The organism is Cedecea sp. B1(4) (assembly GCF_059414925.1).
This window is the reverse complement of sequence record NZ_JCAHMZ010000008.1, coordinates 57,672-114,814: the sequence shown is the minus strand read 5'-3', so window position 1 is coordinate 114,814 and position 57,143 is coordinate 57,672. Positions and strand designations below refer to the sequence as shown.

The 57,143-nt window shown below is 52.9% G+C and carries 53 protein-coding genes, 1 tRNA gene and 1 pseudogene (2 of these 55 cut by a window edge); 19 read left to right on the top strand and 36 right to left on the bottom strand.

The genetic code is table 11. The annotated features are described in order from the left end of the window. Positions 1-789 (top strand): IS3 family transposase gene (locus tag ACR6JA_RS17645; protein ID WP_494494068.1); it begins 359 nt to the left of the window's first position. Within the gene, positions 1-789 belong to an annotated coding region that runs on past the window's edge; the region does not span the whole gene. 421 nt (positions 790-1,210) lie between these two features. On the opposite strand, the gene ACR6JA_RS17640 is transcribed toward ACR6JA_RS17645, so the two are convergent. The 7 genes from ACR6JA_RS17640 to ACR6JA_RS17610 all read right to left on the bottom strand — a co-directional run bounded on the left by ACR6JA_RS17640 (position 1,211) and on the right by ACR6JA_RS17610 (position 9,479). Next, positions 1,211-1,810: a DUF1120 domain-containing protein gene (locus ACR6JA_RS17640; protein ID WP_494494069.1), complete on the bottom strand. Its 600-nt coding sequence runs from the start codon at positions 1,808-1,810 to the stop codon at positions 1,211-1,213. Positions 1,811-1,819: 9 nt separating this feature from the next. Further along, positions 1,820-4,249 (bottom strand): fimbria/pilus outer membrane usher protein, encoded by a 2,430-nt coding sequence (locus ACR6JA_RS17635; protein WP_494494070.1) that lies wholly within the window; start codon positions 4,247-4,249, stop codon positions 1,820-1,822. Positions 4,250-4,266: 17 nt separating this feature from the next. After that, positions 4,267-4,974, bottom strand: a complete 708-nt coding sequence (locus tag ACR6JA_RS17630) for a fimbria/pilus chaperone family protein (RefSeq protein ID WP_494494071.1) — start codon at positions 4,972-4,974, stop codon at positions 4,267-4,269. A gap of 73 nt (positions 4,975-5,047) precedes the next feature. Beyond that, a complete protein-coding gene (locus ACR6JA_RS17625; RefSeq protein WP_494494072.1) occupies positions 5,048-5,764 on the bottom strand; it encodes a DUF1120 domain-containing protein in 717 nt (238 codons plus the stop codon). A gap of 88 nt (positions 5,765-5,852) precedes the next feature. Further along, positions 5,853-6,494: a helix-turn-helix transcriptional regulator gene (locus ACR6JA_RS17620; RefSeq protein ID WP_494494073.1), complete on the bottom strand. Its 642-nt coding sequence runs from the start codon at positions 6,492-6,494 to the stop codon at positions 5,853-5,855. 1,538 nt (positions 6,495-8,032) lie between these two features. Beyond that, complete coding sequence (locus tag ACR6JA_RS17615; RefSeq protein ID WP_494494074.1) at positions 8,033-9,229, bottom strand: tyrosine-type recombinase/integrase; 1,197 nt, start codon at positions 9,227-9,229, stop codon at positions 8,033-8,035. 173 nt (positions 9,230-9,402) lie between these two features. After that, positions 9,403-9,479, bottom strand: a tRNA-Arg gene (locus tag ACR6JA_RS17610). Between the two features lie 196 nt (positions 9,480-9,675). On the opposite strand from ACR6JA_RS17610, the gene folD reads away from it, so the two are divergent. The 5 genes from folD (at position 9,676) to ACR6JA_RS17585 (ending at position 14,817) form a co-directional block, all read left to right on the top strand. Further along, positions 9,676-10,542 carry a bifunctional methylenetetrahydrofolate dehydrogenase/methenyltetrahydrofolate cyclohydrolase FolD gene (folD, locus tag ACR6JA_RS17605; protein WP_008455989.1) on the top strand — a complete coding sequence of 289 codons (867 nt, stop codon included), beginning with the start codon at positions 9,676-9,678 and terminating at the stop codon, positions 10,540-10,542. Between the two features lie 2 nt (positions 10,543-10,544). Further along, positions 10,545-10,757 (top strand): ribosome-associated protein YbcJ, encoded by a 213-nt coding sequence (gene ybcJ / locus ACR6JA_RS17600; protein ID WP_008455991.1) that lies wholly within the window; start codon positions 10,545-10,547, stop codon positions 10,755-10,757. Between the two features lie 298 nt (positions 10,758-11,055). After that, positions 11,056-12,555, top strand: coding sequence for a PTS transporter subunit EIIC (locus tag ACR6JA_RS17595; RefSeq protein WP_494494075.1), 1,500 nt, complete (start codon positions 11,056-11,058; stop codon positions 12,553-12,555). A gap of 70 nt (positions 12,556-12,625) precedes the next feature. Continuing rightward, positions 12,626-13,642 (top strand): Mal regulon transcriptional regulator MalI, encoded by a 1,017-nt coding sequence (gene malI / locus ACR6JA_RS17590; protein WP_213713308.1) that lies wholly within the window; start codon positions 12,626-12,628, stop codon positions 13,640-13,642. A gap of 182 nt (positions 13,643-13,824) precedes the next feature. After that, positions 13,825-14,817, top strand: a complete 993-nt coding sequence (locus ACR6JA_RS17585; protein WP_494494076.1) for a lysozyme inhibitor LprI family protein — start codon at positions 13,825-13,827, stop codon at positions 14,815-14,817. A gap of 170 nt (positions 14,818-14,987) precedes the next feature. Here ACR6JA_RS17585 and ACR6JA_RS17580 read toward each other — a convergent pair. Continuing rightward, positions 14,988-16,697: pseudogene (locus tag ACR6JA_RS17580) on the bottom strand (flagellar biosynthesis protein FlhA); the annotation flags it as partial. Between ACR6JA_RS17580 and ACR6JA_RS17575 the strand changes: the two are divergent. Together ACR6JA_RS17575 and ACR6JA_RS17570 are read left to right on the top strand one after the other, a co-directional pair. Continuing rightward, the gene (locus ACR6JA_RS17575) at positions 16,696-17,499 is read left to right on the top strand and encodes an OmpA family protein (protein ID WP_494494077.1); all 804 of its coding nucleotides are present in this window, start codon (positions 16,696-16,698) and stop codon (positions 17,497-17,499) included. The pseudogene ACR6JA_RS17580 and the gene ACR6JA_RS17575 sit on opposite strands and share 2 nt — an antisense overlap. A 17-nt stretch (positions 17,500-17,516) precedes the next feature. Further along, complete coding sequence (locus tag ACR6JA_RS17570) at positions 17,517-18,353, top strand: C40 family peptidase (protein WP_494494078.1); 837 nt, start codon at positions 17,517-17,519, stop codon at positions 18,351-18,353. Positions 18,354-18,459: 106 nt separating this feature from the next. On the opposite strand, the gene rnk is transcribed toward ACR6JA_RS17570, so the two are convergent. From rnk to dcuC, 5 genes are all read right to left on the bottom strand, one after another. After that, on the bottom strand, positions 18,460-18,870 hold the full coding sequence (rnk, locus tag ACR6JA_RS17565) for a nucleoside diphosphate kinase regulator (protein ID WP_008456004.1): 411 nt from the start codon (positions 18,868-18,870) through the stop codon (positions 18,460-18,462). Between the two features lie 161 nt (positions 18,871-19,031). After that, on the bottom strand, positions 19,032-20,408 hold the full coding sequence (locus tag ACR6JA_RS17560; RefSeq protein WP_213713316.1) for a GntP family permease: 1,377 nt from the start codon (positions 20,406-20,408) through the stop codon (positions 19,032-19,034). 280 nt (positions 20,409-20,688) lie between these two features. Continuing rightward, positions 20,689-20,847 carry a hypothetical protein gene (locus ACR6JA_RS17555; protein WP_213713318.1) on the bottom strand — a complete coding sequence of 53 codons (159 nt, stop codon included), beginning with the start codon at positions 20,845-20,847 and terminating at the stop codon, positions 20,689-20,691. A 91-nt stretch (positions 20,848-20,938) separates the two neighbouring features. Further along, positions 20,939-21,745 (bottom strand): ribonuclease I, encoded by an 807-nt coding sequence (rna, locus tag ACR6JA_RS17550; protein WP_205247156.1) that lies wholly within the window; start codon positions 21,743-21,745, stop codon positions 20,939-20,941. Positions 21,746-21,832: 87 nt separating this feature from the next. Beyond that, complete coding sequence (dcuC, locus tag ACR6JA_RS17545) at positions 21,833-23,209, bottom strand: anaerobic C4-dicarboxylate transporter DcuC (protein ID WP_213713320.1); 1,377 nt, start codon at positions 23,207-23,209, stop codon at positions 21,833-21,835. 406 nt (positions 23,210-23,615) lie between these two features. On the opposite strand from dcuC, the gene ACR6JA_RS17540 reads away from it, so the two are divergent. From ACR6JA_RS17540 to cspE, 7 genes are all read left to right on the top strand, one after another. Beyond that, the gene (locus tag ACR6JA_RS17540) at positions 23,616-24,029 is read left to right on the top strand and encodes a DUF2946 domain-containing protein (RefSeq protein WP_250153502.1); all 414 of its coding nucleotides are present in this window, start codon (positions 23,616-23,618) and stop codon (positions 24,027-24,029) included. 66 nt (positions 24,030-24,095) lie between these two features. Continuing rightward, positions 24,096-24,473, top strand: coding sequence for a copper-binding protein (locus ACR6JA_RS17535; protein WP_494494079.1), 378 nt, complete (start codon positions 24,096-24,098; stop codon positions 24,471-24,473). A gap of 11 nt (positions 24,474-24,484) precedes the next feature. Next, complete coding sequence (locus ACR6JA_RS17530) at positions 24,485-25,738, top strand: TolC family protein (protein ID WP_213713324.1); 1,254 nt, start codon at positions 24,485-24,487, stop codon at positions 25,736-25,738. Continuing rightward, positions 25,738-27,204 (top strand): efflux RND transporter periplasmic adaptor subunit, encoded by a 1,467-nt coding sequence (locus ACR6JA_RS17525; protein ID WP_213713326.1) that lies wholly within the window; start codon positions 25,738-25,740, stop codon positions 27,202-27,204. The genes ACR6JA_RS17530 and ACR6JA_RS17525 overlap by 1 nt, the downstream gene beginning before the upstream one ends. Then, a complete protein-coding gene (locus ACR6JA_RS17520) occupies positions 27,201-30,320 on the top strand; it encodes an efflux RND transporter permease subunit (protein WP_213713328.1) in 3,120 nt (1,039 codons plus the stop codon). The genes ACR6JA_RS17525 and ACR6JA_RS17520 overlap by 4 nt, the downstream gene beginning before the upstream one ends. A gap of 197 nt (positions 30,321-30,517) precedes the next feature. Then, positions 30,518-31,087: a lipid IV(A) palmitoyltransferase PagP gene (gene pagP / locus ACR6JA_RS17515; protein WP_166875873.1), complete on the top strand. Its 570-nt coding sequence runs from the start codon at positions 30,518-30,520 to the stop codon at positions 31,085-31,087. A 195-nt stretch (positions 31,088-31,282) separates the two neighbouring features. Then, entirely contained in the window at positions 31,283-31,492 is a 210-nt protein-coding gene (cspE, locus tag ACR6JA_RS17510) for a transcription antiterminator/RNA stability regulator CspE (RefSeq protein WP_004100146.1), read from the top strand. 213 nt (positions 31,493-31,705) lie between these two features. On the opposite strand, the gene crcB is transcribed toward cspE, so the two are convergent. After that, a complete protein-coding gene (crcB, locus tag ACR6JA_RS17505) occupies positions 31,706-32,089 on the bottom strand; it encodes a fluoride efflux transporter CrcB (RefSeq protein WP_166875870.1) in 384 nt (127 codons plus the stop codon). Positions 32,090-32,191: 102 nt separating this feature from the next. Here crcB and ACR6JA_RS17500 point away from each other — a divergent pair, with 102 nt between their 5' ends. Continuing rightward, on the top strand, positions 32,192-32,980 hold the full coding sequence (locus ACR6JA_RS17500; protein WP_494494080.1) for a deaminated glutathione amidase: 789 nt from the start codon (positions 32,192-32,194) through the stop codon (positions 32,978-32,980). A 129-nt stretch (positions 32,981-33,109) separates the two neighbouring features. Further along, positions 33,110-33,316 (top strand): twin-arginine translocase subunit TatE, encoded by a 207-nt coding sequence (tatE, locus tag ACR6JA_RS17495; RefSeq protein WP_008456034.1) that lies wholly within the window; start codon positions 33,110-33,112, stop codon positions 33,314-33,316. An 85-nt stretch (positions 33,317-33,401) separates the two neighbouring features. On the opposite strand, the gene lipA is transcribed toward tatE, so the two are convergent. From lipA to leuS, 14 genes are all read right to left on the bottom strand, one after another. After that, the gene (gene lipA, locus ACR6JA_RS17490) at positions 33,402-34,367 is read right to left on the bottom strand and encodes a lipoyl synthase (RefSeq protein ID WP_008456035.1); all 966 of its coding nucleotides are present in this window, start codon (positions 34,365-34,367) and stop codon (positions 33,402-33,404) included. A 239-nt stretch (positions 34,368-34,606) separates the two neighbouring features. Beyond that, positions 34,607-35,563: a YbeF family transcriptional regulator gene (locus ACR6JA_RS17485; RefSeq protein WP_008456036.1), complete on the bottom strand. Its 957-nt coding sequence runs from the start codon at positions 35,561-35,563 to the stop codon at positions 34,607-34,609. Between the two features lie 244 nt (positions 35,564-35,807). Then, positions 35,808-36,452 (bottom strand): lipoyl(octanoyl) transferase LipB, encoded by a 645-nt coding sequence (lipB, locus tag ACR6JA_RS17480; protein ID WP_494494081.1) that lies wholly within the window; start codon positions 36,450-36,452, stop codon positions 35,808-35,810. Positions 36,453-36,526: 74 nt separating this feature from the next. Then, positions 36,527-36,790 (bottom strand): DUF493 family protein YbeD, encoded by a 264-nt coding sequence (gene ybeD / locus ACR6JA_RS17475; RefSeq protein WP_008456041.1) that lies wholly within the window; start codon positions 36,788-36,790, stop codon positions 36,527-36,529. 109 nt (positions 36,791-36,899) lie between these two features. After that, entirely contained in the window at positions 36,900-38,111 is a 1,212-nt protein-coding gene (gene dacA / locus ACR6JA_RS17470) for a D-alanyl-D-alanine carboxypeptidase DacA (RefSeq protein ID WP_213713334.1), read from the bottom strand. Positions 38,112-38,254: 143 nt separating this feature from the next. Beyond that, positions 38,255-39,484, bottom strand: coding sequence for an endolytic peptidoglycan transglycosylase RlpA (rlpA, locus tag ACR6JA_RS17465; RefSeq protein WP_494494082.1), 1,230 nt, complete (start codon positions 39,482-39,484; stop codon positions 38,255-38,257). Positions 39,485-39,500: 16 nt separating this feature from the next. Next, a complete protein-coding gene (gene mrdB, locus ACR6JA_RS17460; RefSeq protein ID WP_008456051.1) occupies positions 39,501-40,613 on the bottom strand; it encodes a peptidoglycan glycosyltransferase MrdB in 1,113 nt (370 codons plus the stop codon). Between the two features lie 2 nt (positions 40,614-40,615). Continuing rightward, on the bottom strand, positions 40,616-42,517 hold the full coding sequence (gene mrdA / locus ACR6JA_RS17455) for a peptidoglycan DD-transpeptidase MrdA (protein WP_213713338.1): 1,902 nt from the start codon (positions 42,515-42,517) through the stop codon (positions 40,616-40,618). 27 nt (positions 42,518-42,544) lie between these two features. Next, the gene (rlmH, locus tag ACR6JA_RS17450) at positions 42,545-43,015 is read right to left on the bottom strand and encodes a 23S rRNA (pseudouridine(1915)-N(3))-methyltransferase RlmH (protein ID WP_008456055.1); all 471 of its coding nucleotides are present in this window, start codon (positions 43,013-43,015) and stop codon (positions 42,545-42,547) included. A gap of 3 nt (positions 43,016-43,018) precedes the next feature. After that, the gene (gene rsfS, locus ACR6JA_RS17445; protein ID WP_008456058.1) at positions 43,019-43,336 is read right to left on the bottom strand and encodes a ribosome silencing factor; all 318 of its coding nucleotides are present in this window, start codon (positions 43,334-43,336) and stop codon (positions 43,019-43,021) included. Between the two features lie 311 nt (positions 43,337-43,647). Then, entirely contained in the window at positions 43,648-44,295 is a 648-nt protein-coding gene (gene nadD, locus ACR6JA_RS17440; RefSeq protein WP_213713340.1) for a nicotinate-nucleotide adenylyltransferase, read from the bottom strand. Next, positions 44,288-45,319: a DNA polymerase III subunit delta gene (gene holA / locus ACR6JA_RS17435; protein WP_213713342.1), complete on the bottom strand. Its 1,032-nt coding sequence runs from the start codon at positions 45,317-45,319 to the stop codon at positions 44,288-44,290. Before holA ends, nadD begins: the two co-directional genes overlap by 8 nt. Continuing rightward, positions 45,316-45,927 (bottom strand): LPS assembly lipoprotein LptE, encoded by a 612-nt coding sequence (lptE, locus tag ACR6JA_RS17430; protein WP_213713344.1) that lies wholly within the window; start codon positions 45,925-45,927, stop codon positions 45,316-45,318. The genes holA and lptE overlap by 4 nt, the downstream gene beginning before the upstream one ends. A 14-nt stretch (positions 45,928-45,941) precedes the next feature. Continuing rightward, complete coding sequence (gene leuS, locus ACR6JA_RS17425) at positions 45,942-48,524, bottom strand: leucine--tRNA ligase (protein WP_213713346.1); 2,583 nt, start codon at positions 48,522-48,524, stop codon at positions 45,942-45,944. Between the two features lie 264 nt (positions 48,525-48,788). Here leuS and ACR6JA_RS17420 point away from each other — a divergent pair, with 264 nt between their 5' ends. After that, positions 48,789-49,271, top strand: a complete 483-nt coding sequence (locus ACR6JA_RS17420) for a zinc ribbon-containing protein (RefSeq protein ID WP_008456066.1) — start codon at positions 48,789-48,791, stop codon at positions 49,269-49,271. A gap of 206 nt (positions 49,272-49,477) precedes the next feature. Here the strand turns inward: ACR6JA_RS17420 and ACR6JA_RS17415 are convergent, their stop codons facing one another. From ACR6JA_RS17415 to ACR6JA_RS17400, 4 genes are all read right to left on the bottom strand, one after another. After that, complete coding sequence (locus ACR6JA_RS17415) at positions 49,478-50,203, bottom strand: amino acid ABC transporter ATP-binding protein (RefSeq protein ID WP_213713350.1); 726 nt, start codon at positions 50,201-50,203, stop codon at positions 49,478-49,480. Continuing rightward, on the bottom strand, positions 50,203-50,877 hold the full coding sequence (gene gltK, locus ACR6JA_RS17410; protein ID WP_039301099.1) for a glutamate/aspartate ABC transporter permease GltK: 675 nt from the start codon (positions 50,875-50,877) through the stop codon (positions 50,203-50,205). Before gltK ends, ACR6JA_RS17415 begins: the two co-directional genes overlap by 1 nt. Continuing rightward, complete coding sequence (locus ACR6JA_RS17405) at positions 50,877-51,617, bottom strand: amino acid ABC transporter permease (protein ID WP_008456073.1); 741 nt, start codon at positions 51,615-51,617, stop codon at positions 50,877-50,879. The genes gltK and ACR6JA_RS17405 overlap by 1 nt, the downstream gene beginning before the upstream one ends. A 200-nt stretch (positions 51,618-51,817) precedes the next feature. Next, positions 51,818-52,723, bottom strand: a complete 906-nt coding sequence (locus tag ACR6JA_RS17400; protein ID WP_008456075.1) for an amino acid ABC transporter substrate-binding protein — start codon at positions 52,721-52,723, stop codon at positions 51,818-51,820. A 46-nt stretch (positions 52,724-52,769) separates the two neighbouring features. Between ACR6JA_RS17400 and ACR6JA_RS17395 the strand changes: the two genes are divergently transcribed. Then, entirely contained in the window at positions 52,770-53,021 is a 252-nt protein-coding gene (locus ACR6JA_RS17395) for a hypothetical protein (RefSeq protein ID WP_494494083.1), read from the top strand. A gap of 86 nt (positions 53,022-53,107) precedes the next feature. On the opposite strand, the gene lnt is transcribed toward ACR6JA_RS17395, so the two are convergent. The 4 genes from lnt to ACR6JA_RS17375 all read right to left on the bottom strand — a co-directional run. Beyond that, entirely contained in the window at positions 53,108-54,649 is a 1,542-nt protein-coding gene (gene lnt, locus ACR6JA_RS17390; RefSeq protein WP_213713352.1) for an apolipoprotein N-acyltransferase, read from the bottom strand. A gap of 7 nt (positions 54,650-54,656) precedes the next feature. Continuing rightward, positions 54,657-55,535, bottom strand: a complete 879-nt coding sequence (gene corC, locus ACR6JA_RS17385; RefSeq protein ID WP_008456079.1) for a CNNM family magnesium/cobalt transport protein CorC — start codon at positions 55,533-55,535, stop codon at positions 54,657-54,659. Between the two features lie 99 nt (positions 55,536-55,634). After that, the gene (gene ybeY, locus ACR6JA_RS17380; protein ID WP_008456081.1) at positions 55,635-56,102 is read right to left on the bottom strand and encodes an rRNA maturation RNase YbeY; all 468 of its coding nucleotides are present in this window, start codon (positions 56,100-56,102) and stop codon (positions 55,635-55,637) included. Next, on the bottom strand, positions 56,099-57,143 hold the 3' portion of the coding sequence (locus tag ACR6JA_RS17375; protein ID WP_213713354.1) for a PhoH family protein. It continues 17 nt past the right edge of the window; only the last 1,045 of its 1,062 coding nucleotides appear in the window; the start codon falls outside the window, past its right edge — the gene reads right to left on this strand; its stop codon occupies positions 56,099-56,101. The genes ybeY and ACR6JA_RS17375 overlap by 4 nt, the downstream gene beginning before the upstream one ends.

Sequence of the window (57,143 nt, the reverse complement as noted above, 5' to 3'; positions counted from 1 at the left end):
TTTTATTTCTGGCTTCAGCAGCCACATTCACAGCGTCACCAGACAGACCAGATGCTGTCCGGGCAGATCAAACAGTTCTGGCTTGAGTCTGGCTGCGTTTATGGTTATCGCAAGATCCATCTCGATCTGCGTGATACCGGACAGCAGTGCGGAGTGAACCGGGTCTGGCGGCTGATGAAGCGTGCCGGAATAAAAGCTCAGGTTGGTTACCGTAGCCCACGGGCACGTAAAGGCGAAGCCAGCATCGTGACACCCAACAGGCTCCAGCGGCAGTTCAATCCGGACTCACCGGATGAGCGTTGGGTGACGGACATAACCTACATCCGAACCCACGAAGGCTGGCTGTATCTGGCCGTGGTGGTTGACCTGTTCTCCCGAAAAGTTATCGGCTGGTCAATGCAACCCCGCATGACAAAAGAGATTGTCCTGAACGCATTACTTATGGCGGTGTGGAGGCGTAGTCCTCAAAAACAGGTACTGGTTCACTCTGATCAGGGCAGTCAGTACACGAGCCATGAGTGGCAGTCGTTCCTGAAATCACACGGTCTGAAAGGCAGCATGAGTCGTCGCGGTAACTGCCATGACAACGCGGTTGCTGAAAGCTTTTTCCAGTTACTGAAACGCGAACGGATTAAGAAAAGGATCTACGGAACGAGAGGCGAAGCCAGAAGCGATATTTTTGATTACATCGAAATGTTTTACAACAGTAAGCGTCGGCATGGTTCCAGCGATCAGATGTCGCCGGCAGAATATGAAAACCACTATTATCAACGGCTCGGAAGTGTCTAGATTATCAGTGGCGATTCAAATTCATAGTACATGAAAAGTTATCTAGTAAATTCTAATTCTCTATCAATTATATCTATAACCGTTACATCTAAGCTTAACCTTCTAACATAACTGGTTTTTTTATGCGCTTAACCTGAAAGATGGAGAGTGTTGCTATAATTAATAAAACCTAAGCATAACATAATACTTGTTAAACACGATTAATCAGACAGACATCACACGCAGAAATTGGCAATAATGTATCATCAAGGATAAATTCAATTCTTTAATATTTAAATTAACTTCAACATATCAGATGTGATCTTCCAGGTTGTGTATATAAAAAGGCAGGTATCGTAAGATACCTGCCTTTTTACAACATTATGGCGCCGCGTCTATATGTTCTCGATATTGCGCCGATGTATCTTTGTTTTATGTCAATTCAGTCGTCCAGTAACAGTGTTAACACCGTTTGATTTTGTTGCCGACGGCTAACTCGCGCATCGCTTTCTGTCAGCATCGGTTGTACATCCAGCCGAGCTGTAAATGTCTTTCCTTCAGCCAATTTTCCATTCATGACTGGTGAGAACCATTCTCCTGGATACAATGCCAATGTATGCTTTCCGTTATCCTTGATAACTTCAGCAGGCGTGATCTCACTCAACGCCACTGCATTGCCATCCACCTGAGCATCAAGCAGATAAAGACGAGTAAAGCCATGTTCTCCGTAACGTAATCCCCTTTCATTCCTCTCACCTTCAACCCTTAAACGCATCTTCCTGGTGTAGGGGCAGACAACACTCACTGTCAACGAGCGTCCTCCAGGAGAGACCATTCCTCCCCCCATATCTTTCAATTGCCAGCGAGACATCACTCCATAATCGACCATTGGATTGCTGACCGTAAGACTGCAACGTGTATCCAGCGGTAATTCCTGTATTGGAATTACTTCTTGGCTTGGGGGAATAAAGGATGGAGCAGCTCTGGCACCCGTCATCCCTATCAAAAGAACAAGTAAGAACCGTCCATAAAACATATTCATCGCTTCTCCTCACCGGCAAATCGCCGTCGCGTTTTCATAAAGGCCAGCTTTGTCTGCTACCTCCGGAAGCGCTAGTTTCATCGAGCACACCGTCTCACCGGCATTTTGTACCTCCAGATTCATTCCCGGGGCAGCATCAGGCACGAATACGGTTCCATCGTCCCCAACTACTGTGACCAACCTTCCTTTAGCATTAAAAACGCTTGCGCCATATGGCAGTTCGCTTCCATCAACCATCTTTGTTTTGACCAGCACTCGTCGTGTGCGAAGCACATCGAAGTCCACCCGCCCAATGGCACCGCGGACCACCTCACTCTCTTGCCACGCATTACCGATATCGACATTTTTGGCCAGACTTCGGGTATCTACCTGAATGACTGAACGCCGATATCCAGTCAGGGTCGGTATCACTGCATATCCCCTCTGGTTGGTCCATACTGGACCTGCCGGCGTATTCAGCCGGACACCAGACTCGTGTCCCACACGTGCAATACCAAAAGTATCTGATACGGGGTAAGGTGACAGGGTGATACCATTTTCATCCATCACAACCGCACCATTGGCACCCGTTGACCAGGTTGTGTAATTGTCACTGTCACGGCTGATGCTGGTGTTCAACTGACTGACCGCCGTCACGAAATCTATGTTGCCGTTGACAGACGTAAGCTTATTCCTTACGTCACGATCGGTGGCAATACTCCAGCCCCGATCCTGGCTAGTACGGTCACTGTATCTAATACCTGTCCGGGCACTTCGTTTGGATGTATTTAGGTAGCTGTTGATATCACGCGCTTCGCCCAGCGGCATACTAAATGATACATACAGTAGGTCATCAGCCTGACCACAGAGATTACCAGTGTTGTGTTCCAGACTAACCCCGAGATAGACACGTCCAAACTGTCGACTCCAGCTACCGCGCAAATAATCGGTTTTGTTGCCGTCAAAGGTGGAGCTGCGAGCCCACGAAAGTGACAATGTCCCCAACTTCTCTGATGCCCAACTGACGCCATTACCCCATTGATATCGGTTACGGCTCTTACTGTAGGTGGTATCCTGATCAGTCCGTTGTAGAACATCAGTCAATTCGCGATAACCAGCTGTTTGCTGACGTCCGTTGATGTTGATACTCAAGTGCTCATTCAGTCTATGGCTGAGCTGGGCGGCGAGTAAGCTACCTTTATTACCGTGGTCCACATCTTCCGCCAGGGTGCTCTGCAGGCTAAGGCGAGTTGACTTAAACAACTGCGTATCCAGTCCAAGCGCTCCAACACGATAAGGAGCTGACCCCAGTAAACCTGCGTTCAGGTTAGTGAACGCCGTGAGCGGCCAGCCGGAGGATATCGTGCCAAGCATCGGCGACTTGTCAGTCTCCTGATCGACTCGCCCAATACCAAACGAAAGTCCCGGTGAGACCAGTGGCACACGCGACAGCAAAGTGGCCGCGGGTACAATGAATTTCCGTATATCACCTTTAATGCCGGTGAGTGTGACGTCCAGATCGTTATAGGTATTTATCAGGGAAAACCCTTTTAGACGAAATGGCCCAGCAGGAACTATGGTGCTGTATACAAGTACGCCAGACTGACGGACCTCAACCACAGACTGCGTCTGTGCAAGCCCCTCGACCAGCCCTATACCACTTTGACCAGATGTCAGCGCAGTCTCAGGAAATAGTTGCATACCCAATACCTGTCCAGTGCCGAACAGCGAGTTGGAGAAGTTTATCTGACCAGCCTGCAGAACCTTTTTAATACCGATGAAACTACGCTGCGCATAGCTAGACTGGTGATTAATGCGGTCTTCACCATTAAAACGGGTAAACGTCTGACGACTACGGACAATCCAGTCATCAACATTGAACCCGGCTTCAGTATTGATCTGCCCAAAGTTAAATCCCCCGGCAGATCCGGAGGAACGCGTATATTGAGCATTGTAGTTAAGCATGCCGGCAACTCCGCCGTGCTGCCAGTGACCATCCTCTTTACCCGGTACACTGAGCGCTTCTTGTGGAACAACAATAAGAACTTGACCTTCCCCAGGTTCGGAGTGTACTTCGGCTTGCGGCCAGGCTTGGCGCAGGTCAAAACAGCCAACAAAATCAGTATATCCGGAGGGAGACACCAGCCCCGCTACACGCAGAAAGTCACGGTCGGCACAAAGCGAACCAACCTCATTAAATTTCACTCGCACTCGTCCGCGGCTATTACCGTTGACGAAAAGAGCAACGGAATTTTCACCAGATAGAAAACGCGGAGCCTGACCAAAAAGATCTGCAATATCAGGGTCAATGTCTCGCGCCCTCAGTATGCTTGTATCAAAGGTAACGTTTTTAAAGAGGTGAGGATCATTTTCTGCTGCCTTAGCAGAGATAAGGCAGAGCGCTATGATTAACAGCAAAAGCCCCCGGAGGCACACACAGCACGGTTTCATCTGCAACATATTAATCTTATGAATCTTTAAGGCGTGATAGGTGCGTCATAACTGTCTACTGTGAAACCCCAAGTGGTAGCAGGTGAGATGTGTACTTTACTGGCAGTTGTCGTAGCGCCTCGAATCAGCTTCGTCTTGGGGGACAACGTCAGTTTTTCTCCTGGTAGAACATAAGGATGTGGAAGTATCCAGGCCACTTTACCTGGTAAGGTTGATACCTCTTGTCCTAGTCGTACGACGTACGCAGACGGGTTACTGACGCTCAACTCGCCTCCCTTTAGTGACCATATCAGACGCTTCCAGGGGGATTCATCACGAGCAAGGCCGGCAGGACGAATAATGACTGGCAGGTTCTGGCGCACAGTCATGCGCACCATACTCTTGTCTTTTTCCTGCGGAGGCACGCCTTCAAATACGACACGTTCGAGACGTTCTGTTTTTAACGGTTTTTTGGCAACCAACATGAAGCGGACTCTCTGAGTTTTACCGGGTTCAACGCGGGCAACAGGTGGCGTTACAATCAGCAGTTTTTCACTGTCCTGTTTGATATTCTGCAGAGTGGTCAACAGCAACATGGGGAAATTATCGGTGTTTTGCAGGTTGATCGCACCTTCGCCATCCCCTTCCTCGACAATAACCACCGACGATTCAGGCAACATGCCGGTAGCATGGGCGCTAATAGTGAAAAGCCAAAGACCGGCTGTAGTGGCCGCTAAAAAAGCTGAGAACTTCATGTGTAATATAATCCGAGTCAGAGAAACTATGGCGGACAGCAAGACTGGGTAAGAAACCCAGTCTGTATAAAACTTACAGGTAGACCAGCTCCAGAGTGCTCAGGCCGTTTAGTTTGATGGGTTTGGTGAGATCAAGAGCAGAGGTCTCTGTGATATATGCCTGCACATCGAGTTTTCCAGCTACGGTTTTTGCGGCAATAGGTTCCATGTCGGTACCATTACCCCAAGACAGAGAGTAATTTGCGGCGTTATACATCGAATAGAAGGAACCTTTATCAGTCGCCAATTCCCAGGCATCACCAGGCTTACCACGGCGAATTAATGTTGCATTCTTACCATCAACAGAGATGGAATCAGGGTCTAATCGGATGCCGTATCCTCCAATATTACGGCCATCATCTGTTTTTCCCAGACCATCGACATTTACCGATTTTACGCCCCATAACTCTCCCTTGAAAGGATTCATACCAGAAGACGTGGTTTCAGTAAAATCTGTTGAGGTATCTGGTTTTGATCCTACTGCGTGCACAGCAACCTTAGCAGGCGCATCACAGGTGATGCTGAAATCAATAGCCTTCAGCGGCAGGACAGTGTAGGTATCTTTCGAGAGTGATTGTGGTGGAATAGTGCCGTAATCAGCAGTCCCTCCTCCAGCAAGCACAGGTTTACAGGCTGTTGGTGTGATGGTGCCTACGACTTTTACATCAACGTTTTCGGCTCTGACAGCAGTAGAAATGCTCGCTATTACAGCGAGTGCACAGATTGTTTTCTTAGCTACATTCATTTTCATACATCCTTTTTATTTGGATTGATACGTAATACCGACAAATGCGGTGGTAAATGTCCTCACTGAGCATCAGTTTCAGACAATTTATTCTCTACGGAATAAAAAATTCATTGATCCCACTAAGGTTCATTTTTCTCAGTGCATTGATCTTGTGCGAACTGACTGTTTTAACTGAGATACATAGCTTTCTTGCCACTAACCAAGGTGGTATGCCATTAAGCAAATAGAGAATAATATTCGTTTCCGACAGTGTTAAATATTTTATGCCATTGAAAAAATCACGATTCATCGCCCTGGCGGTGGACGATTGAACAGGATGTATAGTGGCAAACAAATCCGGACTTATATAATTATCATTCGTAGAGCACTGTAATATTTTTTCAAAGTCACTGAGTGAGTCACTCAGTGAAAAAATAAAAAGCACCCCCATGGCACGAAGCAATTTTAAAGTTGGTTTATGTGAATCATTTACAATAACGATGACGCGTGGCTTCGAAGGAAGCAACATAAAAAAATGAATTAAAGATAATTTCTCAACTCCCCCTCTACAAAATTGAATATATACGTCATCTTCATTGTCATAACGGCGCATCATTGAATGCGGTGTTAAAGAGCTACTTTCTTCAATCGCATTCTCTATGTGTTCACCATTCCCAAGAATGGAAAATATTCCATTACTTAAAAAATTGCATTGACAAATGAGAGATATTTTTCTTTTTACTAATTTACACATCCTTCTGGCTTTTATTGATTCCAAATGTAAAAGGTAAATAAATAAGTTTTATTTAAGAAAGCCCCCCCCTCCGTAATGGCTTCATATTTTCCACAGGTAACATCAGTCCGTCAATTATCAGAAAGAAAAGAAAAAAACTCAGTATTTGTACTATTTTCAATGAGTTAATTAAAAGCAATGAGCATAAAAAAAAATGGATTTTATTCAATGCAGAATTTAATCTGCCATGTGTGATAAAAAAAATCACCATATCCGAAATATAACACCAAAAAAAACACTAAAAAACCTAATTAATTCTGAATGGTCGCTTTTATGCAGACAAAAAACCTAACAATGAGCACATTATAAAGATTGTTAATCTGATTTGAGTCGCGTTACTGACTGAAAAACATGAATAAATTTTAAGTAAAAAAATTTGACGCATTTATTATTAAATTGTCAAAAATGCAGAATAATTGCATCATCATGCACGAGTGTTAGTTTTGTGTGCCAGTAACGACGTCTGTATATCAATAAGGCATATAGGAAACCACTGCTGCTTACAAGAAGGGGGATTTTTATGGGCTTTGCCACATAACGGTGTATTTTCATTGATCCGGAACTATCCCCTAAAAATGGTGGTTCTCACCAGTATGTTATGCCCTCTAGGGCATAAAGGCGCCGGCCGGAGCTGAAGAGAACGACGTGGGTAACGGGCGCCGTGACCCGGCTACGCCGGTCACCTTGTTGACAGGTATTGCCTATCTAACCCCCCTTCCTGCTAAGCCATACCCGCTAACCGCGATGAAGAAGCCGCTGTACGCCGTCGGAGTGGTCCCGACAAGGCGTAGCCGCCGGCGGGGCGTATCTCCGCGTTAGCGCCGTCAGGCGCTTACGGGTGTGTTCACCAGACTCACCGCAACATCGCCTGCAGTCTCTCGATGTTTAGTTACAACACCCTTCTAAAAGCGATGCTGTTCCGGCCCGGAGGGCCGGGGCTGCGATGATTGAGTAGGGGCTAAAGACAGTCAGGACAGTATCTGGATGGATTAACAAGAGATCATCGACTGAAGGAGTCGAGTACGGTATTAAAAAAGCTACCGCACTCTTGATGTCTGGCTAACGGAACGGTTCACGATAGTTGCTAGAAAGAGTGAGAGATACACGGTTGTCAGCCTTTATTACAATTTCGGGATACGAAGTATCCTTTACCGATACTGGTGAAAACGATGCGGTAAAGCTAATCCAGCGCGATTTAGGTTGTGCAGTGAAATACGATTAGGAAAGAGCTAAGATCCAACAGATACGCGTACTCAGGCTGAAATACTGACCAAAAATGGTGTCTTGATGAGTGATTGCCAGCAGAGGAAATATCAATAAAAATGGCTGTCAGAAGTCGATTATTCCTGATGACGGTTGGGGCATATTCGGTATCAGAGGCCAAAATTGGAATGCAATCCAAAATAAAAATACATCCGTAAAGCACCTCCATTCAGGAGGTGCTCTACTTAAACCTTTAATCCTATCCACCGAATCCGCACTCAGGCTAACAAGAATCATTATGAGGCAATATTAAGTCTGGATATTCCAATTTGACTAATATAATCCCCATACCACTGCAACATCTCCCTACGCTGTTCAAGATACTGCGCATGGTTGTACGTGCCACGAATAGTGTTTTTATCTACATGAGCCAGCTGTAACTCGATCCATGCCGTGTTATAGCCCTGTTCATGCAGAATAGTACTCATCGTGTGCCGGAAACCGTGCCCCGTAGCCTTTCCGTGATACCCAATCCTTTTTAGTACTTGATTGATACTCGCTTCGCTCATTGGTTTGGTTATATCGTTCCGTCCAGGAAATACTAGGTTATAACGACCTGTCACAGCCTGGACTTCACGTAGTGCTGCCACAACCTGATCGGACAATGGCACCAGATGTGGACGACGCATTTTCATCCTTTCTATCGGCACTTCCCAAACCCGCTTATCAAAATCAAATTCTTTCCATTCAGCCAGGCGAAGTTCGATAGTGCGAACTCCAGTCAACATCAGAATTCGAGTCGCCAGTCGGGTTATCGGACTACCAGAATACGCGGCAAGAGCCTGCAAAAAAGCAGGGAGTTCATCAGCTAGCAGATGGGGATAATGGGTAGATTTAGGCGCAGTCAAGGCACTTGCCAGTTCAGAGGCAGGGTTAGTTTCAGCTCTGCCGGTGACTATGGCATAGCGAAATACCTGATTGCAGGCCTGGCGGATTTTACGCAGTTTATCGAGGACACCACGTTTTTCGAGCTTACGAAGCGAGTTGAGGATCTCCAGAGGCTTGATCTCTGCAATTGGGCGTTTACCGATATCCGGGAATATATCGTTTTCAAACGCTTCCATAATGTCTTCAGCGTAGCCCTTCGACCAGTTAGGGCGTTTATATTCATGCCATTCCAATGTGATCGCTTTAAAGGTGTTTTCTACATTGGCCTTTTGAGCTAGCTTTTCAGCTTTCTTCTCTTTACTCGGATCGCCACCTAAAGCGACAATTTTTCGTGCTTCTTCGCGCTTAAGCCTGGCATCTGCCAGAGAGATATCAGGATAAACTCCGATAGACAGTTTTTTCTCTTTCCCCAAAACACGATACTTAAAGCGCCAATACTTCGCACCGCTGGGCTTTACTAACAGATACAGGCCACCGCCATCGGTGAGCTTATATTCTTTTTCTTTGGGTTTTGCAGTTTCTATCTGTCGCGCATTTAGTGGCATAGGGGCCTCTAATTTCCATTGAACGAGATGAGCCCCCTCAAAGGCCCCCAGCTACCACTTGATTTGGGTGTAACTGAGTTGACCACAGTAGAGCTCAGGACAGAAAAATTCAGTAATATCAGGGAGTATAAAGGAGAAAAAGCGAATTCAGTAGAGGTGTGTTGACTTCAAAATGGTACGCCCTACAGGGTTCGAACCTGTGACCTACGGCTTAGAAGGCCGTTGCTCTATCCAGCTGAGCTAAGGGCGCACGGAGTAATGCAGAGAAACATTACGGCTTGATGCGGGGTGGATTATACGGTCAGCACCTCTTGAGTCAATGGCTTTTCAACCACCTGCGCGACAAATGAGCATAAACCCACATCAGTGCCTGACAGCGGGCCGCGCATCTGACAAAATAGCAGCAACCCCCTTCCTTTAAGTTTACAGATGGAATTCTCTCTCTGATGGCAGCAAAGATTATTGACGGTAAAACGATTGCGCAGCAGGTCCGGCTTGAAGTTGCTGAAAAAGTAAAAGCCCGAGTTGCCGCAGGAAAACGTGCCCCTGGTCTGGCCGTTGTATTGGTGGGAGCGAACCCTGCGTCCCAGATTTATGTCGCGAACAAACGCAAAGCCTGCGAAGAGGTTGGGTTTGTCTCCCGCTCTTATGATTTGCCGGAAACCACCAGCGAAGCGGAGCTTTTAGGGCTGATCGATGCGCTAAACGCGGACGCCGAGATTGACGGCATTCTGGTACAGCTGCCGCTGCCTGCCGGGATCGATAACGTCAAAGTGCTTGAGCGTATCGACCCGGACAAAGACGTGGATGGCTTCCATCCATACAACATTGGCCGCCTGTGCCAGCGTGCGCCGCGCCTGCGTCCGTGTACCCCGCGCGGTATCGTGACGCTGCTTGAGCGCTACAACATCGACACCTACGGCCTGAACGCGGTCATCATTGGTGCATCCAACATCGTGGGTCGCCCGATGAGCATGGAACTGCTGCTGGCCGGTTGCACCACGACCGTAACGCACCGTTTCACCAAAAACCTTCGCCAGCATGTTGAGAACGCCGACCTGGTGATTGTCGCCGTGGGCAAACCTGGCTTTATTCCGGGTGAATGGATTAAAGAAGGCGCTATTGTGGTGGACGTCGGCATCAACCGTCTGGAAAGCGGGAAAGTGGTCGGGGACGTAATTTATGATGAAGCAGCCGCCAAAGCCTCGTATATTACGCCGGTTCCGGGTGGCGTAGGCCCAATGACGGTTGCCACCCTAATTCAGAATACCTTGCAGGCCTGCGAGGAATATCATGATGTTGATGGAGAGTAATAATGGCGACCTTCTCATTAGGTAAACACCCTCACGTTGAACTGTGCGACTTGCTCAAGCTGGAAGGCTGGTGTGAAAGCGGCGCACAGGCAAAAGCGGTGATTGCCGAAGGCCTCGTGAAGGTGGACGGTGAAGTTGAAACCCGCAAGCGCTGCAAAATTGTGGCGGGGCAGACCGTCGTCTTTGAGAGTCTGAGCATTACCGTTCAGCCTTAATCGCGCGCGCCCTTTTCAGAACGAAAAGGGCTGGTATCAACTCTCCTTGCCGTTTGGGTGAAGGAGAGTTGCAGAGCCTTTCCCGCCTCAGAACCAAATTACCTTATCAATACCAGGCTTAAAAACCTGCGTCACTTCAAATATTCGATAACAATATGGCAACAGCGCAGAATTCAGTTGCGGGGCAAAAACCGTTTCGGCACTCTAGGTAGAACGTTCTACTAGAACGTTATACCTACCATAAAAACGCGTGAACAGACAAAACGCGGTTACTGCGTCTGCACCGGGGGAAACGTCCATGAGTCTGTTGTCCAGTGTTGTTAAATCGTTATCAAAGCTTTCCATGATTGGCCGTGCGTTAATGCTGCCTATCTCTCTGCTGCCTGCCGCAGGTTTACTGCTGGCGTTCGGCGATAAGTTTCACTTACCGCTGATGATGAACGCGGGCGGGGTTATCTTCGATAACCTGCCAATGCTGTTTGCCATCGGTTCTGCCGTGGGTCTTGCTGCAGAATCGGGTATTGCCGCGCTGTCGGCGGCGGTGTCGGTGTTTATCATCAACATTACCATTGGCACCGTCATGCACATCACGCCGGAAATGGCCTCTGCGGGCGGGAAATATGCCATGGTGGTCGGCATCCCGACGCTGCAAATGGGCGTTTTTGGCGGGCTAATCTCCGGTATCCTGGCGGCGTGGTGCTACAACAAATTCCACACCATGCAATTGCCGGAATTCCTCGGCTTCTTCTCCGGCAAACGTTTTGTCGCCATCGCGACGGCGTTTCTCTCCTTCCTGTTGGGGATGGTGCTGCCGTGGGTGTGGTCGTACATTCAGTCCGGCATTGATGCGCTGTCGGTGGTGGTGAACGGGGATAATCAGGCCGCATCAACCTTTATCTTCGGGCTGGTTGAGCGCGCATTAATCCCGCTGGGCCTGCACCATATCTGGTATCCGTCCTTCTGGTACTCCTTCGGGGAATACACCACCCATACAGGGCAGGTGATTCATGGCGACCAGACGATTTGGTTCAAAATGCTGGAAGAGGGCGTGAAGTTCTTCAGCAGCGACAGCTACCAGAATGCTGGTAAATTCATGCAGGGCGAGTTCCCGCTGATGCTGTTCGCGCTGCCTGCGGCCTGTCTGGCGATGTACCATGAAGCCAACACCAAGAATAAGAAAATTGCCTCCGGTATTCTCTTCTCCGCGGCGCTGACCTGCTTCCTCACCGGGATCACCGAGCCAGTTGAGTTCACCTTCATCTTCGTGGCTCCGATTCTGTATGTGTTCAACGCGGTGATGGCCGGTCTGTCTTATATGTGCATGTACCTGCTGCATGCCCATATCGCCAAATCGTTCTCCGCCGGGATGATCGACTACATCTCCTTCGGGATCCTGCCGTCGTTCAACGGCTACCAGACTAACTTCCTGATGGCGGTGGTTGTGGGCGTGCCGATGGCGCTGATTTACTACTTCACTTTCCGCTTCGTGATTCGCCGTTTCGACGTGAAAACGCCGGGCCGTACCGAAGTCACCGCTAACGCGGGAGACAAAACCGACACCGAACTGGCGGGCGATATCATCGGCCTGCTGGGCGGGGCACCAAACATCAACTCCGTGGGGTCCTGCATCACCCGCCTGCGTCTGGAAGTGGACGACAGTTCGATGGTCGACAAAGACGGCCTGAACAGCCTGGGCGCTCGTGGCGTGGTATTCGTCGGCGATTCGGGTATCCAGGTCATATTTGGTGCCAGAGCGCAATTTATTGCACAGACAATGTCGACGATGATCGGTAAATAATGTAATACCTTTCAGCCTCCTGTATGTTTCAGGGGGCTGAAATTTATGGATGTGTGGTTACAGGGGTGGAATGAAAAAGGTCAACATCATTGATGTCGCTGAGCTGGCGGGCGTATCGGTTTCGACGGTTTCGCTGGTGCTTCGCCAGAAGGGCAAGATCTCAGAGGCGACCATTGATAAGGTCAATGCCGCTATCAAGGAACTGGGCTACGTGCATAACGTTGCCGCCGCCAACCTTCGTTCCAGCACCTCTAACCTGATCGGCCTGATTATTCGTGACTTTAACAACTCTTTCTCCGTCAACGTCACCGCGAGCGTTGTTCAGCAGCTCGAAAAACAAGGCTACATGGTGTTTCTTGGCCAGCCACGCGACGGAGAGCAACAGCTGCGCAACTGCCTGACCTCGTTTAGCCAGCAGGGCGTTGCCGGGGTCATTTATCTGGCCGCCGACTGCCACTCCGCGGCGGTTCCCCAGGCCATTACCGACTGCCCGCTGCCCACGGTGGTTATCTCTGAATCAACCATTACCAGCACCCGCGATGTGATTGGGCGGGATAATCGTCAGGCCGGTAACCAGGCCACGCGTTTTCTCATTGAGCGCGGCCACCGCAATATTGCCTGGCTGGGAGGCACAAAAAGCTGTCTGATCCGCGCCGAGCGGCTGTCTGGCTACCGCAGCGCCCTGCAGCAGTACGGCTTGCCGTTCAGAGAAGAGTGGGCGCCGGAATGTGCAGACGACACATCGGCTTCGGCTTTTGCCACGCGCCTGATGCTGGAAAAGAGCAACCAAATTACCGCCATGCTGTGTCATTCTCCGGCGGCGATCATCGGCGCCATCACCGGTATTCAGCAAGTGGGTCGTACCGTTGGGAAAGACGTTTTCTTAACGCAGCAGGTCTCGCTGATTGGTTTTGAGGATATGATGTACATTAATCTGACCTCGCCGAGCTTTACCTATGTTTCTGCCTCCAGTGAAGAGACCGGGCGACAAGCCGCCGCATTAATTGTCAGCAAAATCAAACAGCCGGAACTTCCTGCCCAGAGAATTATCATTTCTGGTGAACTGGTGCCGCGCGAATCTGCATAACGGGAAGTATATTCCCCGTCCGTTATTATTATGCTATTAATCCCTTCCACCCACATTAATGGCATATTATTAACGCATTATTTTCATTTTTATTTCAATTAGCCATGAAATCAGCCTGAGATTGCAAACCGCATATGTTCTGGTCAGAATAGCCACTTCTCATTCAGAGTTTTCTCTTAAATATGCTCAAGCGAATTTTTCTCTCTCTATTATTAATGCTGGGTTTTTATACCGGAAACGCGCTGGCGGTTGATTGCCAGCGAGCGGCCAGGCCGCTGGAAAACACCATCTGCAATAACGACACTCTGCACTGGCTGGACAGCACGATGAGCGCCATTTATCGCTCTATGCTGGTGAAGGGTAATGGCGCGCAGGTGCATAAAGACTATCTGGAGTGGGAAAAATCGCTTGAAAGCTGTACCTCCGACGGCTGTATTGAACGAGCCTACTATGAAGGCATCAGCCGAATTTCCGGGGTGAAAGAGGACTTTGACTGGCAGGGGAAATGGTGGAACATCACGGCAGCTAATCGAAGCGGGGGCAATTTAACCTTTAGCCGTAATGCAGAATGGTCATTAACCCTTGATATCAGAGCCTGGGCTGGCATAAACCATGACGACTTCACAGCAGAGGCCCAGAAAATATACGGCATGGTGATTGTGGAGAAAGTACAAAGCACCAGTAACTGTAAACTGCTGCTTATTCCGAGGCCGAATGGCTCAATCCAGGTGCACAGTAATGGCGAATGGGGCTGTAAATTGTCGATGCCGGTGGGGGTATTTGTTGACGGACGCTATGTGAAAAGCGTCAAGGACCCACGTCCGAAAGCCACGTTGCTGTCCATTGGTATATTCCCGGATGTTGAAACCGACAATCGCTTCAGAGAGATGGTGGGCAATGACTATCAGAGTTTTGTGGATTCCGCAAATGTCTATATCTATCAGGATGATATAGATAATATTGGCGCGAAGGTGATTGCCATGTGGGTCCGTGGTGAAGCAAATCGCCATACGGCAATTATCATGTACACCCCGGAAGGTAAAATGTGGGCGGCGCGAACGTCGCCGGGTAAAAAAGGCAGGCAGGAAGCCAGGTTTTACCGCTCGAAGATCATTGAGGCAGACCCGCTGCCGCGCACAATCCAGGGCTGGAAGCTGCGATTTTTAGATAAGTAGCTTTGCTCAAGCCGCCACTTCTTTCAAACTTAACGTCGCTTCAGATCGTTACCTTCACCCTCTCCCTCTCCCTCTCCCTCTCCCTGGAAGGGAAAGGGGATAAGAAATGTATCCCTTAGCTTTTGTTTCGCCCTTCTCCCCATGGTGAGAGGGCAGGGGTGAGGGGGAAATCACGCCAATGTCCCGACAATCTTCAAATCACTGTCGTCCGGCACCTCGTTATAAGACAACACATGCAGCCCGGTGCTAAACAGGCGGCCATACCGCGCCAGAATCGGGCGAAGCTGTGGGGTAACCAGCAGCAAAGGCGGCAGGCTTTTCGCCTTCATCTGCTCGTAAATCATCGGCATGGTATTTTGCAGCTGCGACAGAATATTGGGGTCAACCGGGAAGCTGTCCAGTGCCACTTTCCCGGCCTGTTGGGCCTGATTCAGGGCGTTCAGCAGCAGGTTTTCCAGCTCGTTATCAATGGTGTAGGCGGCAAGCTGACTGCGGTCACCGTTAATGTTATGCAAAATAGCGCGCCGCAGGGCGTAACGCACATCGGCACACAGCAACTGCGGATCTTTGGTCACCGCGGCGCTTTCCAGCAGCGTGGCGGCAATGGTGACAATGTCTTTCAGCGACACCTGTTCCAGCAGAAGCTGCCGGTACACTTTCAGCAACTGGCTGAAATTCAGCGCAGCATTTAAGTCTTCCGCAAGCTTGGGCGCCTGCAGCGCCAGGCGCGCATGGAGATGCGTGATATCGTCATAATTAAACAGATCGGGCAAATGCTGGCGCGCCACTTTGTTGACGTGCGTGGCCACCACGCTGGCGCAATCCACCACCTGATAGCCAAGATTTAACGCCCGCGTTTTTTGGTCGGGATCAATCCAGACGATAGCCATGCCGTAAGCCGGATCGGTATCCAGCACGCCGTCAATCTCGCCGTACAGTTCGCTGCCGGGGATCGCCATCAGCTTTTCCGAGTTCACTTCCCCCAGCGCCACCCGAATACCATTGATGTGGATGGCGTACTGGGCGGGTTTGAGGCGGAAGTTCTCACGGATGCGGATCTCTGGCAACAGCACGCCGCAGGTCTCAGAGATAACCTGTCGCGCCCCGCGAATACGCTGCGAAAGCGGGCTGCCTTTGGCGGTATCCACCAGCGAAACCAGCTTGTAGCCAAGGTTCAGACCAATCGGCTCGACCAGCGGAATGCTGTCCCAACTGACGGTAGGTTCCGTGTCGGGGCTGAGCACCTCCTGAATCGCCAGAATGTCATCATCCTGCTGCTGCGCAGGCTGTACCACTTTGCTCTGCCGCCAGGCGGCAAACAGCAGCAGGGCGGTAAAGCTCAGGAAGGCGATATGCGGCATACCCGGCACGATGGCCAGAATAAACATCACGAACGCGGCGGTATAAAGTACGTTCGGGCGGGCGAGCAATTGCGTTTTAATTTCGTGGCTAACGTCGCCGCCGTCGCTTACTCGGGTCACGATAATAGCTGCCGCAGTCGCCAGCAGCAGGGATGGGATCTGCGCGACCAGGCCATCCCCAATCGTCAGCAACACGTACTGCTGGAAGGCGTGGCTGGCATCAAGATCGTATTTAAAAATACCAATACAAATCCCGCCGATCACGTTGATGATAAGCACCATGATCCCGGCAATGGCGTCGCCGCGCACGAACTTTGAGGCCCCGTCCATCGCGCCGTAGAAATCGGCTTCGTTGGCAACGTCTTTACGCCGTGTTTTGGCCTGTTGTTGATTGATTAATCCGGCATTCAGGTCGGCATCGATCGCCATCTGTTTGCCGGGCAGGGCGTCAAGCGTAAAGCGGGCGGACACTTCAGAAATACGCTCTGCGCCTTTGGTGACCACCACGAAATTAATTATGGGGGCGGTCACCGAAGAAGAGCGGAAAGAGATTGTCTCTTTGCTTAACAGCGACTCGCTGTTTGACGGCATGTCCGGGGTGCCGATTACCCAGCCAAACGGCTCCGGAGGCAGCGTTACTGTTCTGGCCGGGAAGCCAAAGCCGGATGATGCCAGCCAGGATATTCAGCAGGATGTTGCTGCGCTACAGGCATTGACCAATGCGGCAAGCCAGGGGGAAAGCCTGGAAGACGTGAACCGCCGCTCAGAGCAGGAAATTGAAGATTTGGCCCGGGTGATCATGAAGATCACTTCAGCCTATGAGGCGCAGTCTAATCTGCAAATCGAGATCGTGCCGCAGGGGCTGCGTATTCTGGTGCAGGATGATCAAAAACGAGAAATGTTCCAGCGCAGCAGCGCCATTCTGACTCCCTTTTTTAACCGCCTACTGACGGAGTTTGCTACGGCGCTGAACGCCATTGATAACAAAATTATTATTACCGGACACACCGATGCGACGCGTTTTCGTGACCAGGAGCTTTACAACAACTGGAACCTTTCCGGCGAGCGTGCCATGCAGGCGCGCAAAGCGCTGGCGAAGGGCGGGCTGGATACCGGAAAAGTGCTGCAGGTTAGCGGGATGGCTGACCAGATGCTGCTCGATCCTGAACATCCGCTCAGTTCGGCCAATCGCCGTATTGAGATCATGGTGTTGACCCATTCTGCTAGCGCTTCGCTGTATCAATTCTTTGGTCAGCATGGCGAAAAAGTGCTTAAGCCGCTGGCCGATCGCGTGGCGCAGCAGCCCTCGGCGGCACGCTAATTTTTCAGGTATTTGTGTTGCTTATGTCTATTTCCACCTCAATTGTCTCCACTTTTCCGCCTGCGTCCGAACTCTCCCGGCGTAGAGCGGGATTTTTTTTTCTGCTGCTATTCGTCCTGTTTTCGTCCCAGGCCTGGGCTTCACCCGCGAAAAAGTCTAAAGCCAGCGTGAAGCACACACAGATCGCTCAGCCGCAGAGTAAAGAAGCCCGTGAACGGATGAAAAATCGTGCAAGGCTGCTTACCAGTGCCAAAAAACGCCTTGCAGTTGTCCCGCCTACGCCCGAACAGAAAAAGCGTCAGGCTGCTGAAAAACTGGTCGCTCGTGCCCTGAACCGTGAACAGCTTGCCATGCACACTCGCTGGCGTCCTGGGCTGATGGGGGGCTCAGAAGGTCTGTGGCCGTTGGCGACCGAAGCGCTTATGGCTGAGATGGTTAGCCCGCGTGTGGAAGCCACTCTCCACAAAGTGATAGCGCGGCTCAAGCAACAGTTGGGCAAACCCTATGTCTGGGGTGGACAGACGCCCGAGCAGGGTTTCGACTGCAGCGGGCTAATCTATTACGCCTATAACAAGCTGCTTAGCCAAAAGCTGCCGCGTACCGCCAACGGGATGTTCCAGGATCAAAGATTAAAGCGCGTCAGCAAGCCCCAGCTTCAGCGTGGCGATCTGGTTTTTTTCAGTATCAAAAGCCAGGATCGCGCCGATCACGTCGGGGTTTATTTAGGAGAAGGGCAGTTTATCGAGGCGCCCAGAACCGGGCTGAATATCCGCATCAGCCAACTGGCAGACAATTACTGGCAGGATCATTACCTGGGGGCGAAACGTATTTTGACCGAGGAGGCGATTCTGTGAGGGGAAAACAATAGGGCGGAACAGGACGCAATCTTTACCCTCTCCCTTTTAGGGTGAGGGTAAGAAGCAATCCCTCTCGAAAGAGAGACCGCCGCCCCGAATTGAATTAGCGGTGAAATTCACCGGCAGATTCCGGCTGGTAGTGCAAAGCGAGCACTTCAAGGTGGGTCTGACTGCCGTTTGGCAACGTCCAGTTGATACTATCGCCAACCCGCAGGCCAAGCAGTGCGGCACCGACCGGAGCCATGACAGAAAGCTGGTTATCGCTGTCGGTCAGGTTCGCCGGGTAAACCAGCGTGCGTACGTGGACTTCCTGAGTGCTTAAATCGCGAAATTCTACGCGGCTGTTCATGGAAACCACATCCGACGGCATCTTCTCCGGGCTGCACATCTCCGCGCGATCCAGTTCGGCGTTGAGCGCCTCTGCCACCGGGGCTTTGGCGTACTGCGGCTGTTCCAGCAGGCGGTCAAGGCGTTCGGCGTCTAGTTCGTTAATGATGATGGCAGGTCTGGACATAGTTCTCTCCGTGTAAAAAAGCAGGGCACTCATGTGCTGAAATCGTACAAAGAAAAACCCCCACCGAAACCGGCGAGGGTTGTTCACGTAGGAACGATGATACTGAGCTTAGCCCGGAGTTGAAAGCGAGATCAGTCACATTTTGACTTCCCCCGAGTCCCTTACAGAATCACGCTCCCCAGCGCCGCCAGCAGGAAGGCGATGGTGCCGATCAGCGTTTCCATCACGGTCCAGGTTTTCAGCGTCGTTTTCTCATCCATTTCCAGGAAACGCCCCACCAGCCAGAAGCCGGAGTCGTTCACGTGAGACAGGACGGTAGCGCCACCGGCAATCGCGATAACGATAAAGCACAGGTCAAACTGGCTCAGGCCCGTGGTGGCTTCGACCATCGGTGAGACCAGCGCGGCGGTAGTGGTCAGGGCAACGGTGGCTGACCCTTGAGCAACGCGAAGCGCGGTCGAGATAACAAAGGCAGCAACGATAACCGGCATGCCGGTGTCTGAGAGTACGCCAGCCAGCGCGTCACCAATGCCGCTTGCGCGTAGCACGCCGCCGAACATACCGCCTGCGCCGGTCACCAGGATAATGCCGCAAATCGGGCCGAGTGCGCCGTCACATACCTTTTCAAGATGCTGGCGGCTATGTTTGCCGCTGAAGACCATCAGGGCAAAAAAGACGGTAATCAGCAGCGCAATGGGCGTTTTGCCCAGCATGCGCAAGAAGTTCACCAGCGTATTGTCGGCGCTGACCCAGCCGAGCACAGTGGCGGTGTTGAGGCCGGTATCGAGGAAGATCAGCACCAGCGGCATCAGTAAAATTGTCATGACCATGCCGAATGACGGTGGCTGGTGATTCTGGTCCACTTCGACTTTACCGAGGAAAGAACTCGGCAGAGGAATATCGAATTTCTTCCCGGCATACAGCCCGAAGAGATAGGCCCCGATATACCAGGTCGGGATGGCGATAATCAATCCCACCACAACCAGCAGGCCGATGTTCGCCCCCAGCAGTTCGCTGGCGGCCACCGGGCCTGGATGCGGCGGCAGAAGCGCGTGCATCACCGCAAAAGCACCGGCCGCCGGGAGCGCATATTTCAGCGTTGAGCCGCCGAATTGCTTGGCGACGCTGAAGATGATCGGCAGCATCACCACCAGACCCGCGTCAAAGAAGATCGGGAAGCCAAAAAGCAGTGACGCGACGCCAAGGGCAAAAGGTGCCCGGTGAGCGCCAAAGGTCCCAACCAGGGTGTCCGCCAGCACTTTTGCGCCGCCGGAAATTTCCAACAGGCGGCCAATCATGGCGCCGAGCCCAACTAATAAAGCGACGCCTGCCAGGGTGCTGCCAAAGCCGCCCAGGATCGTGGGTACAATTTTGTCGAACGGCACGCCTGTGACGAGTGCCACAATGACGCTGACCAGGGTCAGCGCCAGGAAGGCATGTACGCGAAAGCGCATGATCAATACGAGCAGGAGCACGACGGAACAGGCGGCAATACCCAGCAGGCTTCCTGCGCCTAAACTTGTTGTTATTTCGGTCATTTTAATTCCCCAGTGGCAAATTCTCAGATGAATGCACCAAAAGCGTGTTATTGGGTGATGCTGATACCGGTAACATGATATCGGTAACATCCGGTTGCCTGTAAATGAACTCTGTAATGTTTGTTAACATTTTGGGACGAAGTTCAAACAATCAAAATAATCAGTGCGAAAGGTGAGCGGGGGAATTGTTTGGCTGGGAAAAATCTGACACGCGCCTGACTAATATCGTCAGGAAACGGTATTCAGCGGGGCCGCCGCGCTGCACGGGGCCCGACTGTTTTTAACGAGCGTGATGTTCCGCTATCGGCAACAAGAGCTCTTTGAGAATGTCATAGCGCTGCTGCGGCGAGAGCCAGATAAACCCCAGCAGTTTTTGCTGGCTACCTTCACGCTCGAACTGCGCCCTCAGCTGCAGTAAATACCGTTTTGTTCTGTTCATGGTCACCTCCAGGTTCGTTACCTGAAGGCTATAACCAAAAAACCGGAACAAATAGTGATGCGATTAATTTTTGACTTCAGTATTTATTCTGTCAGTAGCCAACTGCGTCCAGACGGAAGCTCTTCCCGCAGTTGCCGGGGTGTTTTTGCGGGGCAAAGGAGGCGGTTTGCAGCGGTTGGTTAATCTTGTCTGCCAGCAGGGAGATCTGCATTTCCGTGAGGTAGGCGGGATTACCGTCACAGGTTAGCTTGATGGCATCTACTGCATCGCTGCCCCAGGTTTGCTTCACGGCTTGGTTAAACGCCTTACGCGTCACCACCTGGCCGTAGTTCTGTGCCAGGAACTGGCCAAAAGCGCTGTGTTTCACTTCTCCATTCAGGCGCACCATCGTGCCGAAGTAATCGTCGGGGTTAAAGCCAAAGCAAACGCCGTGCTTGGCGTATTCGTAGCGCTCCAGGCAGGATTGCCCCCCGGCGCCGGGCATCACGCCCGCAAGCTTTGAGGCCATTTCAACGGAAAGCCCGGTATCCGGCGCGGCGCATTTATTTGAGGCCCTGGCTTCGGCCATATTCGGCACCGGGCGAGTGGCGCAGCCGTAGCGCATCCAGCGTTTTTCATCGACGCCGCGTGAGGCGACAGATTTTGGTAGACCGGGCCAGAGGCCGTGAACGGTCAGGAAGGCACTTTTATCCGCCTGTTCCTGCTGGGCTTTACACTCTGCGGGTTCGTTGCGATTGCGGTCGTGCATGCTCTGACAGAAGCCGGTTTGCCAGGAGAGCGCCAGCACGTAGCGATCAAAATCCCCGTACTGGCTGGGCTGCAGGGCGTCGGCAAACGCAAGTGGACTAAGTAAAAGCGGCGTGCAAAGCAGTAAATGTCGCGGTGTGAAATTCATCATTATTCTCTTATCTGTCCTGGAGGCGGGCTTATTATAGGCATAAAAAAAGCGCCTGATGCAGGCGCTTGAAACGATGATGACTGCGGGTTAGTGAACGATCGCTGCAGCAGGAACCAGAATCTCCGTGGCGATAATCACCACCATAAGACCGACGGCGACCGGCACAGAGGTACGCTTCACCACTTCGAAAGGTGAGATTTTTGCCATCCCGGCAACGGCCACCACCACGCCGGAAACCGGAGAAATGGTGCGGCCCAGGTTGGAAGCCTGCAACATTGGAATGGTCAGGTATGCCGGGTTAATCCCGGAAGAGTGAGCCAGTTTCGGGATCATTTCGACGAAGGCATAGAACGGTGCGTTACCGGAGCCGGTGGTCATGGCCGCCAGCATGGTCAGCACCACCAGCACCAGCATCAGAATAATGCTTGCGGAACCAAACGAGGTGGCAATGGAAATCAGGCTTTGAATAAAGCCGATGGTGCTTAAGCCCTGGGCAAAAACGCCGGCGGCAACCAGCAGCATCACCACGTTGGCAAAGGCGTCCGCCATGCCGCGATAGCAAACTTCCATCCCGGAGAAGACGTGCTGCGTATTGAAGCTGCGGAAAAACTCAATCAGCGCGGCAATCAGAATACATATCACCAGGATAGTAATGATATGCAGCTGCGGGCCCCATTTGCCGTCAAAAATCAGTACCCCGACAATCGGCGTAAACGGCAGGATGGCGTAGAAAGCGGGCGCGGAAGTCTGAATTTCACTCACGTCCAGCATTTCGTGGTTGATGTGCTCTTTCTTATCGAGATAGCGCTGCCAGAAGAAATGCGCGATTGCCATGCTGATGATGGCGGCGATGGAGATAGGAATGGTCGTTTTAAAGGCAAAGTCGACCAGCGACATTTCAGAAGCCTGAGCGGCCAGCACCACGTCTCCGGAAGTTGGAGCCAGAATAATCGCCGCCGGGGAAGCGCAAATGGCTGCGGCAGCACCGCGGCTGATACCGACATTGACCATGACCGGGAACAGCGTAGCCATTAACAGCACCCCAAGCCCGGTTGCGGAAGAGACCGCCAGCGACATCAGGCAGGCGACGAAGTAGGCGGCAATCATCAGTAAGTAAGGCGAGTTGATGAATTTCAGCGGCTTAGAGGCCAGCTTGACCACCACATCGTTGGCGCCGATATGGGTCATGTAGGCGGCAAACCCGCAGAGCATCATGATCATCATGCCAAGATCGCCGCCGCGGCTCATCAGCAGGATTTTGACGTATTCAAAGATGTCCGTGGCGGTGTAGCCGGTGCTTTCCGCGCTAGCGGGCAACACTTTATGCCCCATTAACGCGCTGACGATAAGTAACAATAATCCGCCGACGAACAGCACGCCGGTGGCGGAATAGCCTTTGATGATGTAGCGGGCAACGCCCACAATCACCACGACCCCGATAATAAGTTCCAGAATGGTAAGCATGATATCCCCTGATACGCTAAGGCGCTCTTCGGCGTCCTTACGCTTGCGGCTATAAGTGATTTTCTCTCAGAAATTAAAATAGTGATTTTTTACAGGCGACTGTAAAGGGCTAAGAATTTGCCTCAGAACCCGTTTGGAGTTTCTGATAAGCATCAACTTTCGTTGCAACGGATCAACTTTAGGCAAAGCTTTTGTTGGCTGCATTACGTTTATCGACGTGGCCGATAAAAAATAAGGCATAAAAATTGTGCGAGTTTTGGCGGTATAACCGACGATCGGTTATGTAAAAACAATGATTGTTTTGCCTGATTGTTAACGAATGGCTTTTTCGTAAAGCAGTTAAAAAAAACTTTAAAACGCAACAGGCTGCCGCCTATACTGCCGATCTCTTTTATGCGGGGTTTTTATGCTGCACACCTCCCTCTGGTCGACAAGCCACTGGCGCTTTATCAGGAAGCATCTTTTGATGCTGCTGTTGGCGTTGGGCTGGTTTTTTGTCAACAGTCAGGTGGCGATAGCGTCCTACGATTGCCCGGTTGATATGACCGCTGGCCCCATGGCAGCCCCGCATTCCGACACCATGCAGATGCCTGACAAGGCGATGCAGGTGAAACTCAGTAACCCGCTGTGTGAAAAACACTGCGTGCCTGACGTAATGCAAAAAGACAACGGGCACAGCTCGCTGGTGGCGTTACCGGTGGCAGATACCCTTGCGCTGGTTGAGCCTCAGTGTTCAACGGTCGTTGAATCCGCCCCTTATGTTACCCCTCCCGCAACAGGACCTCCGGCAACCATTCGTTTTTGCCGCTTTAGAGAATAACTCCAGCACCGTCAATGTTTTGGGGCTTTGCCCATTCCCTTTTTGACTGTGTTTTGGAGATAAATCATGTTTAACGCTATTCGTTCTGCTGCGGCCGGTGCGCTGCTTGTTGTTGCCGCTTTCCCTGCTTTTTCCGCTGAAACTTCCCACGATATGTCCTCTATGAAGGGGATGTCTGACATGCCTGGCATGACGATGTCTTCTGATGTGACTTCGGCGACCAAGGTCTACAAAACCGAAGGCGTAGTGAAGACCCTCACCGCCGATAGCGTGTCTATTGCCCATCATCCTGTCGCCGAGCTTGGCTGGCCAGCCATGACAATGACGTTCGCTTTGCCGAAAGACGGTTCGCTGCCGGCGTTTAAGGTGGGGGAGAAAATTGCCTTCTCTTTCACTCAGCATGCGGCCGGGTATCAGCTGGCTTCCGCAACCCCGCTTAACTAACCGAGGTTGCTATGAAACAACACACCCTGAGCCTCTGGCTTGGTGGAGTGCTGTTGGCTACGTCTGTCTCCGCCGCTCAGGCGGCGGAGCTCAGCCTGCAACAGACTCTGCTGGCCGCCGAGCACTATTCTGCGGCGCTGTCCGCCAACCGTAATCAGAGCGATGCGCTGAACGCCATGGCTGACTCTGCCCGGCAATTGCCCGATCCAAAGCTGAAATTTGGTATCGAAAACGTGCCGGTGGGGGGGAGTAATAACCATCGCTTTAGCCGTGAAGGCATGACCATGCAGCGTATCGGCATCATGCAGGACTACGTCAGCGAAGATAAACGTGACCGTAAAGCGGACACTATTCTGGCGCAGTCGGCCAGCAGCCAGGCCAAAGCGGAGGTGATTCGCGCCAACCTTCAGCGCGATACCGCGCAGGCGTGGCTGGATCTTGCTTTATCTGAGCGAGTGCTGACGGCTGCCCGTAAGCTGGTAAGCGAAACCGAGCGGCAGATTGGCGTCCAGAAAGCCACCGTGGCCAGCGGCAGCTCGCCCGCTTCCGGCGTGGTAGATATCCGTATGACACTGCTCGCCATGCAGGACAAAGTCACGCTTGCCGAGCGGGATGTCACCCTGGCGCAGACCCGGCTTCTGCAACTGACCGGGCAGACGGTCGATAGCGTGGTGGGGACATTGCCCCGCTACCAGCGGTTACCGGCCGATCCGGCAGTGCTTGAAGAAGGTGTGATGCAGCACCCGGAGGTGATTGAAGCCGCCCGTGAAGCCGACGTTGCTCGTGCGAAATCAGCCCAGTCCGCCGTAGCCGCTAAACCTGATGTTGGGATTGAGGTGTATTACGGACGCCGCGCTGAGGGTTATGACGATATGGCGGGCGTGATGTTCACCGTCGATCTGCCTCTGTTTAAACCTCAGAGGCAGGATAAAGATTATTCCGCCGATGTTTCCCGGGCGATGGAAGCGAACGATCAGCTGGCGCTGGCTCGCCGGGAGCGTATTGCGCTGGTTCACTCGCTGGTGGCGAATTACCAGGCTGCGCAAAGCGTCTGGCAGCGGCAGCAGGATCAGGCTTTACCGCTTCAGCGCCAGCGCCTGTCTCTGCTGGAGTCACAGTACCGCGCCGGACAATCCTCTCTGACTGAGCTGCTGGGCGCTCGCCGGGATCTTCTGGACACCGAGCTGACCGCCAGCAGTGCGGAAAAAGCCGTGGCCACCAACTGGGCAGCGATCCGCTACCTTACGCCTCAGGATATTAACTAATGAAAAAATCACTCACTTTTTCCCTGTTGGCAGGGGCGGTTGTTGCCGCGCTGGCCGCGGGGTATTACGCCGGGAAGCAGCAAAGCTTTCACCAACATGCCGAAGCTCAGCCCCAGCAGGAAAGCGGCCGCAAAGTGCTTTATTGGTACGATCCTATGGTGCCCGATCAGCGGTTCGACAAGCCGGGGAAATCGCCGTTTATGGATATGGCGCTGGTCCCACGCTATGCCGATGAAGTGGCCAACGATGGCGGCGTGACGGTCAGCAACCGCCAGCAGCAAAACCTGGGCATTAAGACTGCCGCCGTTGAGCGAAAGGCTCTGAGCGTGCCATTCGCTGCTTTTGCCACCGTAACGCTGGACGAACGCAGCGTACAAATCATCCCGGCCAGCGCTAACGGCATTGTGGAAACGCTGTATGTCAAAGCCCCTCAGCAGTACGTGAAAGCCGGGGAACCGTTGGCGCAGCTGTGGTTCCCGGAATGGACCGCCGCACAGCAGGAGTTTCTGGCGGTGCGCAAGCTGGGAGACAGCGCTTTAACCGCGGCGGCCAGAGAGCGGCTGCAGCTGCAGTTTATGCCCACGGAAGTGATTCGCCAGGTTGAGCGCAGCGGCAAGCCGCAAACCCGCGTTACCGTTCGCGCAAAGCTTGCCGGGTATGTAAATAAACTGGAGGCGCGGGAAGGGCAGCAGGTGACCGCGAATACTCCGCTGTTCGAAGTGGCAAGCCTTGATTCCGTCTGGATTGTGGCGGATTACCCGCAGTCTCAGGCTCAGGCATTGCAGCCGGGAAGCGAGATTGTGGCGACCGCCGACAGCTGGCCTGGGGAGGTATTCCACGGGCGAGTAAGCGAACTGTTACCGAATCTCGAAACCACCACCCGCACGCTGAAGGCGCGCATTGTGCTGGATAATCCGCAAATGAAGCTCAAGCCCGGCATGTACCTCAGTGTGCAACTGGCAAATCAGCAGCCCCGCGCCGCGGTTCTGGCTGTGCCGGAGGAGTCGCTGATTGAAACCGGAAGCCAAAGCCGCGTGCTGGTTGCCGAAGACGGCGGCCATTTCCGCCCGGTGAACGTGGTGCCGGGCATCAGCGACAAGGGCTGGGTGGAGATTCTTTCCGGGCTGAATGAGGGAGAGAAAGTGGTCACTTCCGGGCAGTTCCTTATCGACTCAGAAGCGAGCCTGCGCAGTGCGTTGCCTGAAACAGACGCTCAGCCAAAAGCATCGCCTGCAGCAACAACCTACGACGGCGAAGGCGTGGTCAAAGCGGTGAGCGCGGACGCTATTACTATTGCCCATCATCCTATCCCCGCGTTGAACTGGGGCGCTATGGTGATGCCTTTTGCGCTGACATCGCCGACCAGCCTGAAACCGGGTGATGCAGTCATGTTCAGCTTTACAATGGACGATGAAAAAGGGGCAGTTATTACTCACCTGATGCCGATGGCGGGGGCGCACAAATGATTGCCGCCGTTATTCGCTGGTCGCTTAAAAATCGTCTGCTGGTGGTGCTGGCCGCTATCATTATGGCGGCGTGGGGGCTTTGGTCACTGCAGAGAGCGCCGCTGGATGCGCTGCCGGATCTCTCCGACGTGCAGGTGATTGTGCGGGTCAGCTATCCGGGTAAAGCACCGCAAATCGTGGAAGACCAGGTCACCTATCCGCTGACCAACACCATGCTGTCAGTTCCGGGAGCCAAAACGGTGCGTGGCTTCTCCATGTTTGGCGATTCTTATGTCTACATTCTGTTCGATGATGGGACCGATCCTTACTGGGCCCGTTCCAGGGTACTTGAATACCTGAGCCAGGTGCAGTCTCAGCTGCCGCCGGAGGCTAAAGCCTCGCTGGGGCCAGATGCTACCGGGGTTGGCTGGGTATACGAATATGCATTGGTGGACAGAACCGGCAAGCACAGCCTGGCGGATCTGCGAGCTCTTCAGGACTGGACGCTGAAGTTTGAGTTGAAAACCGTGCCCAACGTCTCTGAGGTGGCAAGTGTCGGTGGCATGGTGCGTCAGTACCAGATTGTGCTCGTTCCGGAGCGTATGAAGGCGCTGAATATTACCCATGAGCAGATCATTAACGCGGTGAAAAGCGCCAACCAGGAAGGAGGCGGTTCGGTGATCGAGATGGGCGAAGCCGAGTATATGGTGCGGACCTCTGGCTATCTCAAAAATCTGGATGACTTCAAGCAGGTTGTTATCACCAGCCGGGACGGGGTGCCGGTGCTGCTTTCCGATGTCGCTTCCGTGAGGCTTGGGCCTGAAATTCGTCGGGGCGTGGCGGAGTTTAACGGTGAAGGCGAAGTCGCGGGTGGCATTATCGTGATGCGCTACGGCAAAAACGCCCTTGAAACGATTAACGCGGTAAAAGCAAAGCTGGCTCAGCTGCAGAAGAGTTTGCCCGCCGGCGTTGAAATTGTGCCGGTGTACGACCGCTCGCACCTGATTGAAAACGCGATTGAAACGCTCTCCCACAAGCTGCTGGAAGAGTTTATCGTGGTCGCCATTATTTGTTCGCTGTTCCTGTTCCACTTCCGCTCTGCGCTGGTGGCGATTATTACTTTGCCGCTGGGGATTTTAGGGGCGTTTATCGTCATGCACTACCAAGGCGTGAACGCCAATATCATGTCGCTGGGCGGGATAGCCATTGCCATTGGCGCGATGGTCGACGCGGCGATAGTGATGATTGAAAACATGCACAAAGTGCTTGAGCAGTGGCGGCACGATCATCCGGGAGATCGGCCGCGCAGCGAAGATTACTGGCAAATTTCCCAGCAGGCGGCGGTAGAAGTGGGGCCGGCATTATTTTGCAGCCTGCTGATTATTACCCTGTCGTTTATCCCGGTGTTCTCTCTTGAAGCGCAGGAGGGAAGGATGTTTTCGCCGCTGGCCTTCACCAAGACTTATTCTATGGCAGTGGCCGCGGGACTGGGGATTACGCTGGTGCCGGTGCTGATGGGCTGGTTTATTCGCGGCAAGATCCCCGATGAAAAGGCCAACCCGATTAACCGCTGGCTGATTGCGGCCTACGAGCCTGTACTGGAAAAGGTGCTCGACAGGCCGAAAACCACGCTTGCGGTAGCCGGTGTGTTGCTGGTCGCCACGCTTTGGCCGCTGAGCAAACTGGGCAGCGAATTTATGCCGCCGCTGGATGAGGGGGATTTACTGTATATGCCTTCCACGTTGCCAGGTATTTCGGCGCGTGAGGCAGGACGATTGCTGCAGCAGACCGATCGCCTGATCAAAACGGTGCCGGAAGTTGAAACCGTTTTTGGCAAAGCGGGACGCGCCGAAACGGCCACCGACCCTGCGCCGCTAACAATGATTGAAACCACCATTCGCTTTAAGCCACGCGACCAGTGGCGGCCGGGAATGACGATGGACAAGCTGGTGAATGAGCTGGACAGCGTGGTGAAGGTGCCGGGCATTGCCAACGTGTGGGTGCCGCCTATTCGTAACCGACTGGACATGCTGGCCACCGGGATTAAAAGTCCGGTAGGGATAAAGGTGAACGGCAATAATATTGCCGCTATTGAGTCGGTTGCCGAGCAGATTGAACATGTGGTCAAGCAGGTGCCGGGTGTGACGTCCGCGTTGGCTGAGCGTCTGGGCGGCGGGCGCTATGTGGACATTGACATCGACAGGCGTAAAGCGGCGCGCTATGGCGTTTCAGTTAAAGAACTGCAGTCGCTGGTTGCGACGGTTATCGGGGGGGAAAACATTGGTGAAACTATCGAAGGGCGTGAGCGTTTCCCAATAAATGTGCGCTACCCGCGTGAACTGCGCAATAACCTGCAGAAACTGCGCGATTTACCGGTTATTACCTCCAACGGCAGCCAGGTAGCGCTTTCTGAGCTGGCAAATATTGCGATTACAGAAGGGCCACCGATGCTGAAAAGCGAAAATGCGCGTCTTTCAAACTGGATCTATGTCGATCTGCGTGGCCGTGATTTGAAGTCCGCCGTGGAGGATATGCAGCGTGCGGTGGCCGAGCAGGTGAAATTGCCTGAGGGCGTCTCTCTTTCATGGTCGGGGCAGTTTGAATACCTGGAACGTGCGACGGCGAAATTAAAAGTTGTTCTGCCTTTTACCTTGTTAATCATATTTGTACTGTTATATCTCACCTTCTCGCGAGTGAAAGATGCGCTATTAATTATGGGGACTTTACCGTTCTCGCTAATTGGCGGCGTGTGGCTGCTTTACCTGTTGGGATATAACCTGTCGGTGGCCGGTGCCGTAGGCTTTATTGCCCTGGCGGGGGTTGCCGCTGAATTTGGCGTGATCATGGTGCTTTATTTAAACCAGGCACTGACTAAGCATCAAAAAGCCGATGAGGTACAGGATGACGGTATGCTGCGGCGTGCCATTCACGAAGGGGCTGTCCTGCGCGTCAGGCCGAAGGTGATGACGGTGGCCACTATTATGGCAGGTTTACTGCCGATTATGTGGGGGAACGGGACCGGATCGGAAGTGATGCGACGTATTGCCGCCCCGATGATTGGGGGGATGGTGACGGCGCCATTGCTGTCGATGCTGGTTATCCCTGCGGTATATATGCTGATTAAAAAACGGAAATAAGTATTGTTCGCCGGAGCGGATATAGTTATGCGCTCCGGCTTGCAACTTTATTCAACGTTGTCTGACCTCTGTTTGGGAATTCAGCGTATTGACAACAGGCAGTGGACAATTTTCTTTACGAGTCATGTGCTGATTTAGCTTTTATTGAGATATAATTCAGTAAGGTACCTGTCGAATTTTAATATGGTAATAAAGACGTGACTTACGCAAATAAACTGTTCTCAATTTTGATTTTTGTTTGCACGCTTGGGTTGAGCGCTTCTGCGGCTGCGGAAGGCGGCTTTTTCAGCAATGCATGGGAAACTTTCTCGGGCCAGGTGTCTAAAACCTGGAATGAGCCAGAACACTACGATCTTTACGTGCCGGCGATTACCTGGCACGCCCGCTTTGCCTATGACAAAGAAAAAACGGATCGCTACAACGAGCGGCCGTGGGGTGCAGGTTTTGGCCAGTCCCGCTGGGATGAAAATGGTAACTGGAACGGCATCTATTTGATGGCGTTCAAGGACTCCTTCAATAAGTGGGAGCCAATCGGCGGCTATGGTTGGGAGAAAACCTGGCGCCCGCTGAGCGATGATAATTTCCATTTAGGGTTGGGGTACACCGTCGGGGTTACTGCTCGCGACAACTGGAAATACATCCCAATCCCGGTTGTGCTGCCGCTGGCGTCTATTGGCTACGGCCCGGCAACCTTTCAGATGACCTACATTCCAGGCACCTATAACAACGGTAACGTCTACTTCGCGTGGATGCGTTTCCAGTTCTGATTTTGTCGGCCTGAAGCCGGTGAAAACTGAGGGTTTTTATACCCCTTAAAAAACAAGGTGTAATGCGCAAGCTAGTAAAAAGTTAGCGACTTTTATCACTTTTTAGCAATTCTGGACTGGACAAAAGCCACCACAATTGTTGTACTGATGCCCGACACAGCATTTGTGTCGTTTTTTCATGTAAAGGTAATTTTGATGTCTAAGATTAAAGGTAACGTTAAGTGGTTTAATGAATCCAAAGGCTTCGGCTTCATTACTCCGGAAGATGGCAGCAAAGACGTGTTCGTACACTTCTCTGCAATCCAGAGCAATGGTTTCAAAACCCTGGCTGAAGGCCAGCGCGTTGAGTTTGAAATCACTAACGGTGCCAAAGGCCCTTCTGCTGCAAACGTAATGCCTATCTAAGTCATTACCAGTAGAATATAAAAACCCGCCAAGGCGGGTTTTTTTTTGCCTGCGATTTTAGGCAAACAGATAGGTTTTCAAAAACAGCCCAACGATAACGACGCTTATCAGCACGCTCGCCCAGCCGGTTATTTGCTCTTTCATTGCCGCTCCCCAAAGATATGGCTGGGATAGTGGCAGAGAAAAATTAAGCTAACATTAACGCCTCAGGGCTTATTGGGTCACGAAGAGAGAAACCAGCCAAAATGCGAGCGCGGTCATGATAAACGAGCCGGCCAGGTTGAGCAGGACGTTCATGCTGGCCCACATCAATCGCCCATCCTGTAGCAGCAAAACCACTTCCGCAGAAAACGTCGAAAACGTGGTCAGGCCGCCGCAGAAACCGGTGGTTATCAGCAGCTTCCACATCGGATCAACGTTGCTGAAGCGGCTGAACAACGCCAGCCCAAGGCCGATGATAAACGCCCCGGTCAGGTTAGCGATTAGCGTCCCGATGGGGATCCCCATATGCAGGGGATTGAACTTCATACTAAGAAACCAGCGTGCTACGCTGCCCATCCCACCGCCGATAAAGACGGCGAATAGCATCTGAATCACGGTTAATCCTTATTAAACATCAACAATGGGAAAGTGTAGCGTTCAGGTCGGGAGATTTATACCCAATGTGCTGTAATTAATCCTTTGAACGGCGAGGCGAATATGAAGGTGGCGGTCGGGCAGTTTGTGGTGGGGCAAGTCTGGCAGGAAAATGCGACGACCTGCGTCAGTCTTATGGCGCAAGCGGCGGCCAAAGAGGCCGATTTGTTAGTTTTACCCGAAGCGGTGCTAGCCCGGAGTGATACCGACCCGGATATGTCAGTCAAGTCCGCGCAGAAGCTGGATGACGGCTATGTACAACAGCTGCGGGCTGAAAGCCGGAAGAACGAGATGACAACGGTGCTAACGCTGCATGTCCCTACCCGTGATGGACGGGCGGCAAACACTTTGCTGGCCATTCGTGGCGGTGAGATTGTGGCGAGCTACCAGAAGGTTCATCTGTATGACGCTTTCAGCGTGCAGGAATCTAAGCTGGTGGATGCCGGAGCAAGCCTGGCCCCCTTGATTAAGGTTGCCGGCATGAACGTCGGGCTGATGACCTGCTACGATCTTCGTTTTCCTGACATGGCGTTGAGCCTGGCGCTTAGCGGAGCAGACGTGCTGGTTCTGCCGGCAGCGTGGCTAAAAGGCCCGCATAAAGAGGCTCACTGGGCTACACTGCTCGCCGCTCGCGCACTGGATTCAACCTGCTACATGGTTGCTTCCGGTGAGTGCGGCAATAAAAATATCGGCCAGAGCCGAATCATTGACCCGCTGGGCGTGACCGTTTCGGCAGCAGCCGAGGTGCCTGCGCTGATTTTTGCCGAGATTACAGCAGAGCGAGTGCTGGACGTAAGGCAAATGCTGCCGGTGCTGCGTAACCGTCGGTTTGCGCCACCGCAAATATTATGATGTTTTTTTAATCAAATCTTGATTCACCTTGTTACAGATTGCTATTGTGTCGCGCGGACAAATGTCCGTTAATGCAATCAGGTCTTTTATTCGCCGTTGCCACGGCACGCATCACAAAAGAAGGTAGGTATGGGAGAGATTAGTATTACTAAGCTGCTGGTTGTCGGCGCGCTGATCGTATTGCTGTTTGGTACCAAGAAGCTGCGCACGCTGGGCGGCGATCTCGGTTCTGCCATCAAAGGCTTTAAGAAAGCGATGGCTGAAGACGACAATGGCAAAAAGCCCGATACCGAAGCTGAAGCCGCTGCAGAGCAACGCATCGTTCATAAAGACTGAACGACGACGGCAAAATAAAAAACCGGCTCAGAATGGCCGGTTTTTTTATGAATGTCAGTTTATAAGTAACAAGATGTAACCAATGTTACTTCACTTCCATCCCTTTTGCCTGCAGGTCCGCATGGTAAGAGGAGCGAACAAACGGGCCACAGGCGGCGTGGGTGAAGCCCATTGCCAGCGCTTCGGCTTTCATCTCTTCAAACTCATCCGGGCTAACGTAACGCTGTACCGGCAAGTGGTGACGACTTGGCTGGAGATACTGGCCCAGCGTCAGCATGGTCACGCCGTGACGACGCAGGTCGCGCATCACTTCGATGATCTCTTCGTTTGTTTCACCCAGGCCCACCATCAGGCCGGACTTGGTTGGAATATTCGGATGAGCTTCTTTAAAGCGCTCAAGCAGCTTCAGAGACCAGTTGTAGTCAGCACCTGGGCGGACGTTGCGGTAGACACGCGGTACGTTTTCCAGGTTGTGGTTGAACACGTCCGGCGGCGTTGCGGTCAGAATATCCAGCGCACGGTCCATACGCCCACGGAAGTCAGGCACCAGCGTCTCGATTTTGATGGTCGGGTTCTTTTCGCGAATAGCGCGGATGCAGTCAGCAAAGTGCTGGGCACCGCCGTCGCGAAGATCGTCCCGGTCAACGGAGGTAATTACGACGTAACGCAGACCCATATCGGCGATGGTCTGTGCCAGTTTTTCGGGCTCGTTAGCATCTGGCGCAACAGGGCGACCGTGTGCGACGTCGCAGAATGGGCAGCGGCGGGTACAAATGGCGCCCAGAATCATGAAGGTCGCGGTGCCGTGGTTAAAACATTCAGCGAGGTTAGGGCAGGAAGCTTCTTCGCAAACGGAGTGCAGACCATTTTTGCGCATCGCCGCTTTAATGCCCTGGATACGGGTTGAGTCAGACGGAAGTTTGATTTTCATCCATTCTGGTTTTCTCAACAGCTCCTGGCGCTCTGTCGCCACGTTTTTAACCGGGATCAGAGCCATTTTATCGGCGTCGCGGTATTTAACGCCGCGTTCCATCACAATGGGTTTGCTCATAGGGTGCGTGTTCCAGTTGCGGATAATGAAGTCAGGCTAATTCAAGCTAAGTTAGGATCTATCAACTATTTTTGAATTAATGGCCGGAAGTATATCATCACGGCCAGGGAGAATCAGTATACCCCAACGTGAAATGGAGAAAGAATTGTAAATGGGTTGTTGTTTTGTGCTAAATACGAGGTTAACGGGCATGGTGTTCACCTCTGAAACGTCCGGCAAGAGGTGAAAACCACTGAGGATCAGGCGAACTCGGTGTGAATGGCTTTGATTATCTCCTGCAGAACCGTGTCCCGGATGCTTAGCTTGTTAAAATGCATGCTGGTTTCCATTGTTTTATCAGCAAACAGATCGCAGTCAACGGCTCGCAGGTTCCAGGTCTCTTTGAACATTTCGTACAGCCGCCAGGGCATAAAGCCCAGCAAATCGCTGCTGCCAAGTAATGAAGACAGGGTGACATAGTTGTAGCTGCTAAACGCTATTTGCCTGTTGGGCAGCCGCTCGCTGATCTCCTGGCGTAGGTCGCGCAGTAAATCATCCTGCATGATCAGGAAGGTGTGCTCCATATTTTGCAGATCTTCACGAGTGAGCCGCTGTTCAAGACAGGGATGACCTTCCCGGCAGACCACGGCGATACTTTCCTGATACAGCGGCACGCTGGTGATGGTGCGTGCATAGTGGCGACTGGTGTCAATAATCAAATCGGTTTGAAACTGGCTGAGCTGGGACTCACCATCGTTAATGGGCACATTGCGAATAAGCAGATTTGGATTAACCTTGCGGATCGCCGAATAGACTTTAGGGATAACTAAAGCCCCAATAGACGGCTGCGTGGCAATGGTGATGGTGCGCTGCTGGTCATTGCTGTTGTTGAAATCCAGCGCGCCGAGAATGGATTCCAGGCCCTGGCTGATATATTCGTGCAGGTGTGCCGCATACGCCGTCGGCGTGACGCCCTGGCCTTTGCGAATGAATAAAGGATCGGGAAAAATATAGCGCAACTTTTGGATAGACTGGCTGATAGCCGAGGGCGTGAGATTTAGCACTCTGGCTGCATTGACGATGCCTTTATGAATGTAGACAGCTTCAAAAATGGTCAGCAAGTTTAAATCTATGTTGCGTAATGTCTTGAATACGGGATAGTTGTTTTCACCATCGCGATCCACGATTTTTTTCTCAGACAGTGGGTTTTGCCCCATGTCAGGTCTCCGCTAAAAAATAAAGAATATTATATTTATAGATACAAATAGACCGTTTGGGGGAATTAGCATAGTTATTTTGCCAACCCAAGCACGAATGAGAAAAATTAAGCCGCACAAGCCATTCCCGGCTGTCATATTATTTAAATAATGACGTTGCTGAATTATCCAATTAGTGATTATAACCGAAGGGCGAAAAAGTGATAAAAAAACAATATCAGGCCTGCGGGGGCAGGCCTGACGTTTACTCCACTTCGCGGTATTCGTATGGCGGATAGTTTAGCAGGGAGATAAAGTTTTCTACCAGCCGGGGCTGGATATCCGCTACGGTGATGCCTTCTGCAAAATGGCTGACCTGGGTCATCTCCAGCCCGGCGTAGCCGCAGGGGTTAATCCGCAGGAAAGGGGATAAATCCATGTTGATGTTTAACGCCAGACCGTGGAAGGAACATCCCCTACGAATACGAAGCCCCAGAGAGCAAATTTTGCGTCCGTCGACATAAACGCCCGGTGCGTCGGCGCGGGGATAAGCCTCAATATCATATTCTGCCAGCGTGTTAACCACGGTCTGTTCCAGCATGGTGACCAGTTCCCGTACACCCAGCTTGCGTCGTTTTAAGTTCAGCAGGAAATACATAACCTGCTGGCCTGGGCCGTGAAAGGTCACCTGGCCGCCGCGATCGCTTTGCACAACGGGAATATCGCCCGGCATCAGGACGTGCTCGGCTTTACCGGCCTGGCCCTGGGTGAAAACCTGAGGATGCTCAACCAGCCAGATCTCGTCGGCCGTCGTCTCATCGCGGGTGTCGGTAAAGTCATGCATTGCCTGCGAGACAGGTTCATAAGGCTGCAGGCCAAGGGTGCGGATCAGGATAGTGTCTTGAGACAAAACAGCGTCTCCGGGAGAAAAGGGTGGCGGGAAGTATATCACAGCTAAAACCCGGCCTGAGCCGGGTTATCAGATTACAGCACCATACGAACGATTTCGATGTTGCCTAATTCTTCATACAGGGTTTCAACCTGCTCAATGTGGGTGGCATTGATGGTAATAGAAACTGAGTGGTAGTTCCCTTTGCTGCTTGGTTTAACCTGCGGCGTGTAGTCGCCAGGGGCGTGGCGCTGCACCACCTCAACGACCAGATCAACCAGCTCCGGTTTCGCCAGGCCCATTACTTTGTAAGTAAAAGAGGTGGGGAATTCGAGCAGTTCGTTCAGTTTGGTTTTCATGGTAGCTCCAGCGTTACGGCAATAAAAATAATAACTCCCGCCGGCGGGCGGGAGTTGCTTTGATGCTAAGTATATGGGGTCAGGTTCGACACTTTCAAGTGTTCAATAATTAACCGAACCAGTGGTGGAACATCAGCTTGATGTAATCAATGATTCGGCTGAAGAAATTCCCTTCAGGCATCTCCTGCAGCACAACTAACGGACGCTGCTCTATGGTTTTACCGTCCAACTGGAAGTTGATGGTGCCCACAACCTGGTTTTTCTGCAGCGGGGCATGCAGTTCAGTCGTGGTCAGCACATAGCTGGCTTTCAGATCTTTCATGCGGCCGCGAGGAATGGTCAGGTAAACGTCTTTATCCACGCCGAGAGAAACACGGTCGTTATCGCCAAACCAGGCTGGCTCAGAAGCAAACTCTTTGCCGGCTTTCAGCGGAGAAACCGTTTCAAAGAAGCGGAAGCCCCAGGTCAGCAGCTTTTTGCTTTCTGTTTCACGGCCTTTGTAAGTGTGCCCGCCAAGAACCGCAGAGATCAGGCGCATCTGGCCTTCGGTAGCGGAAGCCACGAGGTTATAGCCTGCGGCATCGGTGTGGCCCGTTTTAATGCCGTCAACGTTGAGGCTGGTATCCCACAGCAGACCGTTACGGTTGGTCTGACGAATGTTGTTGAAGGTGAACTCTTTTTCTTTGTAGATAGCGTATTCGTTCGGCACATCGCGGATCAGCGCCTGGCCGATCAGCGCCATATCACGCGCGGAGCTGTACTGACCTTCAGCGTCCAGGCCGTGCACGGTCTGGAAGTGGGTGTTTTTCAGGCCCAAGGCAGAAACGTAGCCGTTCATCAGGCTTACGAAAGCATCCTGGCTGCCGGCGACGAAGTCGGCCATCGCCACACAGGCGTCGTTGCCTGACTGCAGGTTAATACCGCGAACCAGTTTGTTGACCGGTACCTGCATACCCGGCTGCAGGAACATCAGCGAGGAGCCTTTAAACACCGGGTTACCGGTGGCCCAGGCATCTTTGCCGATGGTGACCATCGCATTGTCGTCGAATTTACCGGCTTTCATCGCCTGGCCAATGACATAGCTGGTCATCATCTTGGTGAGGCTGGCCGGGTCGCGGCGTGCGTCAGCATTTGATTCGGCCAGCACTTTGCCTGAGTTGTAGTCAATCAGGATATACGCTTCTGCATCAATCTGCGGGACGCCCGGGATCATAGTTTTAATGTTGAGGTCGTCAGCTTGAGCAGAGGCCATAGCCGCAAGAGCGAAAGCAGAGGTGAGCGCCAGGCGCTTAACAAAACGTGCAGAAGGAGCTGTATTCATGATGGAACTACGACGTCCGTGATGGAATTAAAAAAAGTGCCTTACTATAGCAAAAGCATTTTTGACTGGCATCTGACTTTGCGCGTGAGTTTGTTAATGGTCTTTACACAAATTTACGGGCAAGAAACAGGCCAGTCATAGCTTTACATAGCGGGAGCGTTGGTCACAAATGACTGCTGTTGCGCTTCCGACATCAGGCGCTGCTGCAGGGCGGTGGCTTCCGTACGGCTGCTGAACGGGCCAAGCTGAACGCGATACACGGTGCCGTTATGAGAAACTGCGCCCGGCACGCCAAACTGCTGGCTTAACTTCTGCTGCCACTGGCTGGCGCGTGCGCCGTCGCTCACGGCACCGACCTGAACAACGTAACGGCCGCTGCTGGCGGGTACGCTTGCTGCAGCTACACTGCGCTGAACGTGACCTTGAGTTGAACCCGGTGCGGTGACTGGCGCAGAAACGGCAGGCGCTGGCTGCTCAACGATCGGCGCTGGCTGTGGGGCGACTGGCGGAGTAGGTGCCACGGCTGGTGTCGCTGTTGCTGCGACAGGTTGCTGCGTCGCGGGGTCTGCTGCAGCCGTTGCCGGAGCATCAGGTGTTTCTATCACCCCTGCCGCAAGTGGCGTAGGAGCACCGAGAAAACCGCTGCTCTGAACAGGTGCGCCGGTGGTGTCCGCGCTTTGCAGCGTCGAGTTGCTGATGGCGCGCACATCGCCCTGTGGTGCCGCTGGCTGAGCAGGGGAGGAGGCGCTTCCCATACCGCCGCTAAGATCCGGACGGGCCGGCAGCGCATAGGTCTGTTTGGCGATAGTCGTACAGGCCGTACCTGGACCGGACATGGTGCCATCCTGTGCAACGATAATAGGGTCAATACGGACTTTGGTATTGTTTGAGGTGTTCAGCCTGTCTGCTGCCGCGCGAGACAGCGAGATCACCCGATCGTTGCCGTAAGGGCCGCGATCGTTGATGCGAACCACAATCATGCGACCATTCGCGAGGTTAGTGATTCGCGCATAGCTTGGAATAGGCAGCGTCGGGTGTGCTGCGGTCAGCGCATTAGCATCAAACGCTTCGCCAGAGGCGGTCAGGTTGCTGCCTGGTTCGGCATCGTAGATAGCCGCGAAGCCTGCCTGGCTGAAGTTTGCTGGATTCTGAACAATTTTGTAGTTTTTGCCGTTGTTCTGATAATCCTGGTTAACTGACGGATTCAGCGGCTCGTAACGTGGCTCGGCGCCGCTGATTTCCACGACTGGACCGTTGCACACGGCCGGCTGTGGCGCCTGATTAACCGGCTGCTGACTCTCATCATTTGACGAACATGCTGCCAGTAACGCTGCTGCGATGCAGACGCCAGCCCACCGTTTTTGCTTACCCATTGCGCACCTCATCCAGTTACACGCTTTTTGATAACATTTTTCTGTGAGTATGTATCGACATGACGATACCAAACCCGGCCATCAGCACGATTAGCGCCGACCCCCCGTAGCTGACGAGCGGCAGCGGTACGCCGACCACCGGTAAGATACCACTAACCATGCCAATATTTACAAATACATAGACGAACAGGATCAGCATCAGCCCGCCGGCCATTACGCGGCCAAAGGTGGTCTGTGCTCGAGCGGCAATAAACAGGCCGCGCATGATCAGCAGCAGATAGAGCGCCAGCAGCACCAGAATGCCCACTAAGCCTAGCTCTTCCGCAAGCACCGCGAAGATAAAGTCCGTATGACGTTCGGGCAAGAACTCTAGCTGCGACTGCGTGCCGTGCAGCCAGCCCTTGCCGCGCAGGCCCCCGGAGCCGATGGCGATTTTGGACTGAATTATATGATAGCCCGCGCCGAGCGGATCGCTTTCTGGATCTAACAGCATCATCACGCGCGCGCGCTGGTAGTCATGCATCAGGAAAAACCACAGGATCGGCACGAAGGCGGCTACCAGCAGAACGGCAACCAGAATAAGTCGCCAGCTCATGCCGGAAAGGAACAGCACAAACAGGCCCGATGCGGCGACCAGAATGGAGGTGCCCAGGTCCGGCTGGGCGGCGACCAGCAGGGTCGGCATGAAGATCAGGACGAGCGCAATGCCGGTGTTTTTCAGCGTGGGCGGGCAAACGTCGCGGTTAATAAAGCGGGCAACCATTAGCGGAACGGCTATCTTGGCGATTTCCGAAGGCTGGAAACGCACGAAGCCCAGATCGAGCCAGCGCTGGGCCCCTTTTGAAATGGCCCCGAAGGCATCAACCGCCACCAGCAGAATAATACAGAAGATATAGAGATAGGGCGCCCAGCCTTCGTAGACGCGAGGCGGAATTTGCGCCATGACGACCATAATCACCAGCCCCATCAGGATCTGGCCGATTTTACGCTCCATCATGCCCATATCCTGGCCGCTGGCGCTCCATACCACCAGGGCGCTGAACACCAGCAGCGCGAGGATGGTCACCAGGAAGGTCGGGTCGAGGTGAACCTTATCCCAAATTGTTTTTTTATTAGGATTGTCAGTCATGCTTATTGATCCTCTGCGGCCGAAGCGGCCGGTGCTTCCGACGGCAGTACCGTGTTGTTATCCCCTAACATGACGTGGTCGAGGATCTGACGCATGATGGTCCCGACGGCCGGGCCTGCGCCGCCGTTCTCCAGAATCATGGTCACGGCGTACTGTGGGTTGTCATACGGCGCAAATGCTGTCATCAGCTTGTGGTCACGTAGGCGTTCGGCAATTTTATGCGCGTTATACGTTTCGTTGGCTTTCAGGCCAAAGACCTGCGCAGTACCTGATTTTGCTGCCACTTTATAAGGCGCATTCGCGAAGTATTTATGCGCAGTACCGTTAGGCCTGTTGGCTACGCCATACATCCCGTCTTTGGCTATTTCCCAATAGCCAGAGTGGATGTCGCCCACCGGCGCTTCAGTCGGCTGCTGCCAGGGCACCTGTTTACCGTTTTCGGTGGTGCTCATCAGCAGGTGCGGAACGCGAACGATACCGTCGTTGATCAGGATCATCATCGCCTTGCTCATCTGGATTGGCGTGGCCGTCCAGTACCCCTGGCCGATACCGACCGGAATGGTGTCACCCTGATACCACGGTTTTTTAAAGCGCTTCAGCTTCCACTCGCGCGTCGGCATGTTGCCCGCGCGCTCTTCTGAAAGGTCGATGCCCGTCAGGTGACCGTAGCCAAACTTACTCATCCATTCGCCAATGCGGTCGATCCCCATGTCATAGGCGACCTGGTAGAAGAAGGTATCCGCCGATTCTTCCAGGGATTTTGTGACGTTCAGGCGGCCGTGGCCCCACTTTTTCCAGTCGCGGTAGCGTTTTTCCGAGCCGGGCAGTTGCCACCAGCCGGGGTCAAACAGCGAGGTGTTGCGGGTGATCACTCCGGCGCTCAATGCAGAAACTGCCATATAAGGCTTCACGGTAGAGGCCGGTGGATACACGCCCTGAGTCGCGCGGTTAATTAACGGCGTGTTCGGGTCGTTTAGCAGGCCCGAGTAGTCTTTGCTGGAGATACCGTCGACGAACAGGTTCGGGTTATAGCTTGGCATAGAAACCAGCGCCAGAATGCCGCCCGTACGTGGATCTGTAACGACCACTGCGGCACGACTCCCTGCGAGAAGAGTTTCGATGTAGGTTTGCAGCTTCAGATCTAGGGTCAGATAAATGTCATGCCCTGCCTGAGGCGGCACTTCTTTAAGCTGGCGGATGACGCGGCCACGGTTGTTAACCTCAACCTCTTCGTAGCCCGTTTGCCCGTGCAGGACATCTTCGTAATAGCGCTCGATACCGAGCTTGCCGATGTCGTGGGTCGAGGCGTAGTTGGCCAGCTTGCCTTCTTTATCCAGGCGCTCAACGTCTTTGTCGTTGATTTTAGAAACGTAGCCAATGACGTGGGTTAGCGCGGAGCCATAAGGATAGAAGCGGCGTTTGTAGCCTTTCACTTCCACACCCGGGAAGCGGTACTGGTTTACGGCAAAGCGGGCAACCTGAACTTCCGTCAGGTTAGTTTTGACCGCAATGGAGGTGAAGCGGTGCGAGCGGGCACGCTCTTTCTTGAAATTCGCGATATCGTCATCGGTCAGGTCAACCACCGGGCGCAGCGCCTCCAGCGTATCCTGAACGCTATCAACTTTCTCCGGCATCATCTCGATTTGATAGATGGTGCGGTTCAGCGCCAGCGGGGTACCGTTACGATCGTAAATAATGCCGCGGCTGGGCGGGATAGGCACCAGCTTGATGCGGTTTTCATTGGACCGCGTCTGATAGTCGTTAAAGCGAACGATTTGCAGATTATAAAGGTTGGCGATCAGCACGCCGGTAAGCAGCAAAATGCCGATAAAAGCGACCAGCGCCCGGCGCACAAAGAGCGCAGACTCAGCAGTATAGTCGCGAAAAGAATTCTGTAATTTCATTCGCTGCTTCGTATTACCCGCTCAGGTTTACTCACGATGGTAAGGGTGGTTGGTGGTAATGCTCCACGCCCGATAGAGACTTTCCGCCACCAGCACTCTGACCAGCGGATGGGGCATGGTTAGCGTGGAGAGCGACCAGCTTTGCTCGGCAGCGGCCTTACAGGCTGGTGCTAATCCTTCGGGGCCACCGATTAACAGGCTGACATCTCGGCCATCCTGCTTCCAGCGCTCGAGCTGCGTGGCAAGCTGGGGGGTATCCCACGGTTGACCGGGAATATCCAGCGTCACGATTCGATTACCTTTGCCCGCGGCGGCCAGCATCATTTCACCCTCTTTTTCAAGGATACGTTTGATATCGGCATTTTTACCGCGTTTTCCAGCCGGAATTTCTACCAGCTCAAAAGGCATATCTTTCGGGAAGCGACGCAGGTACTCTGTAAAGCCTGTCTGCACCCAGTCAGGCATTTTGGTTCCAACGGCCACCAGTTGCAGCTTCACCCGTTAGCTCCAGAGTTTTTCCAGTTCGTACAGCTGGCGGCTCTCTTCCTGCATTACGTGAACGATAATTTCGCCCAGATCGACAACAACCCAGTCGGAAGCGTTGATGCCTTTCACGCCCATCGGCGACAGGCCAACTTCGCGGGAGGACTGCACAACGTGTTCAGCAATTGACATGACGTGGCGGTTAGATGTCCCGGTGCAGATAACCATGCAATCGGTGATGCTGGATTTGCCTTTAACATCAATTGCGATGATGTCCTGGGCTTTGAGGTCGTCGATTTTATCGACAATGAAATCCTGAAGTGCTTTACCCTGCAAGTGTTCCCCCTGAGAGAATGAGAGTGTTTGGTTTAGCCCGTAATAACCCTGGACCAGCAGGGCAGGCGGCTTTGGCTGAAAAATTGGCCGGCCAGCGCGAATCGCGGGCTATCATCCCATTGCGCGCCGGAGTTTGCATTGCCATTTTTGTAAAACTATTTCAGAAAAGCCGGATTACGGGCAGGAAATTATGGCAGCGGAGCATAACAGCCTGAGAAGTGGTGTCAATGGCTGGCTTTCCCGGTAAATCATAATAGCGTAATCCAGTGCGCTTCACCGTTCTCCTCCCGTAATTTAGACGAGCCCAACGCTTAGCGATAAAGCCCGTGCTGGAGAATAAAAGCCAGTACATCAGGCGGGAGCAGATCGTCGCAAGGCTGATTGCTCTCAAGCCGATGGCGAATGGTGGTTGCGGAGATATCGTAGAGCGGCGTTGGGGCTAGAAAGACTTTCCCGGCGGGCTGCTGGTGCAGTGTTAAGACAGAATCAGTGACGTTTTGCGCGAGCCACGTTTGCTGTTCGGGCGTTTCCATGGTTAGCGGATAGCCGGGCCGCTGGGTGACCAACAGGTGACACAGCGTGAGCAGCGTTTCCCAGCGGTGCCAGCGGTGCAGACTGAGCAATGAGTCCTGGCCAATAATAAATGCCAGCGGCTGTTTTGGCCCCAGCTCGGCGCGAAGCTGCTCCAGCGTTTCCACGGTCCATGACGGTGTCGACCGGGTCAGCTCCCGGTCATCCAGCGTGAAAAGCGGGTTGCCTGCTATTGCTAGCTCAATCATCTCTTTGCGCTGCGCGCTGCTCGCTTCCGGCTGTGGGCGATGCGGCGGCACATTATTGGGCATGATGGTGACGCTTCTGAGTTTCACCAGCCGGGCCAGCGCTTCAACGGATTTCAAATGACCATAATGGATAGGATCAAAGGTGCCGCCGTACAGCGCTAACAAAGAGGAATCAGGCATCAATGAAGATTTCCGGTAAGGCTTTATGGCAGATCAGCAGAGAAAGGCCTTCGAGTTCGTCCCAGACTGACTGCCCGTAGTCCTGCTTCAGCGTCAGTTCGATACGCGTCAGTAAACGAACGGCCTGATAAAGCTGTTCCGAAGAAACACGATTGAGCGCTTCAGTCACCAACTGGCGGCGGTTTTGCCACACGCGTTGCTGATCGAACAGCGTCCGTAAGGGCGTCGTTGCTGACTGACGTTTGAGATTGACCAGTTGCAGCAGTTCCCGCTGCAGGGTTCGCAGCAGAATGACCGGCTCGCTGGCTTCCAGACGAAGCTGCTGCAATATATGCAGCGCTCGTTTGCTCTTTCCGGCGAGCAGCGCATCTACCCAGTGAAAAGGCGTGAAATGGGCTGCATCGTTTACGGCTTGCTCAACGCGCGGTAGCGTCAATTTACCGTCTGTCCAGATGAGCGACAGCCTCTCTAATGCCTGAGAAAGCGCCAGCAAATTGCCCTCATAGCAGTAGCAGAGCAGCTGATTGGCAGCCTCGTCCAGCGTCAGATTCATCTGTTTTGCGCGCTGAGATACCCAGCGGGGCAGATTGGCCTGTTCTGGCGTCTGGCAGGTCACCAACACGGAGCGGTTTGCCAGCTGGGTGAACCAGGCGGCATTTTCCTGCGCTTTCGTCAGTTTGTTGCCGCGAACCAGTAACAGAATATCGTCGTGAAGCAGGCTAACCAGTGTTTCTAGCTGAGCGTTAATGGCGGCGTTGGGACCGTTTTCCGGCAGCAGTAAGAGCAGCGTCTGGCGGCTGGCAAACAGACTCAGAGCCTGGCAAATCGAAAACAGCGCCTGCCAGTCCGTGGTGGCTTCTATCTGAACGGTGTGATGTTCTTCAAAGCCGTTTTGCTGGGCGTGTTTGCGCACCGCATCCTGGCTTTCCTGTAATAAGAGAGGGTCGTTACCTAACAGCAGATACGCCGCGCGCAGCCCTTCATTGAGCTGCGCGTGGAGTTGTTCTGGGTACACTCGGATCATTTGCTAACAGAGGTTGCCGGCAGAGTGGTGGACACCCGGCCTGCAGGTTCGGCTGGTTTCACTGCGCTAACGGGCTTTTCCTCGTCTTTTGTTGCTGCAAGGTCAGCCGCGTGAACTGCCATCAGTTTGCGGACCAGCTGTTGGGCAACACTGGTGTACATCTCTTTGATGATCAGATCCTGCTCTGCGTCTTTTGCCAGGGCGGTCAGTGGGTTATCAAAGAATGAACGGTATGTCTTCGCACTGATTGGATAAATATCGTGACCCGGGATCAGGACCTGAGCATTGACGGTCATTACCATCTGGTATTCCGCCGTCTGGCCGTTCTGGAACACTGAAGCCGTGTCCTGACCAAGACCGAAGCCACCCACGCGCAGGGATGGAATATCCTTGCGTACGCCAGTGCCGGTATCGTCAACAATCGTTACGCCGTTTAAGCGCAGCTGTTTACGAATTTCACGCGTTAGCGGGCCGTTAGGATCGCCAGAGTTGAGGATCAGCGTCTTCATCTCTGAAGGGACCTGCGTGTTACCACGCAGGTGAAAACCACATCCAGCGGTGACCAGCACCGCCAGGGTTACTAACAGGGTGATAAAGGGATGTCGCACGCTTCCTCCTGCGCTTAGCCCACAACCAGGTTGAGCAGTTTACCCGGAACGTAAATCACTTTACGTACGGTTACACCCTCAAGATATTTCGCGACCAGATGTTCCTGACCGGCGCGCTCGCGCACTTGTTCTTCAGTAGCATCGGCAGGCACGGTGACTTTACCGCGTACTTTACCGTTAACCTGAACGACCACCAGGCGAGAGTCTTCGACCATTGCCTTTTCGTCAGCCTGCGGCCACGGTGCGTTATCCACATCACCTTCACCACCCAGCGACTGCCACATATCGAAACAAACGTGGGGGGTGAACGGATACAGCATACGTACAACGGCCAGCAGCGCTTCGTTCAGCAGCGCACGATCCTGTTCGCCGTCCTGCGGTGCTTTTGCCAGTTTGTTCATCAGCTCCATGATGGCAGCGATGGCGGTGTTGAAAGTCTGACGGCGGCCGATATCGTCGGTCACTTTAGCAATGGTTTTATGCACATCGCGACGCAGGGCTTTTTGATCTTCGCCCAGGGCAGCAATGTCCAGCGCTGGCGCAGCACCACGGTTGGTGTGTTCGTAGACCAGTTTCCAGACGCGTTTCAGGAAGCGGTTGGCGCCTTCAACGCCGGATTCTTGCCACTCAAGCGTCATGTCCGCAGGTGAAGCAAACATCATAAACAGACGCACGGTATCCGCGCCGTAGCGTTCAACCATGACCTGTGGGTCGATGCCGTTGTTTTTCGACTTCGACATTTTGCTCATGCCAGCATAGACCAGTTCACGGCCTTCTGCGTCACGGGCTTTGACAATGCGGCCTTTATCATCGCGCTCAACGATAGCGTCGACTGGAGAAACCCAGTTACGCTCGCCGTTAACGCCGGTGTAATAGAAGGCGTCCGCCAGCACCATGCCCTGGCAAAGCAGCTGTTTGGCTGGTTCGTTGGAAGTCACCATGCCAGCATCGCGCATCAGCTTGTGGAAGAAGCGGAAGTAAAGCAGGTGCATGATGGCGTGTTCAATCCCGCCGATGTAGATATCCACCGGTAGCCAGTAGTTGGCGGCTTTGGAATCCAGCATGCCTTTGTCGTACTGAGGGCAGGTGTAGCGCGCGTAGTACCAGGAGGACTCCATAAAGGTGTCGAAGGTGTCGGTTTCACGCAGCGCAGGCATGCCGTTGACGGTGGTTTTCGCCCACTCAGGATCGGCTTTAATCGGGCTGGTGATGCCGTCCATGACCACGTCTTCCGGCAGAATAACCGGCAACTGATCTTCCGGGGTTGGCATCACTGTGCCGTCTTCAAGGGTAACCATTGGGATTGGTGCACCCCAGTAACGCTGACGTGAAACGCCCCAGTCGCGCAGACGGAAGTTCACTTTACGCTCGCCCACGCCTTTAGCGGCCAGTTTATCGGCAATGGCGTTAAACGCCTGCTGGAAGTCCAGACCGTCGAACTCGCCAGAGTTAAACAGCGCGCCTTTTTCGATCATTGCGGAGGCGGAAAGGTCCGGCTCGCTGCCGTCGGCATTCAGAATTACAGGCTTGATTGGCAGGCTGTATTTTGTGGCGAATTCCCAGTCACGCTGATCGTGGCCTGGAACGGCCATCACGGCACCGGTGCCGTATTCCATCAGCACGAAGTTGGCCACCCAAACCGGAACGCTTTCGCCGGTCAGCGGATGAATGGCATTAATGCCGGTGGAGACGCCTTTCTTCTCCATGGTCGCCATGTCGGCTTCGGCCACTTTGGTGTTACGGCATTCTTCAATGAATTCGGCAAGGATAGGATTATTGACTGCAGCCTGCTGCGCCAGAGGGTGACCGGCGGCAACGGCCAGATAAGTCACACCCATAAAGGTATCAGGGCGGGTTGTATAAACGGTCAGCTTCTCGGCGCTGTTTTGTACGTCGAAGGTGATTTCCACGCCTTCGGAACGGCCAATCCAGTTGCGCTGCATGGTTTTAACCTGATCCGGCCAGTGATCCAGTGTATCCAGGTCGTTCAGCAGTTCGTCGGCGTAGGCGGTGATTTTGATGAACCACTGTGGGATCTCTTTGCGCTCAACTTTGGTGTCGCAGCGCCAGCAGCAGCCGTCGATAACCTGCTCATTCGCCAGCACGGTCTGATCGTTCGGGCACCAGTTAACCGCGGAGGTTTTTTTGTAAACCAGACCTTTGTTGTACAGCTGAGTGAAGAACTGTTGTTCCCAGCGATAGTATTCAGGCGTACAGGTAGCCAGTTCACGGCTCCAGTCGTAACCGAATCCCAGCGTTTTCAGCTGGTTCTTCATGTAATTGATGTTGTCGTAGGTCCACGGGGCTGGCGCGGTGTTGTTTTTTACCGCGGCGCCTTCAGCCGGCAGGCCGAATGCATCCCAGCCGATCGGCTGCAGGACGTTTTTACCCAGCATACGCTGGTAGCGTGCGATAACGTCGCCGATAGTGTAGTTACGGACGTGGCCCATATGTAGTCGGCCGGAAGGATAGGGCAACATGGAGAGGCAGTAGTATTTCTCTTTGCCTTCGTCTTCGGTCACTTCAAAAGTACGGTTCTCTTGCCAGTGTTGCTGGACATTGGATTCTATCTCTTCCGGGCGGTATTGCTCTTGCATGGCAGCCAGTAGTCCTGTGTATGAAAGACGGCTACGAAACGTAGCCTTTAATGAATTCGAGTTTAGATCGCCATAGCATAGCCGATTCGACAGCGGCAAAACAGCCTTTCAACGCCCTCAGTAACCATTTCACCGTTCCGTAACGCTTGCAGTTTTTTACCCAGGGTGTGGCTAATCTAACAAAGCGTTGCCGGATTAACGTCTACTATTAGAGTCAGTTACCACGCCGCAAACGCGGGAATCCTTCAAGGAGGCAGGCTAACGATGAACAAGGTTGCTCAATTTTATCGGGAACTGGTCGAATCGCTAAGTGAACGGCTACGCAAGGGTGAGCGCGATATTGATGCGCTGGTTGCCAGCGCCCGTAAGCAGATGAATGATACAGGCGAGCTGACCCGAACGGAGATAGAAGAGGTAACGCGTGCGGTGCGCCGTGACCTTGAAGAGTTTGCTCGTAGCTACGGGGAAAGTCAGGAAGAGTTCACCGACAGCGTTTTTATGCGGGTGATTAAAGAGAGTTTATGGCAGGAGCTGGCGGACATTACCGACAAAACCCAGCTTGAGTGGCGGGAAGTGTTTAAAGATCTCAGCCATCATGGGGTGTATCACAGCGGGGAAGTTGTTGGGTTAGGCAATCTGGTGTGTGAAAACTGTCATCATCACATTGCGATTTACACCCCTGATGTGCTGCCGGTTTGCCCGAAATGCGGCCATAATCAATTTCATCGTCGGCCGTTTGAGCCTTAAAAAAAGCCTTCCGCAAGGAAGGCTTTCAGACTGATGGCAAACCTCTGGCGAGAGAAGAAACACCCGGCGGCTTGTTAAACAACTGGAAAATCAATTCATTGATTTTCGGCTGATAACCACAAAGAGGGAAAAATCACGCTTTTTTCCTCTTTGTCATCAACATCAAAGCCTTCCGCAAGGAAGGCTTTTTACTGTGGCGCGTAACGCTAGTGCAGGATCTTCGCCAGGAAGTCTTTGGCACGTTCAGACTGAGGATTATTGAAGAAGTCGTCTTTGTTTGAGTCTTCGACAATTTTTCCCTCATCCATAAAGATCACGCGGTTTGCCACTTTGCGGGCAAAGCCCATTTCGTGGGTCACCACCATCATGGTCATGCCCTCATTGGCCAATTCAACCATGACGTCCAGTACTTCGTTGATCATTTCCGGGTCGAGCGCTGAGGTTGGTTCGTCAAACAGCATTGCGATAGGATCCATACACAGAGCGCGGGCAATCGCCACACGCTGCTGCTGGCCGCCGGAAAGCTGCGCCGGATATTTATCGGCGTGGGCGGCAAGCCCTACGCGCTCGAGTAATTTTAACCCTTTGGCGCGGGAGGCGGCTTTATCACGCTTCAGCACTTTGACCTGGGCAAGCGTCAGGTTATCGATAATCGACAGGTGAGGGAACAGCTCGAAGTGCTGGAACACCATGCCAACGTGGGAGCGGAGCTGCGCCAGATTGGTTTTCTTGTCGTTCACCTGGGTGCCGTTCACCAGGATTTCGCCTTTCTGTACGGGCTCAAGGCCGTTGACGGTTTTAATCAGCGTGGATTTGCCAGAACCAGAAGGCCCGCACACGACGACAACTTCGCCTTTCTTCACTTCGGTGGAGCACTCGGTCAGCACCTGAAAGTGACCATACCATTTAGAAACATTTTTCAGGGTAATCATTACACAGTCCTTTTCTTCAAGTAGCTGACCAACAGCGATGCACTGAGGCTAATCACAAAATAGACCAGGCCGGCAAACAGGATCATCTCGACCTGTGTGCCGTCACGCTCGCCAATGGTGGAGGCGGTGCGGAAGAAGTCTGCCAGGCTTAAAACGTACACCAGCGAGGTATCCTGGAACAAAACGATGCCCTGGGTTAGCAGCAGCGGCACCATCGCGCGGAAGGCCTGCGGCAGGATGATGAGTTTCATCGATTGCCAGTGGGTCATGCCCAGCGCCAGGGCGGCATTTGACTGCCCTCTGGAAATACTCTGAATACCGGCGCGAATGATTTCTGAATAGTAGGCGGCTTCAAACATGGAGAAGGCGACCATCGCGGAAATCAGGCGAATATCGGTTTTTGGCGATAGGCCAAGCACCGACTGCAGAAAGCCCGGTACGACAAGGTAGAACCACAGCAGTACCATCACCAGCGGCACGGAGCGGAAAACGTTCACGTAAGCGGTAGCAAACCACGCGATCGGCTTGAAGCTCGACAGGCGCATGACGGCCAGCAGCGTGCCCCAGACAATACCGATCACCACCGCGGTAACGGTGATTTTGAGCGTAATGACCAGCCCCTGCATTAAGTAAGGCAGGGCAGGTAGAATAGAACTCCAGTCAAGATCGAGCATTATTTGCCCCCCATATTGCCAGGCAGGCGAATTTTACGTTCTACCACATACATCACGCCCATGATGACGGCGTTGATCAGTACATAGGCAAGGGTAATCGCCGTAAAGGATTCATAGGCGTGTGCCGAGTAATCCAGCAGCTTGCCAGCCTGCGCCGCCATATCCACCAGACCAATGGTTGAAGCGATGGCCGAGTTCTTCACCAGGTTCATCATTTCGGAGGTCATCGGCGGCACAATAACGCGATAGGCATTAGGCAACAGCACGTAGCGATAGGCCTGAGGCAGCGTCAGTCCCATTGCCAGAGCCGCGTTCTTCTGGCCGCGAGGCAGGGATTGAATTGCGGCTCGTACCTGTTCACAAACGCGAGCGGCGGTAAACAGCCCGAGGCAAATCATTGACGAGAGGAAGAACTGAATATTGGGATCCAGCTCGGACTTAAACCACATGCCAATGTTTTCCGGCAGCAGTTCAGGCACCACCAGATACCAGGTAAAGAATTGGACGATCAGGGGAACGTTGCGAAAGAGTTCAACGTAAAGCGTACCTAGCCCGGACAGGAATTTGTTAGGGACCGTACGCAAAATACCAAACAGAGACCCCACCAGAAAAGCAATGATCCATGCAGTTATTGACAGGGCGACGGTGACCTGGAAGCCATTCCAAATCCAGCCCAGATAGGTTGTGTTGCCGAACGGGGCGGGCTGTAAAAAGATTCCCCAGTTCCAGTCTATAGACATAACTTACTCCGAGATAAAAAAAAGAGGGTAGCGCAGGCTACCCTCGAAGATTGATGAGAAGCCGGTGCCCTGAAGCAGATCTTTGTCTGCGTTTTTGGGCACCTTCACGCTGGTGGGGGAACGACCCACCAACGCATAGTCTGTCCTGGCTTCAGTTCGTCAATCGGGAGGGCGGATTTTTCCGGCCCCTGTGTTTCTAATTAGTTGAGAGCTTTGTCGTTTGGTTCCTTGAACAGCGCTTTCATTTCGTCAGAAAGGTCGAAGTTCATGTTGAGGTTTTTCGGTGGAATTGGTTGTTTAAACCATTTATCGAACCATTTCGCGGCTTCACCGGAGGTTTGTGCCTGCGCGATGGTGGTATCCATCAGCTTTTTAAACTCTGGGTCATTTTTACGCAGCATACAGCCGTAGGCTTCCTGGGACTGTGGCTTGCCGACGATCTCCCAGTTATCCGGCTGTTTAGCTTTCGCACGTTCACCGGCCAGCAGGGCATCATCCATCATAAAGGCAACGGCACGCCCGCTTTCCAGGGTACGGAAGGAGTCACCGTGGTCTTTGGCGCTGATAATACGCATGCCCATTTTCTGCTCGTCGTTCAGCTTGTTGAGCAGGATTTCGGAAGTGGTACCAGAGGTCACAACAACGGTTTTCCCTTTCAGGTCAGGGAAGTCTTTAATTGGGCCGCCTTTTTTCACCAGCAAACGGGTGCCGACAACGAAGATGGTGTCGGAGAATGCGGCTTGCTTTTGACGTTCTACGTTGTTGGTGGTGGAACCACATTCAAAATCGAAGGTGCCGTTTTGCAGCAGCGGAATACGGTTCTGAGAGGTGATAGGAATGAGTTTTACCTGCAGATCAGGCTTATTCAGCTGCTTTTTCACCGCTTCTACGATGGCATTAGAGTAGTCCTGAGAGTAGCCAACCACTTTTTGCTGATTGTCGTAGTAAGAGAAAGGTACAGATGATTCACGGTGGCCGACCACGATAACGCCGTTGGCTTTGATTTTATCCAGCGTTGACTGCTGAGGCGTCGCGTCTTCTGCATGAACCATTGTGGCGCTCATGCCCATCACCAGCATTGCCGTGGCCAGTTTACGTAATTGCATATCCAACTCCTTAATCTTAGTGCCAGAGGAGGCACCGGTATCCGATGTGAGTGTTGTGTTTTGTTGTTTTTTCATGCTGCTAAAAGCGTCATGCAATGCCCTTTTGTTAGCATCTAACCTAGCTGAATGTAAAGAAATTGCTAATAAGATGTTTATTTTTGCGAAGCGCGCCGCACCATTTAAAGGCAAAGATATGTCAGTGCACTATAACGGTGCTTGCGATGTCGCTTTTTGGTGCATGCATTTTTCACTGCCCGATACAGCCAGGCCACAGGGCGTCTTTGCGCCAGCTATTTGATTTCAACTGTTTATATCTAGCAAAGCTTGTGCCAGAAATGAAAAAGGCCAGCAAATTTGCCGGCCTCTATGAGCGAGAAGGGTGTGCTACTTTTTGCTGCGGTTACGCAGGCTTATCACCAGTGCGGTAAAACCGAATAAAGCGGTCACCACCCACAGCGGCCAGAAGCCGAAGCGTGCATAAGGCGTTAAGCCAGTGGTCGGTGTGACTTTCGCTTCCAGCACTTCGCGAGTGAACTGCGGGATGATGTTAGTGATCTCACCTTCGGCGTTGACCACGGCAGTTACGCCGTTGTTAGTGCTGCGCAGCAAAGGCCGCCCCAGCTCCAGCGAGCGCATACGCGCCATTTGCAGGTGCTGCCATGGGCCGATGGATTTACCGAACCAGGCATCGTTGGAGATAGTCAGCAGGAAGTCAGTGTCTGGCCGGAAATTGTCCCGAACTTGTTCACCCAGGATAATTTCGTAGCAGATTGCTGCCGTCAGCTTGACGCCGTTAGAGAGCAATTGCGGCTGAACATAGGGCCCACGGCTGAACGATGACATGGGCAGATCGAAGAACGGGGCCAGTGGGCGCAGAATCGATTCAAGCGGCACAAACTCACCGAATGGCACAAGGTGGTTTTTGTTGTAGCGATTACTGCTGGTGTAGCTGTAAGGGCTACCTTCACCGAGCGTGATAATGGTGTTGTAGGTATCGTACCTGTTTTGCTTATTCAGACGCGCATCGACGATACCGGTAATTAATGAGCTGTGTTTTGCCCGCAGCAGGTCATCCATCATGGCGAGGAACTGCTGCTGATTAATTTCCAGATCGGAGATAGCCGATTCCGGCCAGATGATAAGCTTGGCTTTGCCCATCTCCGGCTCTGTTTTATCCAGATAAATTTTCAGCGTGTCCAGCAGTTGGCTTTCATTCCACTTCAGGGACTGGGGAATGTTGCCTTGTACCATCGCTACGTCAACGGAACGCTCTGGCAGAGGCTGGAACCATTGAATGTTGCGAAGCGGCCAGGGTAATAAAAGTAAAGCCGCAGAAACCACCGCAGGAGCCCATTTCCGTGCCTGCAGGGCGTACACCAGAAGGCCACTGATAATCATCAGTAGGAAGGTAATGGTGTCGACACCAAAAATCGGCGCGATGCCTTTCAGTGGGCCATCGATCTGGCTGTAGCCAAACTGTAGCCAGGGGAAGCCGGTCAGCACCCAGCCGCGCAGGAATTCGGTAATTTGCCAGACGACCGGAGCGGCAATAGCTACGCGCCACCACGTTGTTTTTGGCCACAGCTTGCTGAGAATACCGGCGAACAAACCTGTGTAGAGCGACAAATAAGCGGCCAGCAGAACCACCAGGAACACGTTCACCGGGCCCGGCATACCGCCAAACTGTGCGATGCTGACATAGACCCAGTTGACCCCGCTGCCGAACAGCCCAAGCCCCCAGAAGAAGCCAATCGCGGCGCTTTGTACCGGGCGACGGTTAAGCGTCAGGCCCTGCAAGCCAGCAAGAGAAACAATAGCGGCTGGCCAGAAATCATAAGGGGAAAAAGCCAGCGTTCCGCAGGCCCCAAAGAAAAGCGCCAGCAGCAGGCGAATGCGCTGGCGTTGAAGAAGTTGAGCTATAGCCATAGCTGAGTTATTCGTCCAGTTTAGGTTGCGGCGAGTCGTCCGGAATTCTGACATGAACCTGAATAATACGACGGCTATCGGCCATGGCGACTTTGAACTGGTAACCATCTATTTCAATGGTTTCGCCACGGGCTGGCAGGTGCCCAAAGGCTTGCATCACCAGACCACCGATGGTGTCGACTTCTTCATCGCTAAAGTGCGTGTCGAAGGTTTCGTTGAAGTCTTCAATCGAGGCGAGGGCGCGCACCGTCCACGTATGGCGGCTCAGCTGACGGAAATCGCCGTCTTCCTCGTCGTCGTACTCATCTTCGATTTCCCCGACAATCAGTTCGAGAATATCTTCGATCGTCACGAGACCTGAAACGCCGCCAAATTCATCAATGACAATTGCCATATGATAGCGCTGCTGACGAAACTCTTTCAGCATGCGGTCAACCCGCTTGCTTTCAGGCACGACAACCACCTGACGTAACACTTTTTCCATGCTGAAAGGCTCAGAGTCGCTGCGCATGAACGGCAGCAGATCTTTCGCCATCAGAATCCCTTCGATGTGATCTTTGTCTTCGCTTATCACCGGGAAACGGGAGTGAGCGGAATCGATAATGACATCGAGGCACTCGTCCAGCGTTTGGTTGTGTTTGAGCGTCACCATCTGCGAACGCGGGATCATGATATCGCGGACGCGCTGGTCAGCGATATCCATAACCCCTTCGAGCATGTCACGGGTGTCCTGGTCTATCAGAGAGTTTTGCTCAGAATCACGAATAAGCGTCAGCAGATCGTCACGGTTTTTCGGTTCACCGTGAAACAGCTGGTTGAGAATGAGGGAGAAGAATCCCTTTTTGGCTTCCGGCGTGTCACTATTCTGTGAATTGTCGTCGCTCATGGCGTTAGGTTTTAGGCCTCATATAAATCAAATACTAACAGGCAGCCTGATGGTGCACTGCCTGCGCGTGACGGCGGCAAAGGGAAAGCCCTGAGCCGACTACTCTTTCTCGGCAATGTACGGATCGGCATACCCAAGAGCAAGCATTATCTCTGTTTCCAGCGCTTCCATCTCTTCGGCTTCATCATCTTCGATGTGGTCGTAACCGAGCAGATGCAGGCTGCCGTGTACAACCATATGTGCCCAGTGGGCTTCCAGCGGCTTCTCTTGTTCTTTGGCTTCCTGCTCAACCACCTGACGGCAGATGATCAGATCTCCCAGCAGCGGAAGCTCGATCCCTGGCGGGGCTTCAAACGGAAAAGAAAGCACGTTGGTGGATTTATCTTTCCCGCGATAGGTCAGGTTCAGGTCGTGGCTTTCGGCTTCGTCTACCAGACGAACGGTGACCTCGGACTCTGGCTGAAACTGAGGAATAACCGCATCCAACCAGCGCTGAATTTGTGCTTCATCCGGCAGGCCGCTTTCTGCTTCGCAGGCAACCTGTAAATCTAAAATAACCTGACTCATTTGCTCTCCTGAGCGGTAGCCTGCAGGGCAAGGGCTTCACGTTTACGCTCGGCGGCAAGCTCGTCTTTGCGTTTTTGATCGGCGGCTTCCCAGGCTTCATAGGCGTTAACAATGCGGGCCACAACCGGGTGGCGTACCACGTCTTCGCTGTTAAGGAAGTTGAAGCTGATTTCATCCACCTCGGACAGGACGTCGATAGCATGACGTAAGCCGGACTTGAGGTTACGCGGCAGGTCTATCTGCGTCACATCGCCGGTAATCACCGCCTTGGAGTTGAAGCCTATACGGGTCAGGAACATTTTCATCTGTTCGGTGGTGGTGTTCTGACTTTCATCGAGAATGACAAAGGCATCGTTTAGGGTACGGCCTCGCATGTAGGCGAGCGGGGCCACTTCGATAACGTTGCGCTCAATCAGCTTTTCGACTTTCTCGAAGCCCAGCATTTCAAACAGCGCGTCGTATAGCGGGCGCAGGTACGGGTCAACCTTCTGGCTTAAATCGCCGGGCAGGAAGCCCAGTTTTTCACCCGCTTCAACCGCCGGGCGGGTCAGCAGAATACGGCGGATCTCCTGGCGCTCCAGCGCATCAACCGCGGCGGCAACGGCAAGATAGGTTTTCCCTGTCCCTGCCGGGCCAATGCCGAATGTGATGTCGTGGTCGAGAATATTCGCGATGTACTGCGCCTGATTAGGCGTACGTGGCTTAATGACGCCACGCTTAGTTTTAATATGGATAGCTTTACCGTAATCCGGCACGCTGTCGGCCGTTTGCTCCAGCACCCGGCTTTCTTTAATAGCCAGATGAATTTGTTCCGGGTCGATATCCTGGCTTTGGCCGCGCATTGGCGCGGTGTCTACGTACAGATGTCGCAGAATATTCGCAGCGGCGTTAACGGAAAGCTCACGACCGGTGAGCCTGAAGTGATTGTCACGGCGGTTGATTTCAATCCCCAGTCGGCGTTCCAGCTGTTTGATGTTGTCATCAAAAGGGCCGCACAGACTAAGCAGACGGGCGTTATCCGCCGGTTCCAGCGTTAATTCA

What these genes read in the sequence shown, in the direction of transcription:
- ACR6JA_RS17640 (WP_494494069.1), bottom strand. Translation starts at nt 1,810, where the DNA reads ATGAATATGTTTTATGGACGGTTCTTACTTGTTCTTTTGATAGGGATG.
- ACR6JA_RS17635 (WP_494494070.1), bottom strand. Translation starts at nt 4,249, where the DNA reads ATGTTGCAGATGAAACCGTGCTGTGTGTGCCTCCGGGGGCTTTTGCTG.
- ACR6JA_RS17630 (WP_494494071.1), bottom strand. Translation starts at nt 4,974, where the DNA reads ATGAAGTTCTCAGCTTTTTTAGCGGCCACTACAGCCGGTCTTTGGCTT.
- ACR6JA_RS17625 (WP_494494072.1), bottom strand. Translation starts at nt 5,764, where the DNA reads ATGAAAATGAATGTAGCTAAGAAAACAATCTGTGCACTCGCTGTAATA.
- ACR6JA_RS17620 (WP_494494073.1), bottom strand. Translation starts at nt 6,494, where the DNA reads ATGTGTAAATTAGTAAAAAGAAAAATATCTCTCATTTGTCAATGCAAT.
- ACR6JA_RS17615 (WP_494494074.1), bottom strand. Translation starts at nt 9,229, where the DNA reads ATGCCACTAAATGCGCGACAGATAGAAACTGCAAAACCCAAAGAAAAA.
- folD (WP_008455989.1), top strand. Translation starts at nt 9,676, where the DNA reads ATGGCAGCAAAGATTATTGACGGTAAAACGATTGCGCAGCAGGTCCGG.
- ybcJ (WP_008455991.1), top strand. Translation starts at nt 10,545, where the DNA reads ATGGCGACCTTCTCATTAGGTAAACACCCTCACGTTGAACTGTGCGAC.
- ACR6JA_RS17595 (WP_494494075.1), top strand. Translation starts at nt 11,056, where the DNA reads ATGAGTCTGTTGTCCAGTGTTGTTAAATCGTTATCAAAGCTTTCCATG.
- malI (WP_213713308.1), top strand. Translation starts at nt 12,626, where the DNA reads ATGAAAAAGGTCAACATCATTGATGTCGCTGAGCTGGCGGGCGTATCG.
- ACR6JA_RS17585 (WP_494494076.1), top strand. Translation starts at nt 13,825, where the DNA reads ATGCTCAAGCGAATTTTTCTCTCTCTATTATTAATGCTGGGTTTTTAT.
- ACR6JA_RS17575 (WP_494494077.1), top strand. Translation starts at nt 16,696, where the DNA reads ATGGGGGCGGTCACCGAAGAAGAGCGGAAAGAGATTGTCTCTTTGCTT.
- rnk (WP_008456004.1), bottom strand. Translation starts at nt 18,870, where the DNA reads ATGTCCAGACCTGCCATCATCATTAACGAACTAGACGCCGAACGCCTT.
- ACR6JA_RS17560 (WP_213713316.1), bottom strand. Translation starts at nt 20,408, where the DNA reads ATGACCGAAATAACAACAAGTTTAGGCGCAGGAAGCCTGCTGGGTATT.
- ACR6JA_RS17555 (WP_213713318.1), bottom strand. Translation starts at nt 20,847, where the DNA reads ATGAACAGAACAAAACGGTATTTACTGCAGCTGAGGGCGCAGTTCGAG.
- rna (WP_205247156.1), bottom strand. Translation starts at nt 21,745, where the DNA reads ATGATGAATTTCACACCGCGACATTTACTGCTTTGCACGCCGCTTTTA.
- dcuC (WP_213713320.1), bottom strand. Translation starts at nt 23,209, where the DNA reads ATGCTTACCATTCTGGAACTTATTATCGGGGTCGTGGTGATTGTGGGC.
- ACR6JA_RS17540 (WP_250153502.1), top strand. Translation starts at nt 23,616, where the DNA reads ATGCTGCACACCTCCCTCTGGTCGACAAGCCACTGGCGCTTTATCAGG.
- ACR6JA_RS17535 (WP_494494079.1), top strand. Translation starts at nt 24,096, where the DNA reads ATGTTTAACGCTATTCGTTCTGCTGCGGCCGGTGCGCTGCTTGTTGTT.
- ACR6JA_RS17530 (WP_213713324.1), top strand. Translation starts at nt 24,485, where the DNA reads ATGAAACAACACACCCTGAGCCTCTGGCTTGGTGGAGTGCTGTTGGCT.
- ACR6JA_RS17525 (WP_213713326.1), top strand. Translation starts at nt 25,738, where the DNA reads ATGAAAAAATCACTCACTTTTTCCCTGTTGGCAGGGGCGGTTGTTGCC.
- ACR6JA_RS17520 (WP_213713328.1), top strand. Translation starts at nt 27,201, where the DNA reads ATGATTGCCGCCGTTATTCGCTGGTCGCTTAAAAATCGTCTGCTGGTG.
- cspE (WP_004100146.1), top strand. Translation starts at nt 31,283, where the DNA reads ATGTCTAAGATTAAAGGTAACGTTAAGTGGTTTAATGAATCCAAAGGC.
- ACR6JA_RS17500 (WP_494494080.1), top strand. Translation starts at nt 32,192, where the DNA reads ATGAAGGTGGCGGTCGGGCAGTTTGTGGTGGGGCAAGTCTGGCAGGAA.
- tatE (WP_008456034.1), top strand. Translation starts at nt 33,110, where the DNA reads ATGGGAGAGATTAGTATTACTAAGCTGCTGGTTGTCGGCGCGCTGATC.
- lipA (WP_008456035.1), bottom strand. Translation starts at nt 34,367, where the DNA reads ATGAGCAAACCCATTGTGATGGAACGCGGCGTTAAATACCGCGACGCC.
- ACR6JA_RS17485 (WP_008456036.1), bottom strand. Translation starts at nt 35,563, where the DNA reads ATGGGGCAAAACCCACTGTCTGAGAAAAAAATCGTGGATCGCGATGGT.
- ybeD (WP_008456041.1), bottom strand. Translation starts at nt 36,790, where the DNA reads ATGAAAACCAAACTGAACGAACTGCTCGAATTCCCCACCTCTTTTACT.
- dacA (WP_213713334.1), bottom strand. Translation starts at nt 38,111, where the DNA reads ATGAATACAGCTCCTTCTGCACGTTTTGTTAAGCGCCTGGCGCTCACC.
- rlpA (WP_494494082.1), bottom strand. Translation starts at nt 39,484, where the DNA reads ATGGGTAAGCAAAAACGGTGGGCTGGCGTCTGCATCGCAGCAGCGTTA.
- mrdB (WP_008456051.1), bottom strand. Translation starts at nt 40,613, where the DNA reads ATGACTGACAATCCTAATAAAAAAACAATTTGGGATAAGGTTCACCTC.
- mrdA (WP_213713338.1), bottom strand. Translation starts at nt 42,517, where the DNA reads ATGAAATTACAGAATTCTTTTCGCGACTATACTGCTGAGTCTGCGCTC.
- nadD (WP_213713340.1), bottom strand. Translation starts at nt 44,295, where the DNA reads ATGCCTGATTCCTCTTTGTTAGCGCTGTACGGCGGCACCTTTGATCCT.
- holA (WP_213713342.1), bottom strand. Translation starts at nt 45,319, where the DNA reads ATGATCCGAGTGTACCCAGAACAACTCCACGCGCAGCTCAATGAAGGG.
- leuS (WP_213713346.1), bottom strand. Translation starts at nt 48,524, where the DNA reads ATGCAAGAGCAATACCGCCCGGAAGAGATAGAATCCAATGTCCAGCAA.
- ACR6JA_RS17420 (WP_008456066.1), top strand. Translation starts at nt 48,789, where the DNA reads ATGAACAAGGTTGCTCAATTTTATCGGGAACTGGTCGAATCGCTAAGT.
- ACR6JA_RS17415 (WP_213713350.1), bottom strand. Translation starts at nt 50,203, where the DNA reads ATGATTACCCTGAAAAATGTTTCTAAATGGTATGGTCACTTTCAGGTG.
- gltK (WP_039301099.1), bottom strand. Translation starts at nt 50,877, where the DNA reads ATGCTCGATCTTGACTGGAGTTCTATTCTACCTGCCCTGCCTTACTTA.
- ACR6JA_RS17405 (WP_008456073.1), bottom strand. Translation starts at nt 51,617, where the DNA reads ATGTCTATAGACTGGAACTGGGGAATCTTTTTACAGCCCGCCCCGTTC.
- ACR6JA_RS17400 (WP_008456075.1), bottom strand. Translation starts at nt 52,723, where the DNA reads ATGCAATTACGTAAACTGGCCACGGCAATGCTGGTGATGGGCATGAGC.
- lnt (WP_213713352.1), bottom strand. Translation starts at nt 54,649, where the DNA reads ATGGCTATAGCTCAACTTCTTCAACGCCAGCGCATTCGCCTGCTGCTG.
- corC (WP_008456079.1), bottom strand. Translation starts at nt 55,535, where the DNA reads ATGAGCGACGACAATTCACAGAATAGTGACACGCCGGAAGCCAAAAAG.
- ybeY (WP_008456081.1), bottom strand. Translation starts at nt 56,102, where the DNA reads ATGAGTCAGGTTATTTTAGATTTACAGGTTGCCTGCGAAGCAGAAAGC.